The organism is Aeromonas sp. WP2-W18-CRE-05, assembly GCF_014168615.1.
GTDB classification, from domain to species: Bacteria; Pseudomonadota; Gammaproteobacteria; order Enterobacterales; family Aeromonadaceae; genus Aeromonas; species Aeromonas caviae.
This window is the reverse complement of sequence record NZ_AP021917.1, coordinates 3914184-3970588: the sequence shown is the minus strand read 5'-3', so window position 1 is coordinate 3970588 and position 56405 is coordinate 3914184. Positions and strand designations below refer to the sequence as shown.

The following is a 56405-nucleotide window of genomic DNA, read 5'->3' as shown; positions in this document are numbered from 1 at the left end:
CGAAGGACGGGGTGGCCGCCGCGGCCAGCAGAGGGGAAAACAGCAGGGTTCCAAGCAAGATCTTGTTCATCGACAGGGCTCCAACAGGGGGCATGATGCCCCGTGATCAGAGCACACTTTACACCCGAAGTAGGCAGGAGCACCCCGTGTTTTTGGGTGCCGGGCGGCCCTGCATGGCAATCAGACGCCGGCCAGCGCCAAGGTCTGGCGGCTGCGCCACAGCCGCTCGTGGAAGAAGAAGACGACGGTGTTGATGGCAGGTTCGATCAGTGCCATCACGCCGCCGGTGAGCAGCTCGCCACTCAGCAGGTAGGCGACACCGAAGGCCACCGAGAAGTGGACCAGTGCGAAGCTGCTGGTCTTGGCCTGCAGGCTGTGTTCAGGCTTGAGCTTGTGCCAGCCAAGGTCGTGGAAGTAGAAGGCGACCGTGTTCACGGCGGGCTCGATGAGGGCGATCAGGCTGGCGGTGAGCAGTTCGCCGGTCAGCAGGTAAGCCACGGTGAAGGCGACACAAAAGTGCAGGATGGCGAAGCTGATGGTCTTTTTCATGGTGGTGTCTCCTCTGGCGATGAAGGCAGTATCACCCAGAATTACATCAAATGAAAACCATTCTCATCTATCGGCGAAATAGAAAATGCCTATCGACCGGGGGAGGCACCACCAGATTGGGAGTTGCCCGGGACCGCAGCGGCGCTAGAGTGTGCCTTTTGCCATGAAAAAGGAGCTTTCATGACCATCAACTCCAACCTGTTTGTTCTCTTCATGCTGCTGCTGATGATCGTCGTCGGTGTGGTGGCCTGGCGACTGGCCCGGCGCAAGAGCCGCCACCCGGGGCTCGTCACCTTCCTGTGCGTGCTGCTCTGCCTGGTGCCGCCCTTTGCCCTGCTGGCGCTGCTCATTCTGGCGCTCTGGCGGGACATGCCCGCAGGCCCCGATGCCAGGCAAGCCTAGTCTCTTCAGCCTCCACTGCCGCAGTCATAGAAAAGCCCCTTGCGGGGCTTTTTTACTTGGAATGTCCCGCGCAGCAGGTGGCCGGTTGGAAGGGGCAAGATCGGGTGATGGCCCTACCTGCCTAGGCCAGCGATCCGAGCATGGGCTTCGCGCATTCCCTGTTCCGCCCCGTGGGGGTGCAGATCCATCCCCTCTGCGTAGACGAATTCCACCTCCGCGATGCCCATCAGGCCGAGCACGGATTGGAGGTAGGGGGTGACCGCATCCGTCGCCTGTCCCTGATGCACGCCGCCGCGGCTGCTGAACACCAGGGCGTTGACCCCCTCCACCAGCCCCATGGGGTAGGTGTCGGTGTAACGGAAGGTCACCCTGGCCCGCGCCACCAGATCGAACCAGTTCTTGAGGGGGGTCGGTACATTGAGGTTGTACATGGGGGCGCCGATCAGCAGCAGGTCGGCGGCCTTGAGTTCGGCAATCAGCCGATCCGACAGCGCCACCGCCTGCCGGATGGCCTCATTGGCCGGTTCAGCCCCCCGCAGGGCGTGAAACAACGGGCTGTCGAGGGCGGGCAAGTCGAGGGCGGTCAGGTCGCGCACCACCACCTGGTCCTGATGGCCCTGCTCCCGGCGTGTTTGCAGGAAGCGCTCCATCAACTGGTTAGTGCGGGATGCGGGGCCGTTGAGGCTGGATTGCAGCAGCAGGATCTGGCTCATGAGGGGAACTCCATCTGAAACGTGTGAAGAATGAAGGGAGCTTACCAGTCATTTTTTTCCGCAGTGCTGATAGTATTTCGCCATATTGGTTCCAAAAGGTATGCAATAGATGGCAAACACGCTCAACGGCATCGATCTCTTCGCCACCGTGGTGGAGGCGGGCAGCTTCGCCCAGGCGGCGGAGCGGCTTCACCTCACCCGCTCGGCGGTGGGCAAGGGGGTGGCGCGGCTGGAGCTGCGTCTCGGCGTGCAACTGTTTCATCGCACTACCCGCAGCCAGAGCCTGACCGAGGAGGGGGCGCTCTTCTATCGCCACTGCCTGCGGGCGCTGGAGGAGGTGCGTCTTGGGGAAACGGCGCTGGCCAGCAACAAGCTCACCCTCAACGGCAGATTGAAGGTCTCCATGCCGGTGCTGTTCGGCCAGCAGTGCGTGGCCCCCATTTTGCTGGCGCTGGCGAAGGCGCATCCCGGGCTGGCCCTGGAGCTGTCGTTCAGCGATCGCAAGGTGGATCTGGTGGAGGAGGGGATGGATCTGGTGATCCGCAACGCAGAGCCGCCGGACAGCCTGGATCTGGCGGCGCGCAGGCTCGGGGAGCACGGCATGACGCTCTGCGCCTCGCCCGCCTATCTGGCCGAGCGAGGGGAACCTGTGACCCTGGCCGAGTTACCGGAGCACGAGTGCATCGCCTATCTGCGCCAGGGGCGGGTGCTGTCGTGGTGGTGGCAGGAGGCCGAGACATGGCGCGAGGTCCAGCCCAGAGGGCGGTTGCAGATGGACGATCTCAACGCCATCACCCAGGCGGCCATCGCGGGCTTTGGTCTCGCCTGGCTGCCGACCTGGCTGGTGCGGTCCCACCTCGAGCGGGGCGAGCTGCGCGAGCTGCTGGCCCGGTTGCCGGGTCGGCGCTATCCCATCAATGCCCTCTGGCCCCACAGCCCGCACTTGCCGCTCAAGACCAGAATGGCCATCGACTGGTTGGCGAGCCACCTGCCCGAGCAGCTGGCCAGCGTGAACGTGCCGGGTAATGAGCCCCAATGAAAAAGGGCCTGCTGTGACAGGCCCTTTTTCATTTTCTGTGGTTCCGAGGATCAGGCCTCGGCCTTGCTCAGCCACTCCACCCTGTACTGGGCGCCGGTGCCCTGGGCCAGCCTGGCGCACAGGGGTTTCAAGAAGGCTTCGATCTGCTCGTCCAGCATCCAGGGGGGGCTGATGATCAGCATGCCTGAGCCGTTCATGCCCCAATCGCTGGTCTGGCCGGCCACTTCCAGCTCCGCTACCAGGACGTTGCCGAAGTTCTCCCGCTTGATCGCTTTGAGCATGTCGCGGGACTTGTCCGCCTCTTGCCCGAGGATGGGATACCAGAGCGCATAGATGCCGGTGGCCCAGCGCTTCTGTGCCTTTTTCAGGGTATCGACCACGGCGAAGTAATCTTCCTTGAGCTCATAGGGAGGATCGATCAGCACCAGGCCGCGGCGCGGGGTGGGCGGCAGCAGGGCCACCAGCCCCTCGAAGCCGTCGCGATGGTGGACGGCGACGCGGGGGTCGTACCCCATGTTGGCGCGAAGATCCTCCACCTCGTTGTTGTGCAGCTCCATCAGCGCCAGCTTGTCCTGATCGCGGATGAGGCGGCGTGACAGCTCCGGCGAGCCGGGGTAGTAGTGCAGTTGACCATCGCTGTTCATCTCCTCGATGACACCCAGATAGGGGGCCATGGCAGACCACTGGGCCCGCTCATCCCACAGGCGTTTGATCCCGTCGGCATATTCCGCTTTCTTCTGGGACCAGTCGCCGCGCAGGTCGTAGAGACCGCCACCGGCATGGGTGTCCAGCACGATGAAGGGTTTCTCCTTCTTCTTGAGGGACTCGATGATCAGGGCCTGGACGGCGTGTTTGAGCACGTCGGCGTGGTTGCCGGCGTGAAAGGCGTGGCGGTAGCTCAGCATATGAGATCTCTGAGGGGGCCCTGCTGGGCACCCAGTAACGATAGATAGTGAAACAGGTTGCGGCTGTCGCCGCGAAACAGGGCGAGGGTGCGCAGGGTCTGCAGCAAGACCCCCTGTTGCAGCCGCTCCAGCTCCAGTTCGTGGGCCAGCATGGTCTGGTACTCCTCGGCCCCCACCCGCGACTTGGCCTGCTGGCGCAGGGTGCGCCAGGGGAGCAGCACCGCCTCGGTCTGTACCAGGGCCGGTTGCAAGTCCGTGAGGTCGACCGGGATCCGGAGCAGGTCGAGGTGGTGCAGCAGGAGTGCCAGGTTGACGTTGCCCCCCATGCTTTGCACGTGGAGCCAGTCCTGGCTGCGCTGGCCATAGGCGCCTGTGCTCCATGTCCAGAACTCGGAAGGGGTGGGCAGGGCGTCGGGGCTGACCCGCTCGCTGGCCATCAAGGCTTCATCACGCAAAGAAGGCCTGCTCCATGGTTTCCAGCTCCTCGGAGAGGCTCATCCACTCCAGCTCGACGTGCTCCAGCTCCTCCTTGAGGGGGCCCTGGGACTTGAGCAGCTCGGAGAGCTTGCCCTTGGCGCTCTCTTCATAGATGGCGGGATCGGCGAGCTGGTGCTCGATATCGGCGAGCCTGCCTTGCAGCTTCTCCATGCTGGTTTCGAGCTTTTCCAGCTTCTGGCGCAGCGGCCGGGTCGCTTGCCGGAACTGGGCCTCAAGGCGCTTCTGATCCTTGCGCGCCACCGCCGAGTTGGCGGAGACGGTGCCATCTGCCGGCTTGGCATTGGCCTCTTTCTCCTGCTCGCCGAGCCACTTGTGGTAGTCGTCGAGATCCCCATCGAAGGGCTCGACCCGGCCGCCGTGGACCAGATAGAAATCATCCGTGGTGGTGCGCAGCAGGTGACGGTCGTGAGAGACCACCACCATGGCGCCCTCGAACCCTTGCAGGGCCATGGTCAGGGCGTGGCGCATCTCCAGATCCAGGTGGTTGGTCGGTTCATCCAGGAGCAGCAGGTTGGGCTTTTGCCAGGTGATGAGGGCCAGCACCAGACGCGCTTTCTCACCGCCGGAGAAGGGGGCCACCTTGTCGAGTACCTTGTCGCCGTGAAAACCGAAGCTGCCGAGGTAGTTGCGAAGCTCCTGCTCGGTCTTGTCCGGCGCGAGGCGCACCAGGTGATCGAGGGGGCTGTCATCGAGGCGCAGGGTCTCGAGCTGATGCTGGGCGAAGTAGCCGATGCTCACCCCGGCGCTCACCTCCAGCTTGCCGGAGAGGGGCGGGTTGGAGCCCGACAGCATCTTGATGAAGGTGGACTTGCCCGCGCCGTTGCGACCGAGCAGGCCGATGCGCGACCCCGGCACCAGGTTGAGCTTGATCTTCTCCAGGATCACCTTGTCGCCGTAACCGGCGCTGAGGTTCTCCATGGCGATGAGCGGGGTCGGCAGAGCGGAGGGCTCGCGAAACTCGAAGCTGAACTCGGAGTCGGCGTGGGCGGGCAGGATCTTCTCCATCCGCTCCATGGCCTTCAAGCGGCTCTGGGCCTGACGGGCCTTGGAGGCCTTGTAGCGGAAGCGGTCCACATAGGATTGCATGTGGGCCATCTCCCGCTGCTGCTTCTCGTACATGGACTGCTGCTGGGCCAGGTGCTCGGCCCGTTGCAGTTCGAAGTCGGAGTAGCCGCCGCTGTATTCGTTGAGCTTGCCGTTCTCGATATGGATGATGCGATTCACCACGGAGTCGAGGAAGTCGCGGTCGTGAGAAATGAGCACCAGCGTGCCCTGATAGCCCTTGAGCCACTTCTCCAGCCAGATGACGGCGTCCAGATCCAGGTGGTTGGTCGGTTCATCCAGCAGCAGCAGATCGGAGCGGCAGAGCAGCGCCTGGGCCAGGTTCAGGCGCATGCGCCAGCCGCCGGAGAAGCTTCTGACCGGCGAGTCGAGCTGATCGCCGCCAAAACCCAGACCGTGCAGCAGCTCGGCGGCGCGGGCGCGAATGCTGTAGGCACCTATGGTATCGAGCTTGCCGTGCAGCTCGGCCACCAGCAGACCGTTGTCATCCGCCTCGGCCTGGGCGAGCTCGGCCTCCAGGGCGCGGAACTCCTTGTCGCCATCGACCACGTATTCGAGCGCGGAGCAATCCAGCGCCGGGGTCTCCTGGGCCACGCCGGCAATCTGCCAGCCGGCGGGCAGGCTGAAGCTGCCGTTGTCGATGGCCAGCTCGCCCCGCACCAGCGCAAAGAAGGTGGACTTGCCACAGCCGTTCTTGCCCACCAGGCCCACCTTGTGGCCGGGGTGTATGGTGGCGGACGCGTTGTCCAGCAGCGTGCGGCCGCCGCGGATCAGTTCGATTTGACTGGCAACTATCATGGATGGGTCTGCTTGGCTCGATTGAAGGAGAGAAACTGGCGCGGATCTTACGTGAAATGACACAAATTTGCACTTGAGGGCGGGGGGGATGGCTGCCGCCGGAAAAACGTGTCATAACAGAGACATCTGGGGGGCAGGAGGCTGACCATGTTGATTAAAGAGATCATGACGACCCGGGTCGCGACCGTTTCCATGGATGACAGGCTGAGCGTCATCAAGGAGATCTTCGAGCAGGCCCATTTCCGCCACCTCCTGGTGGTGGAAGAAGAGGAGCTGGTGGGGGTCATCTCGGACCGGGATCTGCTGCGTGCCATCAGCCCCTATCTGGACACGGATGCCGAGATGAACCGGGACACCGAGACCCTCAATCGGCGCGCCCATCAGATCATGAGCCGTGAACCCATCACCGTCTCCCCCGAACGCTCCCTGAAAGAGGCCGCCGGCCTCATGCTGGAGCACCAGATCTCCTGTCTGCCTGTGCTGGAAAACGGCGCCCTGGTGGGCATAGTGAGCTGGAAGGACCTGCTGAGGGTCATGCGCGGCTGGCAGCCGGTCTGACGAGGCGGGGAACATAAGCGGGGAGTCCGTGTCGCCCGGCAGGGCTTCCCTGTTTCTCGCTTTGCTGAAACATTAAACTGTATTCATCAAATCTTTCAGTTCACTTGTGTTGCAAAAATGATTTTTATGGTCATAAATTCTACCAGTGTCATTTCATGTGACACTATATGTCGCGGCGTCAGCTCGAATTGATGCTTTTATAATTAATCGTTCGCCGCTTCAGTTCCCATCAAGGTTTCCGGATCTACCTTAGGCCATCGGCACATCAACCGATCATCACGACCGAACTCTGGTCTGACAGAGAGTGCTTACACCTGAGGAAAGAACAATGAAAAAGACAGCATTGACGATGGCCATCTCCAGCCTGCTGCTGGCCGGTGGTGCACAGGCCGCCAACGTTTACGATCAGAATGGTACCAAACTGGACATCGGCGGCCGCGTCAACGGCATGTACTACGGCACCGATGACAATGCCACCGAAGGCGATGCCAGCTACCTGCGTCTGCACATCGCAGGTGAAACCAAGGTTGACGAGGATCTGACCGCGTTCGGCTTCGCCGAGTACAACCTGCCGGTCTCCGGTTCTGACAACGACGAGCTGCGTTACGCCTATGCGGGCATCAAGCACGATCGCTTCGGTGCCTTCAGCTACGGTCGTCAGGACGGTCTGTTCACCAAGGCGGTGAACAACTACACCGACGTGCTGCCGGAGTGGGGTGGTGATGGTCTGGGCAAGGACACCGAGGTGTTCGGTACCGGTCGTACCAACGGCCTGGCCCAGTACATGTACAACTGGCAGGGGCTGACCCTGGGTGCCCAGTTCACCGGCAACAACGACCCGCAGAACGCGAGCCGCAGCGAGCGCGTCGGTCCGAACAGCACCTGGAGCCCGAAAGGTTCTTCCGAGGGGTATGCCCTCTCTGCCAACTATGACTTCAACATGGGCCTGAGCCTGGGTGCCGCCTACAACCAGGCAGGCAAGACCGACGAGCAGGCCGAGAACGTGAGCTTCGGCGGCGACAGCGACGCCAAGCTGTTCGGGGTGGGCGCCAAGTATGCCGTCGGCAACCTCTACATGGCCGCCACCTACTCCCACGGTGAAGATCACCTCTTCGTGGACACCGGCTCCCTGCGCGGTTACGCCGAGAAGATGGATGGCTACGAAGCGGTCGTGCAGTACAACATCACGCCGAAGTTCAAGCCCTCCCTGGCCTACCTGCGTACCGACGTGAAGGACAGCGCTCACGGCATCGATGACACCGCGACCGAATACGTCTCCGTGGGTGCCTGGTACAACTTCACCGACAACTTCAATGCCTACGTGGACTACAAGATCAACCTGCTGGACGAAGTGGGTTCCACCGGCAAGAACAGCCTGAACAAGTCCACCGACGACATCGTCGCCGTGGCCCTGCAGTACAACTTCTAAGTCGTCCCGGACGCACTGCACATCTCAGGACCGGCCCATGTGGCCGGTCTTTTTGTTGCTGGCGGACCGCGCTGGATGACAAGAGCGGCACGCCGGGGTTCAGCAATGGCCCTGTGTGGTCGATACCCTTGTTGTCGGGGCCGGTGCGTGGCTGTGCTTGCCATGAGGCAGTGATGGGGCGATGATCACGCCCCGTGGTCAAGATCCTATCTTTCCTCGACGCTTTTCATTATTTCTATATAGGCTTGCGTTGTCCCGACAGGGAAAGCGGGGCTGGTTGGCATGTCGCAGCTCCGGTGCGGGGCAATTTCGGGAAATGGACGTAAGGGCGTTATATGGCGAGCATATTGGATTCAGTGGATCAACGTACCCAGCTTGTAGGGGAGAATCGCCTGGAACTGCTGATGTTCCGTTTGGGTGCCCAGCAACTGTTTGCGATCAACGTCTTCAAGGTGCGGGAAGTGGTCAAGCTGCCCCATCTGAACAAGATGCCGGGGTCCCACCACAACATCAGCGGCGTCGCCAACATTCGCGGCGTCTCCATCCCCGTCATCAACCTGCGCGGTGCCATCGGGATGCGCCCCATGGCCATCGATCAGGAGTCCAACCTCATCATCACCGAGTACAACCGCACCATTCAGGGATTCCTGGTGGGGCAGGTGGCCCACATCGTCAATATGACCTGGAAGGACATACTGCCGCCGCCCCGTTCGGCGGGTCGTGCCAACTACCTCACCGCCATCACTCGCATCCCGGAAGGGGGCGTCGACCAGATCGTCGAGATCATCGACGTGGAGAAGGTGCTGGCGGAGATCATCACCTATGACGTGCGCATCTCGTCCGAGGTGCTGGACGAGGAGATCCTGCCCCAGATGCAGGGACGCCGGGTGCTCATCGTCGATGACTCCAGCACGGCCCGCAACCAGGTGCGCGAGACCCTCGCCCAGCTCGGGCTCGAGGTCATCGAGTGCCAGGACGGCTTGCAGGCCCTCAAGTTGCTCAAGGGGTGGTGCGATGCGGGCAAGAAGGTGACCGACGAGATCATGCTGATGATCACGGACGCCGAGATGCCGGAGATGGATGGTTATCGCCTGACTCATGAGGTGCGCAGCGATCCGCGCATGTCCGATCTCTTCATCACCCTCAATACCTCCCTGAGCGGCAACTTCAACGAGGCCATGGTCAAGAAGGTGGGGTGTGATCGCTTCATCTCCAAATTCCAGCCCGACTTGCTGGTGGACGTGGCCCAGCAGCGGATGCGGCAGATCCTGGGCCGTTGAACCCGGCACGCCGAACCATGAAAAAGCCCCCGCCATGCGGGGGCTTTTTGCTGGGCAAGGGGAAGGGTCATGGGCCCGGACACCGGGCTACTGTGTCAGCAGAGGCTCGACAAAGCGGGCGACCTTGTCGCGGATCCGGGGCTGGGCGGCGGCCGTCGGGTGCAGTCCATCGTTCATCATGAGTTCAGGGCGCAGCACAATATCATCCAGAAAGAAGGGCATCAGCGGCAGGTCGTTGGCCTTGGCAAGATCCGGGAAGATCTGCTCGAACTGTTGCAGATAGCGCGCCCCATAGTTGCGGGGCAGCAGGATCTGGGTCAGCACCGTCTTCGCCTGGTGCGCCCGGGTGAGCTCGATCATCTTGGTCAGGTTGGCCCGGGTGATGGCGGGAGCAAAGCCCCGCAGCCCGTCGTTGGCGCCGAGTTCGATCAACACCCAGTCCGGTTTGTAGGTTTCGAGCAGGGCGGGCAGGCGGGCCAGGCCGCCCTGGGTCGTTTCACCGCTGATGCTGGCATTGATGAGGGTGTGTTCTCCCCCCTGCTGCTGCCACTTTTCATTGAGCAGGGCAGGCCAGCTCTGTTCGGCCTGCATCTGGTAGCCGGCACTCAGGCTGTCGCCCAGTACCAGCAGGGTCTGGGCCTGGACGGACGCTGCCCAGCAGCACAGGCAACTCACGGCAAACAAGAGACGCATCATGCAGTCAACTCCCACGTTCTATTGTCATTACAGGTTCAGGCAAACAGGATACCCAAGATGAGTTCAACGCCCATTATCGCCGTCAGGGGGCTCGGTAAAACCGTTCGCCTCGGTCAGGAAAGCCTCACCATCCTTGAAGGGATCGATCTGCAAGTCAATACCGGCGAGACGCTGGCGCTGGTCGGTGCGTCCGGTTCCGGCAAGTCCACCCTGCTTGGTTTGCTGGCCGGTCTCGATCTGCCGAGCAGCGGCGAGATAGAGATCCTCGGCCACTCCCTCACCCGGCTGGACGAGGAGGGACGCGCCAGGCTGCGGGCCGAGCAGGTGGGGTTCGTGTTCCAGTCGTTCCTGCTGCTGCCCACCCTGAGTGCCCTGGAAAACGTCATGTTGCCGGCAGAGCTGCGGGGGGAGACCGACAGCGAGCCCCGTGCCCGGGAGCTGCTGGCCCAGGTCGGTCTGGGAGAGCGGTTGCACCACCTGCCGCCGCGCCTCTCTGGCGGCGAGCAGCAGCGGGTCGCCATTGCCCGTGCCTTCATGACCCGCCCCAGCCTGCTGCTGGCGGACGAGCCCACCGGTAACCTCGACAGCAAGACCGGGGAGACGGTGATCGAACTGCTGTTTCGTCTCAACCGCGAGCACAACACCACCCTGGTGGTGGTGACCCATGACCATGAACTGGCCCAGCGCTGCCAGCGGCAGCTGGTGATGTCAGCCGGGCGGCTGGAGGCACAGGCTGTCATGGCGGCCAGGGTGGGAGAGCTGTCATGAGTCAGTGGAGACAGAGCTGCACCAGGCGATCGTTGGCAGCAGCATGGACGGTGAGGGAGGCGTCATGAGTCAGTGGCGACTGGGATTGAAGCTGCTGCGCCGGGAAGGGTTCAGCGGCGAGCTGCGCTGGTTTGTGCTGGCGCTGGCGCTGAGCGTCGCCTGCGTGCTCAGCGTGGCTCTGGTGGCGGATCGGCTGGACGCGGGGCTCAAGGCCTCCGGGCGGGATTTCATCGGAGGGGACAGGGTGCTGCGCTCCGCGACGCCGGCACCGGCAGAGTGGCTGGCGCAGGCGCATCAGGAGGGGCTGGCCGTGCAGACCACGGTCAGCTTCAACAGCATGCTGTTTCACGGCGATACCCTGCAACTGGCCTCTATCCGCGCCGTGCCCGGGGATTTTCCCTTCTACGGCAAGCTGGAGCTCACTCCCCAGCGCGCCCCGGCGCCCGGCGAGATCTGGCTCTCAGCCAGGGTGATGCAGCTGCTCGGCGCCAAGGTGGGGGAGGTACTCGAGGTCGGCAACACCCGGCTGACGGTGGCAGGGGAGCTGGGCCAGGAGCCGGATCAGGGGTTCACCCCCTTCCAGATGGCGCCAAGGGCCTTGATCCACAGCGCCGATATCGAGGCGACCGGGGCCCTGCTGCCGGGCAGTCGCCAGCAGTGGCGCTATCTCGTCAAGGGGCCCCGTGACGCCATCGCCCGCTATGAGGCCTGGCTCAACCCCAGGCTGAGCGCCGGGCAGAAGCTCGTCAAACCCGACGATCAGGGTACCCAGGTGGGGAAATCCCTGGGCAATGCCGAGCGCTTCTTCCGTCTGGCATCCCTTGCCGGCGTGCTGCTCGGCGCCCTGGCCATGGGGATAGCGGTGCGCCATTTCGCCGAGCGCCAGACCAACATGGTGGCCCTGCTCAAGACCCTGGGGGCCTCACGGCGCACCCTGTGGCAACTGATGGGCACCCTGCTGTTCTCCCTGACCCTGGTGGGGGCCCTGATGGGGCTGGTGGCGGGCAGCGCCATGCAGTGGCTGACCCTGAACCTGCTGGGGGAGCTGCTGCCTGCGGATCTGCCGCCCCCCTCCTGGCGACCCTTCGCCCTGGGCCTCGCGGTCGCCTTCTTCATCACCCTGATGCTGGCGTTCGTTCCCTTCCTTAGGCTGCTCAAGGTACCGCCGCTGCGGGTGCTGCGCCGGGAGCTGGAGGCGGGGATTCCCCCCTGGCTGACGGTGCCCGTGGGGCTCATCGGGCTGTTTGCCCTGGTGTGGGGCTTTACCGCCGACATCAGGCTGGCCTGCGGGCTCATCGGCGGCATGGGGGTGTTGATGGCGCTGCTGGCCCTGCTCGCCTCCGCGCTGTTGCGTCTTGGCAGTCGGCTCAAGGGGCCCCATGCCCTGCGCCTGGCCATCAATCACCTCTCCCGGGAGCGGGGCAGTGGTCTGTTCCAGCTGGCGGGCTTCGCCCTGGCCCTGATGCTGTTCGGGCTGCTGTGGGCGGCGCGGGTCGATCTGCTGGAGGATTTTTCCACCCGGTTGCCTGCCGACGCCCCGAACCGCTTCCTGGTCAATGTGGCGGACAGCGAGCGGGAAGGGATCCTGGCCGATCTGCACCAGGCCGGGGCCATCACCTCGGACTTCTACCCCATGGTGCGCGGGCGCCTGACCCGTATCGCCGGTGAGGCGGTGGGGGAGGATGCGGCGCGGGAGGGGGTGGACAGGGAGCTCAACTTCACCACCACATCGGCCCTGCCCGCCGACAACAAGGTCACTGCCGGTCAATGGCTGGCCGGCAAGGGGGAGGTCTCCGTCGACGAGGCACTGGCGGGACGGCTCGGCATCGCGCTCGGCGACGTGCTCGGCTTCACCATAGAGGGGCGGGCGTTCGAGGCCAGGGTGACCAGCCTGAGGTCCATCAAGTGGGACAACATGAGGCCGAACTTCTACATGATCTTCTCGCCGGACGTGCTGGCCCCCTTCTCCCAGACCTGGCTCGGCAGCTATCGTCTGCCGCCTGAGGGGCGAGGGGCAGAGGTGGAACTCATCCGCCGCCACCCCACGGTGAGCCTCATCGATGTGGAGGATCTGATAGGCCGCCTCACTTTGGTCTCCGATCAGGTGAGCCGCGCCCTGGGGTTGATGCTCGGGCTGGTGACGGTGGCCGCCCTGCTGGTGCTGCTGACCCAGACCCAGGCCGGCATGGCCCATCGCCGCAGGGAGCTGCTGCTGATGCGCACCTTGGGGGCGGGCAGCGCCCTGCTCGAGAAGATGTTGCGCTGGGAGCTGGTGGCGAGCGGTGCCCTGGCGGGGCTTTGCGCCGCCATGGTGGTGGAGCTCTGCTCCTTCGGTCTGCAGTGGTGGTGGGAGGGGGCGCAGTGGCAGTTCCACTGGGCCATCTGGGTTGCACTCCCCCTGCTTGGGGCCGTGCTGGTGACCCTGGCCGGACAGGGCATGCGCCGCCAACTGCTGGCGGGTACCCTGAGCGACCGGCTCAGGGGACTGGGGCAGGGGCTGCTCTGATGGCTCGACACATCCCGACCTCGGTCGGGATGTGTCATTGGGTCAACGGGGTGAGTGCAGCAGATTGTCCAGAGCGCCGGGCAGGGCCGGGAAACTGAAGTGAAAACCGGCCTGCTGCAAGCGGGCGGGCAGTACCTGCTGTCCGGTGAGCAGCAGATCCGCCGCCTCTCCCATCAGGAGTCGCAGGAGGGGGGCCGGTACGAAGAAGAGGTGCGGGCGATGGAGCGTGGCGGCCAGGGTCTCGCTGAATCGGCGATTGCTGACCGGTTGCGGGGCCGTGCCGTTGAAGATGCCCTCACACTCGCCGTGCTCGATGAGAAACAGCATGGCCCGCACCAGATCCTGCACGTGGATCCAGCTCATCATCTGGGTGCCGCTGCCCATGGGGCCGCCGAGGCCGAGGCGGTAAGGGGGCAGCATCCTGGGCAAGGCGCCCCCCTCCATGCCGAGTACCAGGCCGATGCGCAGGATGCAGACCCGGGTCTGGGCTGAGCGGGCCTGCTGGGCAAGCTGCTCCCACCGCTGACAGAGACGGTGGGTGAATTCGTCGTGAGGGCTCTGGCATGTTTCATCCAGAGGGGCGTCATCCTGGCGGCCATACCAGCCGATGGCGGAGGCATTGAGCAGCAATCTGGGGGGCGTGCTGGAGAGTTTGACGAGATCCACCAGCTGTTCGGTCAGCAGCCAGCGGCTGTTGCAGAGCAACTGCTTGCGGGACTCGCTCCAGCGTCCGGCGGCGATGGGTTCGCCGGCCAGGTTGATGACGATGTCCACGTCATTGAGGTGATCCAGCCTGTCCAGACTGTCCAGCAGGGTGACATCGTGGCCGAGCAGCTCGTAGGCCCGGCTGCCCTGGCGGGTCAGCACGACTACTTCGTGCGCCACCTTGAGGTGTGCCACCAGACGGCGGCCGATAAACCCCGTGCCCCCCGTGATCAGTATCTTCATGTCCTGCCTCCCTGACGCTCTAGGGTCTACTCTAGAGCCTGGGTGCCCGATGGACAAGCTCCTGTTTTTATGAGCATTATGATTTTTGTCTCCCAAGACGCCGCCCCCTTTGTCCACGGGGTTGCCGGGCGTTGCGACCACGGGGGGCGCCGTGGCGCGGCGGTATCAGGGGCTCATTCCGGCTTGCCAAACGGGCGCCAGCGGGTAAACTCGAGCGCTTTTTCGCCATGTTCATGAGGGCCGTTATGCCATTTCGACGTTTGAAGGTGCGTCAATTCTATGTCCGGCTGCTCTGTGCCTTGCTGGCCGGTCTGTTGCCCATGCTCCTTGGGCTCGTCATCGTCATCTGGCAGACCGCCACCGGCGTGAAACAGGATGCGGTGGCGCGCCTGGAACATGCCAGGGTCATGTTCGACCGCACTCTGGACAATGCCCAGTTGGCGGCGTCGGCCCTCACCGGCAGCCTGGGCAGACCCTGTCTCGAGGTGGTGCAGGGGCTCAGGGATCAGGTGGCCACTGTGCCGGATGTGCGCAGCGTCAACCTGGCCAGGGGAGATCGGATCTACTGCTCTTCCCTCTATGGCCCGGTCGATGGCGGCATCAAACTGGATGACTATGTCGGGGGCAGGCTAGACCTGATGAAGGGCAACCCGGTCACCCCGAATCGCCCCCTCATCGCCTACCGGGAAGAGGTGGGCGAGTTCAGCGTGCTGGTGGGGGTCGACGGCTACTACCTGCTCAACATCCTGGACATGCTGAGCCGCAACTCCCCACTGGGGCTGGTGGTCGGCAACGAGATGCTGCTGCGAAACAGCGAGCTCACCGACAAGCTGATCCCCAAGGACCGCAGTGGCTATCTAGAACAGGTCTCGACCAGGTACCCGTTCAAGGTAGTGACCACGGTGTCGGTGGATGAGTACCGTGCCCACATCTGGGACTACTCCAAGGTGGGCGTCATTATTTATCCTCTGCTGAGCCTGCTGCTCGGGGTGGCGGTCTTCTGGCTGATGGGCCGTTCGACGTCGCCGGCCCAGGAGCTGAAACGGGCACTCTCCCAGCAGGAGTTCATCCCCTATCTGCAACCCGTGGTGAACGGGGAGGACGGCCAATGGAGCGGTTGCGAGGTGCTGATGCGCTGGCAACACCCCCGTCAGGGGATGATCTCGCCGGATCGCTTCATTCCCCTGGCAGAGGACAGTGGCCTCATCGTGCCCATGACCCGGCTGCTGATGGCGCAGGTGCGCGAACAGTTTGCGGGCAAGGCGCACCATCTGCCGCGAGGGTTCCACTTCGGCTTCAACATCAGCGCCAGCCACTGCAAGGATCTGAGCCTGGTGGAAGATTGCCGGGATTTCATCAACGCCTTCAAGGGGAATCCCATCAAGCTGGTGCTGGAGCTGACCGAGCGCGAGCTCATCGTGGCGGACGAGACGACGGACCGGCTCTTTGCCGAGCTGCATGCCCTCGGGGTCTTCATCGCCATCGACGATTTCGGCACCGGCCACTCCAGCCTGACCTACCTGCAGACCTTCCAGGTCGACTTCCTCAAGATCGATCAGAGCTTCGTCGGCATGATTGGGTCGGACGCGCTCTCCAGCCACATCGTGGAGAACGTCATCGATCTGGCGACCCGGCTCGGTCTGCAACTGGTGGCGGAAGGGGTGGAGAATCAGGTGCAGGCCGACTATCTGAAGGCCCGCGAGGTGACCTTCCTGCAGGGCTACCTGTTTGGCAGGCCCATGCCCATGCAGGAGTTTGTCAGCCAGCTGGCCGGGCAGGGGCGCTGAGGGGCAAGCGCGAGGTAAAAAAAACCAGCGACCGGGTCGCTGGTTTTTTTATGGCCGGATGGCTCAGAGCATGCGGGCCAGGGCGCGGCACAGACGCTGAACCCCCTCTTCCGTGGTCGCCTCATCCACGCAGGAGAAGCTCAGGCGCAGGGTGTTCTGGATCTCGGGGCGCACATAGAAGGGGGCGCCGGGCACGAAGGCCACCTTCTCCTTGATGGCCTCGTCGAACAGGGCCATGGCACTGACGCTGGGCGGCAGGGTCAGCCAGAGGAACATGCCCCCTTCGGGACGGGTGTAGCTGACGCCGGGCGGACAGTGGCGGGCGAGGGCGGCTTCCATGGCGGCACGCTGGCGACCATAGACCTCCTTGATCTTCTCCAGGTGAGCGTCGAGGGAGTTGTCGCTCAGGAAGCGGTGCAGCACCTGCTGGCTGAAGGCGTTGCTGTGCAGGTCGGTGGCCTGCTTGGCGATGGTGACCTTCTTGCGCAGCCAGTCCGGCACCACCATCCAGCCCAGGCGGAAGGCGGGTACCACCGTCTTGGAGAAGGAGCCGAGCAGCACGGTGTTGTGGGGGGCCAGCTTGGCGATGGGGGGCAGGTGCTCCCCTTCGAAGCGCAGCTCGCCGTAGGGGTCGTCTTCCACCATCAGCAGATCGTGGCGCACCAGGCGCTCGGCCAGGGCTTCCCGGTTGGCGCGGCTGTAGGATACACCACTCGGGTTCTGGAAGTTGGGCACGCCGTAGAGCAGCCTGGCGCTGGAGCCCTGCTCCAGCAGCGCATCCAGCGCGGCCAGATCCAGCCCCTCTTCACCCAGGGTGATGGGCTTGAAGTTCGGTTGATAGACGGAGAACGCCTGGATGGCGCCAAGGTAGCCCGGCTCTTCGATGATGAGATCCTGCCCCTCGTTCACCAGCACCTTGCCCAGCAGATCCAGCGCCTGCTGGGAGCCGCTGGTGATGAGGATGTTGTCAGGATTGACGGTCATGCCGTGGCGGCTCAGGTAGCGATCGGCGATGAACTGGCGCAGCGGGGCAAAGCCCTCGGTGGTGGCGTATTGCAGCGCGGCGGCTCCCTGCTCGCGCAGCACGTCCTGGCAGGCTTGCTCGATGGCCTTGACCGGGAACAGATGGGGGTTGGGCAGGCCGCCAGCGAAGGAGATGATCTCCGGATTGGCGGCAACTTTGAGGATTTCGCGGATAAAGGAAGGCTCGACCTTCTCGAAGCGCTGGGCAAAAAACGGCTGCATAGGGTTCTCTCTGACTAGGTGGCGGTCGCTCCATTCAACCGCCAGGTTATCCGTTTGTATCAGATTTCAGAAATGAGGCAATGGCTGTCACAAAAATCCATAAAAAAGGGCAGGTTTGGCACCTGCCCGAATTTTATCGTCCCGACCCCGGTCAGGGGCGCAAAAACCCCTGTCAGGGGGGCATCGGGCGGGGTGGGGGTCAGAGCCCCGGCGCCTTGAGGAAGCGGATCATCAGGTCGGTGTTGGCCCCGAGCTGCTGCTCGATCCGGCCCGGGAAGAGCTCGGCCATCTTGTCGAGGCGATCATGCTCCGTGTGCCAGATCTTGCCCCACTGGGTCTCGCTGTCCCGGTCGCAGGCGCTCTTGGTGGCGTCGTCGTAGCAGTCCCACAGTGCCGGATTGGTGCTCTGGGAGTAGCCGTCATAGCCATCTTCCCCGTTGATGGTGAAGTTGGTGGCCTCCACGTAGGCGATGGGCACCCCCAGGCAGGCAAAGGGGGCATGATCGGACCAGCTGCCGGTCTCCCCTTCCGGGTAGCCGCTGTAGCTGGGGTGGATGGCGAACGGGGTGGCGGTTTGCTGGGAGATGGCCAGCAGGCGATCGCGCACCTTGGGATCGAAGCTGTAGCGGCTTGGGTCGGCGCAGTTGTACTCGGCCACGTCGGAGTGGGCCGAGTGGACATAGACGATGTCGCCCCCGGCGATGGTGTCGTAGTTCACCATGGCCAGCAGCTTGGCGCGGTGTCGAGACTGGCGGCATAGGCTTTGGAGCCGTTGAGGCCGTTCTCCTCGGCGCCGAAGAAGGCGAAGCGCACCGTGTAGGGCAGGGTCTCTCCCTTGAGTGCCTCGGCAACCGCCAGCAGGGCGGCGACGCCGGCCCCGTTGTCGGTGGCGCCTTCGGATCCTTTCTTCTCGCCGGTGCTGTCATAGTGGGCACCGATGAGGATCACCTTGTCGCTCTGACCCTTGAGCTCGGCGACGATGTTCTGGGAGGTTCGGTCTGTGCCGCCCCGGGTGTAGGTGAATGGCTGGTTCTGCACCTCGTAACCCCAGCCGGCCAGGTGATCCTGGATCCAGGCGGCGGCGCGGGTTTCGGCCTCGGTGCCAGTGGGGCGAGCGCCTATCCCTTCTGCGCCAGAGCTCAGTTGCACCAGAAATTCATGGGCCTGAGCCGCGGGGGCAGGGGGTTGGGAGTCGTTGTCAGAGGGGTTGCAACCGGCCAGCAGGGCAGGCAGGACGAGGGCCAACAGGGTTTTCTTCATACTGCAATCCTTTGTTGTATATGGTTTTATTTTTCCGCGTCAGGATGAACCCGACGTCCGGCAGATTCTGTGAAGGGGGTGGCATTTGTCAACCTTGCCGGTGGAAGTGGGCAGTCCCGGGGGATTTGTTGTGGGAAACACTTGCGCCTTGTGCCTATCTTGGGATAATTCGCTCCCCTGTTTTTGCGAACTGATGCAATAACGAGCGATCCATTTATGTCGGCTCTGTTCCAGAGCGATGCAATAACGAGCAATTTACTATGTCTGTGACCCAAGATGTGTTTAACGAAGACGGCAAGTTCATGCGCAAGATCCGCAGCTTCGTCCGTCGCGAAGGCCGCCTGACCAAAGGGCAGGAGAAGGCCCTGGAAGAGCTCTGGCCGGTCATGGGCATCGATTTCGCACCAGAGCCGCTCGACATGGTGGCCCTGTTTGGCCGCGAGGCACCCGTGGTGCTGGAGATCGGGTTCGGCATGGGCGCCTCCCTGGTGGAGATGGCCAAGAACGCCCCCGAGAAGAACTTCATCGGCATCGAGGTGCACTCTCCGGGTGTGGGCGCCTGCCTGGGCACCGCCCAGGAGGCGGGCGTCACCAACCTGCGCGTCATCTGCCACGATGCGGTGGAAGTGCTGGAGCACATGATCCCGAACGGTTCTCTCTCCTGCCTGCAGCTCTTCTTCCCGGACCCCTGGCACAAGAGCCGCCACCACAAGCGTCGCATCGTGCAGCCTGCCTTTGCCCAGGATATCCGCCAGAAGCTTGCCATCGGTGGCGTCTTCCACATGGCCACCGACTGGGAGAACTACGCCGAGCACATGCTGGAGGTGATGAGCGCCGCCGAGGGGTACGAGAACACCTCCGCCACCGGCAACTGGGTGCCCCGTCCCGACTGGCGCCCCCTGACCAAATTCGAGCAGCGTGGCCATCGTCTGGGCCACGGTGTCTGGGATCTGATTTTCAAACGAGTCAACTGAGTCAACGTATCAACTAAGGAGCTATCATGGCCAACCGTAGCCGCCGTCTGCGCAAGAAACTGCGCGTCGATGAATTCCAGGAAATGGGGTTCGACATCAGTTTCAACTTCCCGGTCGGCACCGCCGAAGAGACCATTGATGCCGTGGTCGATGCGCTGATCGACGAGGTGATTGAGCCTCGCAAGCTGGCCTTCGCCGGCTCGGGTCACCTGGCCTGGGAAGGGATGATCTGCACCCAGCAGCTCGGCAAGTGCACCGACGAAGACCGTTCCGCCGTTCAGACCTGGCTGCAAGGCAAAGGGCTGGAGGCCGTGGTGGTCACCGAGCTGTTCGATCTCTGGTACGGCGAGCCGGCCTGATATCTGACTGCCTCCCGGGCAGATAGAAAATCCCGCCGCCGGCGGGATTTTTGTCGGTGGGCTGGCCCCGCCTCGTTTCACGTCATGGAATAGCCAATGGTGTTGTCATCCGAATTACTGGCCGGCATCCTGGAAGAGGTGCGTCCGCTGCTCGGGCAGGGGAAGGTGGCCGATTACATTCCCGCCCTGGCCCAGGTGCCTGCCGACCGGCTGGGGATCGCGGTCTGTACCGTTGAAGGGGAACTGTTCACCGCAGGTGACGCTTTCGAGCCCTTCTCCATCCAGAGTATCTCCAAGGCCCTGAGCCTCACGCTGGCCTTGACCCTCTATCAGGAGGAGGAGATCTGGGCCCGGGTGGGCAAGGAGCCCTCCGGTCAGCCGTTCAACTCCCTCGTCCAGCTGGAGTTCGAGCAGGGCATTCCCCGCAACCCCTTCATCAACGCCGGTGCCCTGGTGGTGAGCGATCTGCTGGAAACCCGGCTCACCGCTCCTCGCCAACGCACTCTGGAGCTGGTGCGCCGCCTGTGCGGCAACCCGGCCATCATGGCGGATCAGGTGGTGGCGCGCTCCGAGTACCAGCACTCCGCCCGCAATGCCGCCATCGCCTATCTGATGAAGGCCTATGGCAACTTCGAGAACGAGGTGGACAAGGTATTGCAGAGCTACTTCAATGCCTGCGCCATCCGCATGAGCTGCGTCGATCTGGCACGAGCCTTCGTCTATCTGGCCAACCGGGGCGTGCCCCTTGGCGAGAGCACGCCCCTGCTGCCGGCCCGTACCACCAAGCAGGTCAATGCCCTGCTCGCCACCTGCGGCCTCTATGACGAGGCGGGCGACTTCGCCTACCGGGTCGGCATGCCGGGGAAATCCGGAGTGGGGGGCGGCATCATGGCGCTGATCCCGGGAGAGCTTTCCATCTGCGTCTGGTCACCCGAGCTCAACAAGGCGGGCAACTCCCTGGCCGGGACGGCGGCGCTGGAGCTGCTGGCCGAGCGCCTGGGCCGCTCCATTTTTTAACTCTCTTCACTATGCATCGAGACGACATCATGAAACGAATGACTGGACTGTGGCGAAGCTGCCTGACCGCCTTGCTGCTCTGGTGTGCCTGGCCCGCGCTGGCCGCTGAGCTGCCCCCGCTCTCCCTGGCGGATGCCAAGGGCAAGGAGGCGGTGATCCTGGATACCCGCCCGAGCTATTTCTACCAGGGCTGGCCCATGGACGGGGAGAAGCAGGGGGGCCATGTGGCCGGTGCCGAGCTGCTCTCCGCAGAGTGGAAATACAGTGACGAGGAGTGGCCTGTGGCGCTTGCGAGCAAGGGGCTGAAGGCCGACAAACCCGTCGCCCTCTATGGCACCCCTCGCGAGGTGGCCGAGGTGGCCCGTCTGCTGCGCCAGCAGGGCATCAAGCAGCTGTTCGAGCTGCAGGGATGGAAAGAGGCGCCCCGGGAGCACCTGGCACGCTGGCAGCAGCTGGTCCATCCGCTCTGGCTGGCAGACTTGCAGGCAGGCAAGCCGGTCATCGCCGCCCCCAAGGGGGAGTGGAAGGTGTTCGAGGTGGACTGGGGATCCCCCAAGGCCTATCTGCTGAGCCACATTCCGGGAGCCGGCTACATCGATACCAACCGGCTGGAAGGGGAGCCGCTGTGGAACAAGGTCTCTGACGAGGCGCTCAAGGCGCTGCTGCTGGAGAACGGCATCCGTCATGACACCACCGTCATCCTCTATGGCCGCAACACCATGGCGGCGGCCCGTGCGGCCCATCTGATGATGTATGCGGGGGTCGAGGATGTGCGGCTGCTGGACGGCGGGCTGGAGGCCTGGTTCGTGCAGCATCTGCGCACCGAGACCGGTCTGGCCAACAAGTTTGAGCCGGCCAGGGAGTTTGGCGTGGCCATCCCCGCCCGTCCCGAGTTCTACACCACCCTTGACCAGGCCAAGGCCCTGCTCAAGCAACCGGACGGCGCCCTGGTCAGCGTGCGCACTTGGGACGAGTTCGTGGGCAATACCTCGGGCTACAGCTACATCAAGCCCAAGGGGGACATTCCTGGGGCCAGATGGGGTCATGGCGGGGTGGATGCCAACAGCATGAGCGACTTCCACAACCCGGACGGCACCATGAAGCCCGCCCGCGAGATCCTCGCCATGTGGGATGAGTGGAATATCGAGCCGACCCAGCAGGCCGCCTTCTACTGCGGCACCGGCTGGCGCGCCTCCGAGGCGTTCTTCTACGCCTGGTTGATGGACTGGAAGCGGATCAGCGTCTACGACGGCGGCTGGTTCGAGTGGAGCATGGATCCGGCCAACCCCACCGTCACCGGCGAGCGCAAGCCAGGCAACTAAGACGGCAATGCCGAGCAGCGGAAATAAAAAAGCACCTTCATGGAAGGTGCTTTTTTTGTCTGCAAGGCATGGTGAACCGGGATCAGAAGGAGGCCACGCTGGTCTGGTCGTAGAGGCCGTACTTCCTCGACAGCATCTGGCCGCCGTCCCGGGTCAGGGGGACCCAGCTGATGTTGGCGCTGTCGATGGTGGACTTGAACATCATCAGGTCGAACGGGATGGTGATGTAGAGGCCCTTGGTGAAGCTCCCTTCGCCGTACTCTTCTGCCGACACATTGGTGAAGGTGGCAAAGAAACCGGCGCTGATCCCAGAATCAAAGGTCTTGGCGAAGTTGAACGTGGCGCCATAGTCCCCCGCGAGGTAGCGACCCACCGAAATCTGGGCGGTCACCTTGTCCAGAAACGCTGGTTGCCAGTAGGTGGTGACATGGCCGGTGGCGATCTGGTAATCGGCGAGCTGGAGGGTGTTCTCCCAGTCCCGCTGCCTGACCAGGTTGAGATCGGCGCCGATGGCCCAGTTGCGGTTGAAGGGGCGATACAGGGCCTCCCCGCCAACACCGGCATACATCATCTCCAGATAGCCGCCATAGGCCTGGCCGTACCAGCCATCGGCAAACTTGTCCATGTGGGTGAGCTGCAGGTTGTTGAGCAGCACATTCGATGACGTCACATACTCCCGCACCCAGGTACGGACCCGGGGCAGGGCCTCTCCATCGGGCGGCGGCTCGGTATAATTGAACTTGTCGTAGTTGTTGACGAGGTTGACGAAGACGGTGCTGCTCACCCAGTCGTGCTCGGTCATGTGCCAGTCGGTGTTGGCATTCAACCCGAGCTGGTACATGTAGAAACTCTCGGCTCCCCCGATGGACTGGCTCAGCTTGGGCACTATCTTGAAATCCCATGAGCGGGGTTCGGCTCCATGGCGCAGTGTGCCTTCGACGGGGGCCGGTGGCTGGCGGCTGACCTCAATCTCTTGTGTCTGGCCTAGGGGGAGATCGCTGTTGGCACGACGCACGGAGTCGAGATCGACTCGGCTCTCCTGCAGGGGCATCCCCTGCTTCTGCTCGATGATGCGCAGCTCTTTCACCGTGGAAGGCAGGGCATTGACGGCCAGCAGGGTGGCTCGCTGCTCGCTTTGGGCCTGATCCCTGTATCGGGTCTGCTCTGCCTCCAGCGTCAGGGTCTCCTTATCACTGTAGAGTGAGGTCTGTTGCCAGCCCCCATTGCTGGCCAGCTGGGAAGAGAGCGTCGACCAGTCGACCTGCTCCAGGGAGTCGACCTGGCTGGCCTGATAGGCCGGAACGGGGGGATCCATGACCTTGGGCAGCGACAGGGAGGGGTCGTTGAAGTTGGTATGCCATGTCAGCCCCCACATCAGGGTATTGCCGCGCTGATAGCTGAGGTGCATGTCGAACACATCGTAAGGCTGGTAGACGATGCCCACATTGATGGGGGTGCTCTGAACGATGGCCCCCGCCGACTCGTGACTGTAGTCGTTGCCCTCGTATTCGAGCTTGAGCCTGAGGGGCTGCCAGGGGGTCTGGTACTCTATCCCTCCATAGAGGGCCGCCGGGCCATGGAACAGGCTGCCGAATTCAAACTTGCCGCCGCTGCCCGAGAAGCCGTCATCACGCTGACACCAGCCTTCACGGACTTCACAGAAGGGGTTCTTGATGTTGCCGCTCTGACCCATGTTTCCCCACGCCATTCCCAGGGTGAAATCAAGGTTCTTGTAGCGTTTGCTGGCGACGATGTATTCGCTGTCAAAGAGCCCGGTCCCCATCACATCGCGCAGGCCCACAGAGACCTGTGGGCGCCAGGTGGATTCGGTCCAGAGTCGGGCTTTGACATCCAGCCCCTTGTCCTTGTAGGTCTGGTCGCCACTGAAATTCTCGTCATTGCTGTAGAGCCGGGTGCGAATGTCGGTGTATCTCAGGGTGGCTTCCAGCCAGGAGAATGGCTGCATGGAGATGGACCAGCGCCGGTATTCCTGGTCATCCATGTAGTTGAATGAAAACTCGCCTTCCGGAGCCATGCGTGCCGTCGGCATCTGGAGCAGGCCCACGCCACCAAAATCACTCTGGGTGGGGAGGAGAGGCGAGAAGCTGTCCGTGTTGGCAAACGCGAAGGGGGAGGCAAGCAGCGAGAGAGTGGCGATTCTGGTCAGCATTACTCGGGTATCCGATTAGCAATCATGTCGGCAATACGGAGATTGATGTTCTTGAACTGGGCAGGCAACTGCGCCGGATCGAAACCGGCAAACAGGGTTGCACCCGGCATGGGCTCGATATGGTATTCGTTCCACACCGCGACGGGGGACAACTGTACGCGGCCATCCGGCTGGATGAGATAGACCTCGCCAGGGTTGGCGCCGGGTAGCAGACTGTGGCCCTGCCAATATTCAGCCAGCCCCTTGGCGGGTTCATGGGGCATGGACCTGCGACTGTTGATCAATCCCAGCAGGTAGAGGCTGGATGGCCTGCGAGAGAGATAGAGAGAATAGTCGCCAGACAGACGAGGGTTGTTTGCAGGCTCCACTCTGCTGAGATCCGGATCCAGCTTGATGTCAATCCGGCCGGCCACATCGAGCTGATCCAGCTCGCGCAGCAGTTGCTGGGTGGCCTGAACCAGACCTCCCTGATGCGCTCTCATCCATAGAACCTGGAGGGCTTTCAGATCGCTGAGCAGTTGTTCTTTGGCTTGCTGTGCAGACTCATCTTGGGCGGGGGAGGAGATGATGGCGGCAGGCCAGTAGACGTCGCCGGGCAAGCCGGGCGCATTCAATAGTTGTTCCAGACGCTGGCTATCGGAGAGGGAAATGGTGGTCTTGCTGGCATGGCCGACCATCACCCGGGTGATGCTGTCGGCATGAAGCCATGGGGCATAGCCAATCAGAAGCGAGAGTATGATTTTTTTCATGGTGCATAGGGCTTGGTGAAGACCATCTCGATGGTGCTGTTGTCAGGGCCGATGTGCTGAATGGTTTTTCTGACCAAGCCCGTCTTTTTGTCCAGCCAGTAATAATTCTGCCACGTCAGGTCATCCTTCACCGACTGGACCGTCTCTTCGTAGAGGGAGGTCGTCAGCACGGCGCCATTGATATCCAGATTTTCATCGGCCAGCTGTTTGAAGGTGGCGTGGAGGTTTCTTCCGCTGTGGCGAAGTTGCGCCCATTCGGCCAGATAACTGAATTGGGCATCGCCTGGAATGACGGCCTGACTCAAGGGATCCGCCATGGTGGCGGCGAAATAGCGAAGATCATTATCCAGCTTGAGCGTCTTGGTAATTCGACCATGCTCGGTCACTATCAAGCCTCTGTCGCTGCTGACCCAGGAGAGGCGATCCCCCTCGGCAAAGGCGAGCACGAGCAATACAGGTGGTCTGTCATCAACGGTGAGCAATGCACTGGCATAGGGCAGCTTTTCGATGGCTTCCGGGGAAATGGTTATCTCATCATCCGCAGTGAAGATATATTTGAGCTGTTGATAGCTATCAACGTTGCTGTCTGCACAGCCAAACAACAACATTGATAGCAATAAAAGAATGCGCTTGATTAGCATGAAAGCATCACTGAATAAATAGAAAAACAATAAAGACTGCCCTGAGGCAGTCTTTATTTCATTATATCAACGAGCTGTGCTGGTGACAGTCGAGGGGTTGTCGTCGTTGTTGTTGCTGGCAACGGCAACGGCAACACCGATGGCAGCAGCAGCGGCTACGCCAACGGCGATGGCACCAGCGGTGATGCCACCGACAGCAGCAGCGCTAGCAGCACCGGCACCGGCAGCGGCGCCACCAGTGCTGGCGCCTGCGCCAGCAGCGACTTCTTCAGCAGCCATGGTCGGGCTGGACAGGGCCAGCAGTGCAGTCATAATCAAAACACTCTTCTTCATATATTTCCCTTATAAAATCAGAATAGTCGACGATCGTTCTACTCTATTGTGATGGCAAGCCATCGTTTTTGATCAATTTGCATCCATTATTTTTTATCATGACGGAATGCAAATCGAACCAAAATTATCATCACCCCCAACATGCCGCCCAAGAGGGCACCCAATACGACGATGAGTGCCCGTTTCGGCTTTATTTTCTCTTCGGCGATAACGGCAGGGTCAAGCACTTTAAAGACATATTCCTGATTGACTTCGGCGAGCATCAAGGTTTTGGTCTGCTCTTCTATCAATTGATAAAAGACTTTCTGCATATCGGCAACGGAAGTCTTGGAGAGTTGTTCGGTCAAATAGGCGATATTGCGTTTTGACTCCTCCTGATCCCGCTGTTTCATGGTGCTGTTGAGATCGTCGATCAACCAGTCCACCCACTGTTTTGCCAGTTGCGGGGAGTAGAAGTCGACGCTGACGGTCAGCAGCCCTGTCTTGGGGTCGCTGTTGAGATTGACCAGGCTCCTGAACGCCTTGATGAGCTCCCAGTCAGTGGGCTCTGGAGACCTGCCGGGCGGCATCTCGCGGACCCACTGATGGGACTGGGTGTCATAGACCTCGGGGTCGATGAGCAGCTCCCCCGTGGTTTTATCCATGCCGGTGGCGGCGATCAGGGGGACGGCCAGTTGATGGCGACGAATGAACTCCCCGAGAAACAGCCGCGACTTGCCCACCTCGATGGCGATGGAAGCCTTGTCTCCTCCTTTATTGCCCAGATCGACCCCGGCCAGACTGGCCAGCCCGCCGAAGCGGGAGGCCAGCGCGGAGAGTCCTCCCCCCTGTTGTTCAAGGGAGGGGGTCAGGAGCGCTTCTGCACGATAGATGTTGGGACTCCACAGTGCGAAGGCAACGGCGAGACAGGTAGCGATCAATGTGGTGGCAAAGAGCCACCACTTGCCTTGCCACAGGGCAATAGCCAGCTCTCGCAGGTCGATTTCATCGCTTGCCGGAGCAAGATCCCTTGGCAAGGGAATGACGTTCGCTTTTTGTGCTTCCATGATGATTTGATGAGTCCTATGGAATATGACTGGACGCGTCCAGCGCGTTACTTGATGGCGGACCAGGCGACGCCCAACTGATACATGATCTGGGTCGCCGAAGACATGATGCTCAGGTTGTCCAGATAGTCGGAATCCACCGGCACTATGATGGTGTCCCCCGGCTCCAGGCTCTTGCGTCCGCCAAACCAGCTGTCATTGGGCAGCATCACGCTGCCATTGGCCTTGATGACATAGACGCGATCGGTATCGGCTTGTTTCTTGGTACCACCGGCCAGGCTGATGTACTCGTTGATGCTGGTCTCCTCTTTGTAGATATGGGAAGAGGGGAACTGCACCATGCCCGCGATGGAGACCACGTTCTGCATGGTCGGGATATAGAGTTTGTCGCCATCCTCAAGCAGGACGTCTGACTGCTTCTCTCCGGCCAGCAGGGCTGGCATGTCGATGGTCATGCGTCCTATGGCCTTGCTGTTTTCCAGCTGGTTGACCACCGACATGGCTTCGGCAGGGGAGCTGCTGTAGTTGGCAATGGTGCTCTGTCTGCGCAAGGTCATGGTCGAGATCTCCTGGCGAAGTTCATCGCGCAGCATCACCAGCCGCTCTTCCTCCTGCTTGCGCAGGGCCTTGCGGGCGAAGATGGCCCCGTTGGGGTTGGCGTAGGTCGTGATGCCACCCACGCGCTCGATCAGATCGTGCAGGCTCTCTCCCCTGCGCACGGTGTAAGTGCCCGGGAATTTCACTTCACCGAAGACCTGGACGGTCGCCTCTTCCCGCCATTGGGGATGGGGCAGGACGTTGATGTTGTCCTTGGATTGCAGCAGCGGTGAACCGTAAGGGCTGTTGGCGGTATCCAGCGAGAATCGTTCGTTCTGTACCAGGATGCTGTCGCCCCGCTCATTGACGCGGGAGAGTTCGACCACGTTGGCCTGCTCGTTGAATCCGCCGGCGGCCAGGATGGCATCGGACATGCGGCTGTTGTCGGTCAGCGGGTAGAGGCCCGGGTATTTCACTTCGCCACGCACTTCCATGATCTTCACCGGCTGACCCAGGGTAGACTGTGCCTTCAGGCGCTCGATGACAGGCGCCAGAAGGGCTTGCCGTGAATCGGCGACCACTGCGTCCGTGGCGGTCTTGTCGGACAGGGAGGAGAGCTTGATCTGAGAGTCATTGTTGAGCTCGTCACTCTTGACATCGGCGCCGGTGGAAACATCGGTCCGCATCATGGCGGCGTTGTCCATCTCCCTCGTCTTGGTCTTGAGATCCTTCACTCTGGTCGAGGTTGCGGCAGTCTCTCTGAGCCGGTCAGTGGCATCGTTGCGGAACACCAGTACCTGGTCCCTGGCCTGGAGTACCACGTCGTCCTTGCTGCCCGGCTGTTGCAGCGCCTTGCCCAAGTTGAACTGGATCACGCTGATATTGCGTTGGGAGTCCACTTCCCGGACGACCAGGGCATAGCTCAGATCGGTCGCGGAGATGAGATCCCGCTGAACGCTCTTGAGCAGGTTGCTGATGCGGGTGCCCGGGGTGTAGCTGTAGACGCCATCACGTACTACGGCCCCTTTGACGACGATGGCCTGACTGTACTCGGTGCTGCTCGGTTTGACCGAAATCTTGTCGCCGTCCCGGATGCTGAACTGACGGTCATGGCCATTGGCCAGCGTCAGGTTGAAGACTTTCAGACCGGTGTCCGTATGGCGTTCTACCGAGACTTCCTGCAAGGCTGACGCCTTTACGCCACCGGCCAGGGCGAGCACGTCCGCCAGGGGCGCCGAATTTCTCAATTCGTAGATGGCGGGGCGCTTGACCAGTCCGCTGATGGACACTTCACTGCCTTTGGCCGGGACGAAGACGGTATCCCCCGCCTGCAAGCGAATATCCTGGCTGGTATCCCCCCAGACCAGCATCTTGTACAGATCCACATCGATGACTTTCTGTCCGGCCCGCTTGACCTGGATCTTGCGCAGGGAGCCGACGGTGTCGATGCCGCCAGCCGCCTGCAAGACCTGGGTGACGGTCGCCATGCCGCTGACATTGTAGGCACCGGGGCGATAGGCATCCCCCATCACAAAGACCTGCATGGCGCGCATGGAACCAAAGCTGATGAAGGAATTGACGCCTATCATCTGCTCCTTGATCCGGGTTTCAAGGTCGCTTCTGAATTGCTGGAAGGTCAACCCACTGGCGGAGATGGGACCGAGACTGGGGAAATCGATGAAGCCTTCGCGACCGACACTCAGGTCATAGACCGCGTTTTCCTTGCCATACAGCTGTACATGGATTTCATCCCCCGGGCCAATGACATAATCATCAGCAACGGGCATGTCGGTCACGGGGGCATCCAGAATGGGTTCCCCGGCGAACACATTGTAACCGAATGGTTGGAGCTCCCCTGGCTGGGCTACCCCTGCGATCAGCGGGCGCTGGGATACCTGGCTGTAGTCGACCTCCCGTGGCGCCGCTACCGGCGTTGACGGGGTGACAGGGGTCATGGCGCTGGCATTCTGGAACTGGTCGACAGAAATACCGTATTGCTTGGCCAGAGCCTGCTGCTGATCAGCGGGGAGGCGCTTGAATTGTTCCATCATCTGCGGGCTGATTTGCGGCGCAGCGAATGCATTTAAACTAATCGCAGCTAATATCCATGGCGCTGTTATAAATTTCATTTTAGGTAAAGCCTTGCAATGTGTTTGTTCAGATTGCTGAAGATGGTGGGTAATAAATAGGGTGTTTACTCGGCGATTGAGTAAATTAGACTTTCTTTATATATCCGTGAAAAATAACAAGCCCCGTATATTAGAACATGCTTGTGTGACGTTTTTATATGCAAGGCACCCAGGTATATGGAAGGTCCGGGTATGCTCAGTGTTGTCAGCATGAGGAGCAAACCACCCGCAGGGGCAGGGATGGCATGACTGGTACTTGGCGTTAGCGTGTTGCCCCGTGCACGGTAATTATTGTGTCTTCGCTCATTATGATGCGTGTCACAACGTCCATGCTGGTCGGGAGTAAAAAGACATGGCTACCGCATCCGAAGGGCAAATCGGCATGGGATGTGTATTTTTTGTTATTTTTCCAGGCTGACTGACAGTGTGCGTCGCACCCGATGGTCAAAGCGTCAAATTATTGATTGTATTGGCAATGACAATGACATTTGTTTTCCGCGCGGAAATCTATCAAAAGTGTATTTTTTGCAACATATATCAGACAATTCCTACGGCTGATATCGGATTATTCCTTTGTTTGATCAGAAGGCACATTAAATAGCCGGGTATGAGACCACATGTTGATAACTCAGTATGCCGGATGTTATGGCTTTGTTTCTGGCGCCTGACTAGGGTGTCGTATGAGGCTTGCCTGGCAGGGTTGACTTTTTGCTCTAATTTTATGGCTGCTGCAGTCAGAAACCCATACTGAGCTAGGCTTCACCTATCACCGCCAGGGTGAGCGTGAAGAAGGGGAGAGTGATGAAAGCTGTGATGATGCTGATTTGTCTGTTGGGATTGGCGGGGTGTAGCTCCCAATACATCATGAGCACCAAGGATGGCAAGATGATTGCCACCGACAGCAAACCCAGGTTGGACGAGACCACAGGCATGTATCGCTATTACGATGAAGAGGGGAGGGAAGTGCATATCAACAAGGACGACATCACCCAGATCATGGAGCGTTGAGGCTCTCCTCAAGCAACAAGGGCTGCCCGGGGGCAGCCCTTGTTATTTTTGGTGCTCATGCCGTCTGGGGCACCTGACGGTTGACCTGGCCGGCAAACAGCTGGTGGAAGCGGGAGTGGGAGTTGGCCAGCAGGCTCACCGGCGAACCCTGCTCCACCACGGTGCCGGCCTCCATCACCACCACCTTGTCTACCGACAAGAGCGGCTCCAGATGGTGGGCGATCACCAGATAGCTGGCCTCCGGCCGGTAGCGGTAGAGCAGCTCCGCCATCTTGCGCATGCCGCCGTGATCGAGGTCCGAGGTGGCCTCGTCCAGCACGATGAGCGGTCGGCGCGACAGCAGGATGCGGGCGATCACCAGCAACTGGGTCTCGCCAGCGGAGAGTTGCAGCCTGTCGAGATCCTCGTCCAGCCGCCCGGCGCAGCGCTCGGCCAGTCCCACCCGGGCAAGCGCCTGCTCAAGCATGGCGTCCTCATGCTCGGTCAGAGGCGCCAGATTGGCCCGCAAGGAGCCAAAGAAGGTGAGCGGGATCTGGGAGACGGTGTCGTAGAGATCGCGCACCGCCTCCGGTGCAAGTCGTGATAGTGGCTGATTGCCGTAGAAGATCTCCCCCTGGGAGGCGGGATACATGGCCTGCAATACCCCCAGCAGGGAGCTTTTGCCTGCCCCGGTACGCCCGCACACACCCACCTTTTCACCTGGGGCCAGCTCGAAGTTCACCCTGTGCAGTGCCCACTGGCTGGTCTGGGGGTAGCGCAGCCCCAGGTTGTCGAAGCGCACTGCGGGGTGAGGGGTGGCGAGTGCCTCTCCCTCCTGGCGCTCGCTCTCTATGTCGCTGTATTCGCGCACCCGCTCTACCGCGTTCATCACCTGTTCCACTTCGGCAAAGGTGCGGATGAGGGAGTTGAGCATGGCGGAAGCGGTAAAGGCATAGGTGATGGCAACAGCCCCCAGCAGCGGGCTGTTGCCAAAGGCCACCATGAGTGCCACGGCACCCACCAGGGCGGCGGAGAGCAGGGTCTGGTGCATGCCGAGCCAGCGGTTGATGGAGGTGGTGGTGTACCAGCTGCGCAGGTTGTTGTCATAGTGGTGCAGCACCTGGTCCAGCGCGAAACGCTCGGCCCCTGCCAGGCGCAGGGCGGGGGCGCCGCGGATGGTCTCGCTGATGCTGATGTAGAGCGGGGAGCGCAGCACCGAGGACTGGCGCCGCAGCTTTAGTTGCACCGCCCGGTAGCGGCGCTGCAACACATAGAGCGCCCATCCCACCAGGGGGGCGATGAGCAGCAGCAGGGGAATATTGATGCCGATCACCACCACCTGCAAGGCCACGGACACCAGCATGCCGAACAGTCCCACCAGCATGGAGAGCAGCATCTCCTGCGCCTCCCCCAGATCCCGGTCGAAGCGGTTGAGGATGCGCCCCTGGGGCACCTTGTCGAAGAAGGCCATGGGGGCGCGGCTGATGCGCCCCAGCATGCCGTCAAACAGGGTCCAGGCCAGCTTGAGGCCGAGTTTGTAGTTGATGACTCGCACCGCCATGATGCAGGCGAGGGAGCCCGCCCCCAGCAGCACATAGATGCCGAGCAGGGTCGTGACGTCGCTCACCTCGGCCTTGCCGCCGAGCCAGAGATCCGAGGCGATGCGCAGCCCTTCCTGGCCCAGGGTGAGCAGCAGGACGAGCAGGATGGCACCGGGGGCGGCGAGGCGCTGCCACATGAAGCCAAACAGTCCCCAGTCCACCTTGCCCTCCACCACTTTCTCCTCGCTGAACTGCTCCGCCTCCTGAGGGGGCACCGGCGGGGCGGGCTGGGGATGCTGGACAAGATCCGCCAACTGGTGGGCATCGAGCTCCACCAGGCGCCCCTGCTCGATGCGGATCACCCGATCGCACCTGGCCAGCACATCCGGGTCGTGGCTCACCAGGAGCCGGGTCGGCCCCGGCTTGAAGACGAGCCCCTGCTCCAGTACCTGGGCCGCGACCATGGGGTCGAGCGCAGACAAGGGGTTGTCCAGCAGCAGGATATCGGCCCGGGCGTAGAGGGCGCGAGCCAGGGCGACCCGCTGCTGCTGGCCGCCGGAGAGGCGGGTGCCGAGCTCGCCCACCAGGGTTTGATCCCCGTGGCTGAGCAGCGCGAGATCGGCCGTGAGGGCGCAGGCGCCGAGCACCCAACGATAGCGCTCGGCGTGCCAGGGCTGGCCGAACAGGATGTTGTTGCGGATGGTGTCGTTCATCAGCCAGGGTTTATGGCCCAGATGGGCAACCCGGCCGTGGCGACGGATGCTGCCGGCAAACTCGCTGTCAAAGCCGGCAACCAGATGCAGCAGGCAGCTCTTGCCCGCCCCGGTGGCCCCGGTGATCCCCACGAGCTCCCCCGGTGCGATGGCGAGGTTGGCTCCCTCGAGCACCGGTTTTTGCTGGTGCAGGGCACTGACGCCTTCCAGGTGGAGGGCCCCCGCCGGCAGGGCGGGATCATCGAGTTCCCGATGCTGCTCCGGGCTGTTCAGGAACTCGCACAGCCGGTTGAAGCCGGTGTTGAAGTTGATCAGGGTGCGGATGAGGTAGGGCAGTCGCATCATGGGGATGCGCAGCACGGTAAACAGGGCGATGGTGGTGAACACCTGGGGCAGGGTGAGGGTGTTGCCCGACGCCAGGTAGGTGGTGAAGGTGGCCAGGGTCACCAGCAGGGGAGTGCTCAGCATCAGCCCTTCGTTGATGGCATCGAGCCTGAGCACCCGGCCCAGCACCCCCAATTCCTGCTGGCGCTTGGTGTTGGCCGCCCGGGTGAAGAAGGGGCCAAGCCCGTTCTGGCGCACCAGCCGCAGCTTCTTGATGTATTCCGCCAGGATGCCGTTGCGCTCGTCCTGTTGACGCTTGAGCTGCTGCTCCTGCTGGTTCATTCGCCGTACCACCCGGGTGGAAATGAGCAGCAGCAGGGCCAGCACCGCGAAGCCCACCAGACCGGCACTGCCCACCTGCCACACCAGCAGGGCGATGGTGCCGATGAGTTGCAGCGCCATGGTGACCGGCATGGCGGGGTCCGCAAGAATCCAAGTGATGTCCCACACGTCCCGGTTGATGAGGTTCTGAACCCGGCCGCCGGCCCTGTCGTCGAAGCTCTTGCCACCCTGCTTCATCACCTTGGCGAGCAGGGATTCGGCCAGCAGACGGCGGATGGGCACGTGCATCTTGAGGGCCAGTTGCAGGGAGTGCTCCGCCAGCATGCCGGCGGCGAGCACGGAGGCGAACAGGGCCAGGGCCAGCAGCAGCTTGTGGCCGGTGGTGGCATCGGTGCCGAGCTGGGTCATGCTGTGGTTGAGCAGCCAGGGGCTGGTCAGGGTGGCGAGCATGCCGAGCAGTTGCAGCAGGGTGAGCAGGCCAATTCGTCCCTTGTAATGGCGCCAGATAAAGGCGGTCAGGGGCCAGGGGCGCACCGGCTGGCGGGCGGTGAGCGCGAGGAAGGCGTCGGCGCGGCCGTCGCGCCTGTCTTCCGGCAGCAGGGGATAGAGATCGTCGAGACTGACCTGGGGCTGGGTGAGCCCCTTGTGCAGCAGCGGGCCGGTCCAGCGATAGAAGAGGCGACTCAGCCAGCCGGCCGAGATTTCCGGATGATCCAATGGGTGTCCTTGTTGTTTTGTGTTGCTTCCATGGGCGGGGCGGCTCATGGGCCGCCCTCGAACTTGTTGTCTTGCTGCGGGCGTGCGCCCGGCGGGATCAGCGATCCCGGTTCATGCGGATGAGCCGATCCAGGATCCGCTCGCCATCGACCCGCAGGCCGTTGTGTTCGTACTCGTTGGTGATCCAGGCGCGGCTGTTGCCAAGCCCCTTCAGGGTGTCGCGGCTGTAGTCAAACTCCACGTACATGTCCTCGGCATAGACGGCGCAGGCCACCGGCACAGTGTTGCGGGCCAGCTGCGCCGGGTCGTAGAGGGGACCCCAGTCCGCTTTCTGGGCAAGCAGGTGGGCGGCCTCCTTCAGGGGAATGAGCTCGCGGAACTGCTCGAACATCCAGGGGAAGATCATCTCACCGGTGAAGGCGAAATCTTTGCCTGGCGCCCAGGCCAGGGAAGGGAACTCCCTTCTCACCCGCTCGGCCGCCCAGTTGCTGGCACTCCCTTCGCAATAGATGAGCTCGTGCAGGATGGCGAACACCGGGTTGGTGTTGAACGGCTGCATGGCCTGCACCTGATAGAGGAAGGCGGGGTTGAGGCGTTCGCCGATGAAGGCGTCTTCCAGCAGGTAGTAAAGTGCCTCGAAGGCGCCGCTGGCCCCCAGATCCAGCCCCTGCTGCTGCAACTGCTCCACCGTCAGACGTTGGCCGTTGGGCAGGCGCACATCGTAGTGGTGCAGGTGGTTGGCCAGCCGGTTGGCCAGGGCCTGGGCATGGGGGAAGCGGGTGAAGAAGGCGCGGTTCTTGTCCGCTACCCGCTGGTAGGTGGCGCGGTAGACCTCATCCGCACTGCGCCCGATGGGGGCCACGCCTCCGGTGAGGTAGACCTCGTGCAGGCTCCGCGGGAACAACGAGAGGTAGGTGAGGCTGCAAAAGCCGCCGAAACTCTGGCCGAGCAGGCTCCAGGGGCGCCCCGGGCTCAGCACCTCGCGAACGTACTCGGCGTCGCGCACTATGCTGTCGGCGCGAAAATGGCCGAGGTAGTCCGCCTGCTCACTTGGGGTCATCCCCGCCAGGGCGTCAGCACTGATGGGGGTGGAGTGGCCGGTGCCGCGCTGATCGAGCAGCAGCACCCGAAACTCCTGCAGGGCCCGCTTGATCCAGCCGCCATCGGCGGTCGGGCGAGGTGCGCCAAACCCCGGGCCCCCCTGCAGATAGAGCAGCCAGGGCAGGTCATCATCCAGCTTGTCCTTGCGGCAGAGGGTGCGGCCAAACAGGGTGAGGGTCGCCTCCTCGTCGGGATGCTGGTGGTCGAGGGGCACGGTAAAAAAGTGTGGCTCGCAATGGATGCCATCCAGCACATAGTGCAAGGGGCTGCTCATCTGGGGTCTCCCTGAGGGTAGGAAAATCGTCGGCCTCATCATAGCCCTGGCGCAGGAGCGGGTCACGCCAGTTTTCCAGATTGTTAACAGAGATGGAGCCTGAGGTCGGTGCCGTACAAGGTGTGGTTTCGCCGCGGTTGACGGCGGGCTGCAACTGGACAAAGATGAGCCGTCTGCCGGGACGGGCAGGGATAGGTCAGCACCCCGGGTGCAGGAAACTGGATGGAGTTGGCTCGATGAAGCCGAGATGGATACGTGTTCGCAAGAGACGCACACAGAGGGATCCGGAGGGGGTGCTGCAGGTGGGTTTGCTGGTGTTCAGCGCCACCTGTGGTGCCACTCTGTTGCTGGCGGCCTGCAACGGCGGTTAGCTGAGTGAAACAGACCCGCTTGTCATGAGCGGGTTTTTTCATGCCGGAGCAGCAGGTCGGGACCTGCCTGTAGCCCTTTGCTGACGCGGGTTTGCGGTATGCAGAGTACGGCTGCTATGGTCAATTTACGACCGGATCCACAGAGGGAGGCGATCATGAACAGTCGTGAAAAAGTCCTGGCTCATTTGGCCACAGATCACCGGGGTGCAGGATTGACCGCCGGCGAGGCACTGGCTGGCATGAGCCACTCGATGAGTTCGCTCCTGCTGCAACAGGATCAGCACTTCTTCCGCCGCCATGCGGACGACCCCTGCCACGAAGTCGCCCGGGCCTGCTCGGCCGGACACGTATGGCATGGGGACGAAAACCACTACTAGCCCCGGCATGTGAGTAAATGACAGATGCAAAAAGGCCCGCTCATCTGAGCGGGCCTTTCGAATTTGGCTCCTCCTACTGGACTTGAACCAGTGACATACGGATTAACAGTCCGCCGTTCTACCGACTGAACTAAGGAGGAATAGTTGGTGCCCAGAGACGGAATCGAACCGCCGACACGGGGATTTTCAATCCCCTGCTCTACCGACTGAGCTATCTGGGCAACGGCGCGCATTAAACCCTTTCTGGACTGGGGTGTCAACCTTGCACCCCCAGTTTCTGGCATGTTTTTGCATAGGGTGAACCAAGTGGCGAGATACTGTGCAAGGAGCCCCTGACTCAACACCCGGATCCGGTTGTCGGTAGGTGCTGCTATCGAGGATTTTTCCCTTTATAGAATTACCTTTTCGCTCTCTCACGCATTCGGTTCCTCCAACAAGTCAGCCCATTTTCTGTCAAAAAACGGATGAACTAACCTGCATGTTTTTTGTGCGCTGAAAAGTTACCAGAAATTGACCAGACAGGGTTTGGTGCGTCGATACCGAAGGACCTCCGGTCGCTCAACTTCCGTATCTGCGTTTGAAGAAGAGTGATAACCCCCTACAGCAAGAGCTGTAGGGGAAGTAAATACTTGTGCTCAATGTGGTGTTTTAGCTCATAAAGTGAGCAGGGTGTCGGGGGGGCGGAAAAAAAATAAAAATATTTTTCCGCCACAAAATCGGACTCTATTGAGTTTCTTCTTTCTGATTCTTTAGAGGGGGGCAAAAACTGATTTCTACTCTCCGGCTATAGGGGGATTTTGTAAAGCACAAAACATACCATGTGCAGGGTAGTCTGTTTTTATAAGGCATTATCGGATGGTTACGCTCTGGAGCTGGTCTTCCCTTTCGGTTTTTCTTCGTCCAACATTCTTGTCATGAGTCACCACGGTGGGGGCTCTAGATGATAGGAGGTGCGATGCCCGAACAGGCTGTAGCTCCAACTGTAGATAGTGCCAAGTTGGAGGAGTGCAGTTCAAAGCAGCGTGAAAGTAAAGATAAATACGAGCGTTCCCTTACGTGGATTACTTATGCCACTGGTCGCAAGGTTGGTTGTCTTAGTTTCACCAAAAATAAAGTCCGTTATCGGTTAAAAATTGCGAGCACGGACGAATTCAGCGTTAAAGAGATACGTGAACAAGCAAGAAAGCTAAAAGCGGAGTTTGTACTTGATCCAGTAGGATTCAATCAAACCTATCTTTCGAGCTTGTCAGTAGAACAGTTTATACATGATAAATACCTGCCCTCAGTACGAGCAACTCATCGGTCACATAAAACCATCGAGTCTCGCGTAAAGCCCATCGTGGCAGCTTTAGGGCGCAAGCCATTAAACAGAGTAACCCGTTTCGACATCGAGGATTTTCTTACAGAATCAAATAAAACGTGCTCTGTCGCCACGCGGAACCGCTACTTGGCACAGGTAAAGGCCATCATGTCCTTCGCTGTAGAGCGTGGCATTCTCAAGTCCTCGCCAGCAGCAGGGATTCCGGCAAAGCATGAAGCTGTTTTGCCACCCAAGGGGTTGCCTGATGAGGTGGTGAATAAGGTGGTCCATCGTTTGATGAAAGACATCGACGATGAAAAAGCTAGGCTTCTGCTGTTCCTGTTTGCAACAGGGTGCCGGCTGGGTGAGGCCCGAGCGCTACAGCTTCAAGATTGTAATCTCAATCGAAAGCTTGCGTATTTGCCCACCAGTAAGTCTGGTCGAGAAAGGCTCATACCACTTAATCATTTCGCGCTGGAGTTGATTCAACTCCAATTCCAGCGCCATGGCACAACCGGTCTGCTCTTTAGAGGCCAGGGTGGTGTCTCTCAGATTTCCGAACCTCGGCGGTATTGGTACCGGGTCTGCAATGATTGCGGACTCTCAGGAGTACGCATGCATGACGCCCGTCATACCGTCGCTACCTCGCTGTTAAACCAAGGTTGCTCGCTGGATGTGCTTCAAAAAGTGCTGGGCCATAGCTCGCCAAAAATGACTGAGCGATATGCCCGCCTCCACGATACCACGCTGGTTAAGGCCGTCAACGAATTACACACCCTGTGGGACCTCCCACGCATCACCTGTTAACAATTTTTTGGAGAATGGGGGAGGAGACTCCCCCATAGATAATTATGCGTAGACCCAGATCTAGTAGTGATAACCCCCCGAGGCGTTTTGACCGTCGTCCAGGGACTCAAGCATCTATTGATAGGATGGCAAGTCAGGGTGTACCGCCGACAGACTCGGTACCGGACTCGGATCAGGAGGCATCAGCGCCAGAATCGCACCCTGCAGTCGCTCCTGACTCGCTGCCGTTACTGGTGGAGAAAACGAACCTTGATGCACACCATGGTGATGCTCATCGAGCGAATATTGCCCCCGATGCTGTGAGCCCAATGTCCGAACAGCACGAATGTTGTCAGCCATACCCCGACAGTGAGACTCAATATGAGCTTTTCGTTCGTCGTGAACTTCTTATGCTGGATCAGTGTTCAGCAGAATACAGGTTGTACAACGAGGGGCGTTGCTCGATTACCCCTGATGGGACTGTGTGTGACCTAGATGGCGTGGTGCTTTCCAGGTCTGAGCCGGAGATGAAAAAACCGGTTCATTCGATAGCTATTCCTGATGGGTTTGCGATGTCCCCGTGGGGGAAATTGGCTAGCGATCATGGCAAGCCAAAAACGATACTCGGTAAGCCATTGCTGCCGGTATCGATACTCCAAGCTGACAGTACAGACATCAGTGGTGTTCGTTTCATGTATCTGGATGAGCGGAAGCAATGCCAGCGCATCGACCTATTATTCGATAGGGTGATTCAGGACTACAAAACAGTGAGGGCTGCGCTATACCGCGCGGGGATTGAATGCCTAGGTGTACGGGAGGAGGGGCTGCTGTCATACATGTCCGCCAGCATCAGTATCCAAAATATCAGCGTGGTCCATCAGCATCTGCAAGCGGGGTTTGTTAGCGAACATCTCTGCTATGTCTGGGTAGGTCGGTCAATTTACAAAACGGGCTATAGTGGTCCTCAGCACGAGCTGCTGTCCGCGCCTGGTGAGCATGACGCTATCCACTCGAAAGGAACGCTGCAGGATTGGCAAAAGAACATTGCGTTGTCTGTCAAAGAGTCACCAACCATGCTCGTTGCAATCATGGCAAATCTATCCAATGTATTCATGAAGTTATCAAATACAGGGACCATGATTTTTCACTTCAATGGTGCAAGCTCTTGTGGCAAAACGACGCTTTTACAAGTGGGGCAGAGTGTGTCAGGCGTGGCATCTGACCCAAGTGCGGGCCCCGCAACGGCGATTGTGAAGTGGGACGGAACAGCTGCTGGGTTCAAAGGCATGTTTCAACAACGAACTGGCATTGGCATTTGTTTGGATGAACTGGGCTCATTGTCTAGTAACGATCCGCTTCAGTTTGCCTATTCGGTGACGGGTGGACAGTCGAGAGTACTTGGCAATTTGAAGGGCACAGGTAATAGGAGCCCATTGGCATCGAATGTTTGTGCTCCCTCTTCGGGGGAGGAATCCTTCAAGGAACTGCTAGAGCGGAGCAAGGCGGGCACTAAAGGGGGGATATTCGTCAGACTGCTGGATATTGAGATGATGGCGGAGGATGTCGCGCTGGCGGGTGAGAGCCTTGAGCTGACTCGTTGCCGGGTGAATGGCCTTAAAGCTGCAACCTCTCAGTACTACGGTACGGCGATGCCTGCATATATTCAGGCGCTGTTGAATATGCCAGACATCGATAACCCTGCTGATTTAGCGGTTATCTTTGCTGCTAAGCGTGAGGAGTGCCAAGAGTGGCTGATGAGTCGCTCGGGATTAGAAAACCCTCCGCCTCTTGCTGCTCGTGGTGCTGGTTGCTTCGCAAACGTCATGGCAGCGGGGCGATTGGCCGTTGAGCTAAATAACTGATCCCAATAGTGCTACACCTTCGCTGTGCCATAGCCATTCCCCGGGAAAGGAGACACGGTATCCATGAAGTGTTTCACTCGGGCCAGCAGGTTTGCCATCCCTCTGCATTGATGATTGCGCGTGATGGTTTCATGTAACTTGTGCCATAGCCGTTCTATGTGATTAACCCAAGGGCTGTAAACTGGCTGGAACACCAGGCAGAACTTGGGATTCTTCTTCAACCATCGCTCGGTCTGTTTGCTTTTGTGAATGATGTAGTTATCGAGGATCAACGTGATGGTTTTGGCTCGTCGGTAGTGGTGGCGCAGCTTTTCCAGCATGGCAATAAACAGCGATGAGTTTTTCTTGATCCCGCTGACGTAAAGTACCCTTCCGTTGCCTGCGTGGAGAACGCCTGCCAGATAATGCTTGGCATTCTGCCCCGGTGTGACAACCCGCTTTTGCTGCGCTCTGAACATCCAGTCGGCTCCTAATTTGGGATTGAGGTCTATATCGACTTCATCCTCATAAAACACCGGATTATCGGCATCACAGCGGGCCAGCGCGGCGTCGATATTCGCCATTTTTTCCTGATAGGCTGGGTCTTTTATCCGCAAGGTCGGCACGGGCCTGCGCCAGACAATGCCCATACGAGGTAACCATCGGCGGAGCGTGGAGGCTGCCACATTTAGCCCTGTTAACCGATTGATTTTTATAGCCAATAGTTCAGTACACCAACGGCTGCGCTGATAACCAAAATCTTGCGGAGAAAACTGCATGAGCAGCACCAGTAAGGTGACAATCTTGGCGATAGGTAAGACTGGGGCACGGCCAGCCGGTAAGGCTTCTAGCGCATCTATGCCTTCATCTCGATACCACCGAAGCCAACGACCGATGGTCGAGCGCGCAGCGCCGGTAAGGTGATGAACATCGGTGATCGTGCGTCCTTCATGTAACAGCAAGATGGCCATCAAGCGACGAGCATGTCCTTTATCACGGGTGGCATGGATGATTTTGTGAATGCGGCGCCGTTGTGGTCGTGGCAGAGGTGGTAGGATAGGCATCAACTCAGTCCTTTGGGTGTGGCTTGTTTTGTTTAGCGACTAATCAGATCGCACAAACTGGACTGAGTTCCCTTCCTCCGGTGATCTACTATTCGGAACAGCTATTTAGGTATTCTGCCGTTTGATGTGGCGTATGCAGATAATGCAGTTTTGGTATGCTTCCGACGGTGGCTCATGTCGATGGAAGGCATCATGGATGATGTCACCAGAGAGGCTTATCGGTTATTGGATACGCTCTCCGAGCAACGAAGAAAGATCCACATCGGCAAGCCATCCATGGAAGTGCGGGAGCTATTAGGATTCACGGAAGACGGAAAGCTTTATGTCGAAATGACCCAGCTTCAGAAACTGTTGACAAGCAAGCCGAAGCTGGTCATGAAGTGGCTTCGTGAAAACGGGTACATAGTGCACTATGCTGACGGACGATATGTCAAAGAGATCGTAATAGACAGCCTTCCTGGCAATTATTACGTATTCTCGGTGAACAAGGTATTTCAATTTAGAAGCCCGCTATTTGATGAACGGACTGAGAGCCTCGTCCAACCTTGCAGTACTGGTTCATCAACGGCCCCTGGCTCCCCCGCTCCGAGTTTCACCCGCCGCGCGACGAGCGAGACGGGGTGCGTGATGGTTGAGTCCTCACCAGACATGCCAGAGATATCGGTGGAAGTCGAAAAATTCTAAAAAATGAAAGGGGGCCAGTGCGAACTGGCCCCTTTGCTTTTATGGGATCCGGTGGCAAAAGCAGGCAGCAAGGGGAGGAACGCTTTAGCAGGCCGAGAAGGCCAGGATGATCTTGTTGCGGAGGTTTGGAGGGCGGCGCAGCCAAAACGGCTCATTGGGTCGCTAAACCGCGATACAGGTGCCTCGCCATGCGGAGATTACCCCGGTATTGCTCACTGGTGTGATCTCAGCCTGTGCTGTCGAACGGTCCAAAAAAAAAGAGGCCAGTAGAACTGGCCGCTTTGTCGTTACGAGCGTTTCGTGGCAGATATCGCTCACAGGAGTCAACTAATGACCAACTAACATGTACGCGTTGACGTTATCGATACACTTCATATCCGGCAGGAACGCGGTCTTCATTATCGACTTCCTCTCGGGATTCACCGATCACCCGGTTCACCCGATCCCAGAAAGCCTGGCCATCCGTTTCGGTCAGGCCGTATTCCTGCTTCACTTCGCGCTTTGCGGTGGACTCTTTCATCTGGATCATTTTACTCATGCATCACTCCTTGGATTGCTACTGCTTGATGGTTGACGACAATGCAGAACAGTGGCGACAGGTGGTGTCGCGGCATGTCAGGCGCTGTCGCCAGATGTATAAACTGGGATCTTTGTCATAAATGAATCAGGGTGGAGCCTGACTCATCAGGGTCAATAAATGGCGTAAATCACGGACGATCTGCTCATGGATAAAGCCGGGCGAGATCACGGTGAGTTCCGGCATCCAGGATTTGATGACAGGCAGAATTTGATTGGCATCGAGTACGCGACTGCTCAATAACAGCGCACCGTCATCCAAGGTTTTGACTATCTCCTGCTCGGGCAGCAACGGGCGATGCTGAAAGTTGATGGCAATGGATGCATTGGCCTTGAGGAGCACCTCGATCATGCCGGAGCGCCAGAGTGTCGGATCGGTATCGATCTGTCGTTGAATGTACGCGTCACGGGTGAAGGTCTGTTGCGATAGCTCAACCAGTGCGATGGAGCTCAGCGGATAGGCTTGCAACCTACCCTCGCTGACACCGACCAAGTGCCAGGTGCCCTTGTAGTTGACGAGCTGATAGGGACTAAACAGTTGCTTGCGCTGGTCTTTGGTGATGAGCCAGCATTGCAGATGCTGGGTCAGTGCCTGCTCTAATACCGGTATCTGGTGGACTAGTAAGTCGGCTGATTGACCATCGAACCCCTTGATAGCGAAGAGACTGGGGTTGCCTCTGTCCAGCAGTTGACCCAGACGATGTTCACTGGTGCGGGGGAACAGGTCGGTGATACCAAGCTGTTCGGCCAGCTTTCGCAGTTTTTTGTCGTTCTTGTGATTGAGAAACTCAGGCTCCAGCCAGTATTGCTGGTTGCGGTGCTCTATCGGTAGATAGCTGAGGCGTTGATTGAAATCCCGCTGCAGGGTGCGCACGGTGACGTTGTACTCGGTGGCCAGATCACTCAGGTGCAGCTTCTCACCGCTGTACAGGCGGGTGAGGAGCATACCGAGGCGCTGAGCAATCTTGTCGTGTTCGTGCATACCATCACAGAAGGGGAATAACCGTGTCGCGGATTATCCAAACAGGCCGCGACACGGCGTGACGAATTGGCTGGTAGGCAGTTTTTCGCAAAACCCATCATCGGCGATGGGCTTTTGTCATCAGGTGAGGGGTTTTGTTATCAACCGGCGAGAAGCGGTTGAGAAGGCTCATAAGCCCCGACAGATTTTGTGTAGCGGTTTATCGGGACGGTCGCTGAAAACGGATCATTGGGCTGCTAAGCAGCGATATCGGTATCTCACCACTGGATGAGATACCGACATACCTAGCTGGCCTGAACCCACTCGCCCTCTTCGGGAAGCGGCAGCGGCTTGGATGGAACAGAGCTGGTCAGGGCATCATGGATGCAGTTGGCTATTTTCTGGCTGGTCTGCTGCATCCGAGTGTTATGCAGGTGAGCATAACGCAGTGATGTCTGACTGCTCCGGTGCCCAAGCTGGGATTGCACATCAAACAGGGTGCCGCCGTTGGAGACGATCAGCGCCGCGACCGAATGGCGACAGGTGTGCAAGCAAACCCCCTCCTTATCTATACCGGCTCGCGCCAGCATCCGCTGAAAACCCTTGGTGGGATTTTGCAATGGCTGCCCTTGTCGCTTGCCGGGAAACAGATAGGGGTTTCCCTCTGTCACCGGTAGGTAGTTCAACAGCTCCACTGCCATATGGTTCAGGTGCAACACACGGCTATGGCCGTTCTTGGTGTGTGGAATGTATAGGGTCTTGTCCTCCTTGTTGTAGTGCTGCCATTTGGCCCTTGCCAGCTCGGCCCGACGCAAACCGGTGAGCAGCAACATCTTGACGTACTGACCGGTATAGAAACTCTCATGCTGATCGGCAGCCCGGAACAGGCGACGGATTTCATCTGGAGTGAAGTAGCGTTCGCGCCGATTGTTCTCTCGCAGCAACGACACCAAGGCGGCGGGATTGTCCTTGAGCAGTCCGGCACGGGCTGCCCAGGTCATGATGGCCTTGAGCAATGCCAAAACGCGATTGCAGGTGGCCGGGGTGAGGCGTTTGAGCAACATCTGTTGCATGTTCTGGATGCGGGTAACGGTGATCTCTTCCGGGATCAGGTTGCCGAAGATTGGCCGTAGGTGATTACGGAAGCGATGTTCATCCGTCTTCCAACTGCGATTTCGTGATTGCAGATAGGGCAGATAGTCTTCCTGAAACAAATTGCTCAGGGTCTTCTGATTACGCTTGTCCTCCTTGGCTTGTTGCGGGTCAACGCCTTCGGCGATCTTGCGTTTGTAGTCGAGCGCGAGCTTACGAGCCGCGCTGACATCCAACGCGGGATAGTGCCCCAGGGCAATGGCCCGCTTGCGCCCATGTATTTGATAGCGCAGCAGGAACTTGCGGCGGCCTTCCCCTTTGCCCACCAGGCAGCGCAGACCGGTCACGTCGGTATCTGAATACTCCGCTTCGGTACTGCGGGCGTCATCTGGGTTTGGGGGCAGATCGGCAATCCGTCGATTGGTGAATTTAAATCGGGTAGGTGTTTCGTTCATGGTTCGCTCCTCAACATGTGAGCTGGTTAGACACGGCATAGGCCCCCTTCACAGTGGAAAGGAGGCCTAATCCCCGTCTCTGGCTTGGCGATTGAAGTGGTCGTTGCTCATCGCACCTTGGCCTGGTTGGCCCGGCACGATGACAACGCGGGAAAGGTGAGTGAACAGATGGCCGCCCCGGTCGCTACCCGGTCCGATCCCGTAAAAATGCTACCGAGCCCCGTGTCCGCCCCGCACAAACGGGGGGAAACGGGGCGCGTTTTTCCCTTTGAGTGATTAGGCTTTTCCATCTCAACCCCGTGAACCCGCGAAATTTGCGGAAAAATGGGTGAGTTAATGAATTGGTCGGGTTGCCCCGCATATTCACGGCGAGCCCCGTGCCCGCCCCGCACAAACGGGGGGAAACGGGGCGCGTTTTTCCCTTTGAGTGATTAGGCTTTTCCATCTCAACCCCGTGAACCCGCGAAATTTGCGGAAAAATGGGTGAGTTAATGAATTGGTCGGGATGCCCCGCATATTCACGGCGAGCCCCGTACCCGCCCCGCACGAACGAGAGGAAACGGGGCGCGTTTTTCCCTTGGAGAGATTGGGTTAATCGACGCCAACCCCGTGAACCCGCGAAATTTGCGCATTAATAGGGAGGGATCATTCAGTGGCTACCGTGATCGCATAGACACCCAGCGACAAGTAGGTGAGGAAATTGCCCTCCCATAATTCATAAAACTCACCCAGCTCAGACAACGGCACCACATGCGCATAGGCAACCAGCCCTTCCTGGCTTGAGAAGTCAAAATCGACCTCCTTGGCCAATTCGGCATAGTCACCCATGCCGACATAGGAGAAGTCCGTCATATAGACCAAGGACCATAGATTTCCTTGCCGTTGCAGGCGGATTTCCACCGGATGAAAGCCGCCGGTTTCCGGGCCATAACCCGGATCACGAAAGTTCATCGTGACGGCGCGGGCTTGCGGCCATGTGGGATGGTGTTTGTTCAGCAGGTCAGTCAGGCATACAGCGAACCGGAGTGAAACCGGCAGGAGGAGCCCCTGCCAGTTCAGTGCTATGTCACGGTTGCTCATTGTTGGGCCTCCTCACTGGCCGCCGGGTCTGCGGTTTCAACTTCACCCCCTGTCTCATCCATCTTGTCTGACAAACCGGCCTGGTCGTTGGCTGTTTCCAAAAACTGGGGCTCATTGCCTTTCTCGATGGTTATCTCATCGGTCGTGTCATCTTGGCCCTTCTGCCCCTTGGCTTTTCCCTTGCGAGCCTGTTTATCCATATTGGTCGGTTCATCCAACTGAGTTGACCAGTCACTGAGAGAGAGACCGACCCGGTGGAACGGTGAGTTGGGCTCGGCGGCGACCAGCAACTTTTCAGATCGCAGGATGGCGGCGAGGAAACCGTGGTTATTGGCACTGCCTCGAACAAACAGCGCCTTGAGCGCTACCGATTTGAATGGCGCATCCTTGAGGATATCCAGCAGTGCCAGGATGTCATCGAGCGATAACCAGTGCTTGCTGAACAGGCCGCCCGTGTCGTTGGCGGTAATGCGAAGGGCGTAGCGACCCTCATCATTCTTGCCCACATCGTAGTGCAGCAAACCACTGGCCCGTGCGCTTATCTTCGGTGCCTTAGCGGATTTAATAACAGTCCAGACCGGAGCAGCTGACGCTGCCGGTTGTGTGGCTTTAGCCATAATGAAATTCCTTCTGAAGGGGTTACTTGAAGAAGTCAGCCGCTTTGCTGCGATGACCTTGATGGATATGACTGCCTAACGAGGCAATGGCACCGCTAATGACCCCCAGGTCATCGGTGAGACCCACGCCGGGGATAAAGTCCGGTACGGCATCGACCGGACAGAGCAAATAGGCGAGTGCGCTGACCACGATGGTCTTGACCCACACAGGCGTCTGCTCGTCGGCCATCAACAGGTAGAGCAAGACGGCCTGCTCAACCAGCAGCTTCATGCCCTTGATGTGTTTGAGCTTGGCGAGTAGCGAGGAGCGGTTTATCTCGGTCATGCGGCCCACTCCCCATCCCAGTCTGACTCCAGCGCCAGACTGACCACGCCATCGCAGATATCCAGGACCGGACCAGAGTTCCGGGCGGTGACGTTGAGCAACTTGAACACCGGATGGTCTTTATCGTGCAACGCCACTTGTGTGCCTTCCAGAGCAATCCAGCGCTCCGGTAACGGCAACCAGTAGACGGCCTGCTCGGCGCTGTCCGTGGTGAAGCTGCTGTCACCCATTTCCCACACCTCTTCAAAGATGCCGTTGTCCAGGTCATGGGTGGCCTGACCGGAGAAGCGAGCAATCGACAGCACCAACTGCCCTATCTGAGTCGAGGGCAGTTGGTGCAAGGTGTAGGTATTGGTGTGACTGAAGATGGCGACCAGTACCGGCAGACCGGGCATTGGCAAGGATTCCGGTACATAACGACCGTGGATGCGGATGGCTTTGACCAGTTGATGATGGCGTAGCAGTGCTCGCGACAGGGTATCCAGATAATCCTGAGTCGCGTTTTTGCCTTCACCAATGGCATCGAACAATGAAAGTTCTGACATGGATATCTCTCCTTTGAATGTAAATAGCCGAAATAGCTATTGGATATCAAAGGATTTATATATATTTAAATTGATAGATGATTCGGCAGTTGGTATATTTTTAATATATCAATCGCATATATTTCACATGGAGTTATTCTCGCGCGCGCGAGAATAAATGGGTGGGAATTAATAATTGAGAAAGCCTATTTACATTCTTGAAATTGAATCGTAAATTAGAGCTGACGATGACAACATGAGCACTGCGTTGATAGGTTGATGAAGATATTGTTAATCAGGTATGGGGAACCACTACTCGTATCTTAAAAGGAGATAAATATGATTAATTTATTAAACCTGATTATCAATAAAGAAGACGCTTATCAGGTCAATGAGCTCGTAAGTCGTGATCATCGTGAAAAGTTAGATTTGAATTCATTTGAGGAGAGGATTTATCGTGCATTGAGATCTATATTTGGTGCTGAGCTGGATGATGTCCGTATTGGAGACCGATTCTACGCATACAAACTCAAACGGCGGCTGGCAACTCGCAAGGAGAAGGTTAAGTTGGGGCGACTGATTGTGCGCATAATCCCTGAGCTAATCCCTGCCATCATGAGCTATCCGAAGCGGCACCCTGAAGAGTTAAGAACCTGTCGGAAATTGTTCCAATGTGTGAAGGCTAAGAAACGACTGGCTGAGATTGGTCCACAACTAAGATGATGGATTCCCCTAGGGAAGGTGCGAATAAGCGGGGAAATTCTTCTCGGCTGACTCAGTCATTTCATTTCTTCATGTTTGAGCCGATTTTTTCTCCCGTAAGGGTGAAAGTCATACCACCATGATTTATATATGAAATTTCTCTGTCTTAATTGTTGGGTCATCAATGTGATATCTGTGATAAAGTCCGACAATAGTCTTAATGCCGTACAATAAAAAACACTGTGACATTTTACTTGTAATGCTGACTGGTTAGTAAATGAGTTTGATAAACTTTGAGGTAATGGTCTAAAATGTGGCGTTAGTTACGGATATATCTATGCAACGATATAGGTTTCCTATTATAGAGCATCTGGTTGGATCTAATTTTTATTAGATCCAACTTCTGTGTCTTTAAGCAATGCCTTGTCAAATGCCTTAAGTGTAAAATTTAACTATCAGTTCTATTTTTAGAATTAAAGAAATTCATTTTTTAGCAACAAGTTAGCTATATGAAGATAGTTTTTTGCGTGTCGGCATGGTTTGGGATTTTATATATAAAAGTCAAAGTTACCACCTCCTAGCCAATTTACTTCCTTCGATATCCCGCCTTCTTCACCACCCACTACTTTTTTCATTCTCTGTACAGCATAATCGAATATGTGGTCCCCTGATTCGATTCCTATATATGAACGCCCCATTTTATGTGCAACGGAGCATGTGGTTCCTGAGCCTAAAAAGGCGTCAAGTACTATATCTCCAGGTTTTGTAGCTATCTCAATGATTCTTTTCAATAATGATTCTGGTTTTGGTGTCTCAAATACAGACTGTTCTGGGAACAGTGACAAAATGTGCTGTTTGGCATCCTTTGTAGTTCCAACGTCTATTGCCAGCCATAGACTTTCAGGCGTTAGACCAATTTTTGACTCAGATAAAAACTTTTTCTTCCTTGGTGTGGCATCGCCATTCAGACCAAAATAAATATTGTTCTTTCTTATCTCATCAATCATTCTGGCTTCATTAAAAGCCCAGCATCGCCCCTTAGGAGGGGAGTATTTTCTTCCTGATGGGGACTCTATTTCATAGAATTGCGATTGAACTGCATGTCCTGCTTGAACATTTAATGAAATTGATTGCCATGGTCCTCTTGGATCATTGTCTGGATTCTTATATCTAGATAGCAATTCTTGCGAAGGTGCTAGCAAGTTACGATATTTAGAAAATTCACGAGCATTCTTTGCATACACAAGGATGTACTCGTGGTTTTTGGAGAATGTTTTTCTATTCTCTCTGGTTGTTCGATGTTGCCACGCTATAGTTGTGATAAAGTTCTTACGCCCAAAAACCTTATCTGCAATAACCTTCAGGTAGTGCATTTCATTATCATCAATTGATATCCATATGCTGCCATTAGAATCGAGTAATGGACTTAATAGGGATAGACATTTGAACATCATTTCTCCCCACTTTTCATGGGAAATATTATCTTCATAGTGTTCATAGTTATCCCCATTATTGTAAGGGGGGTCTATATAGATACATTTTATTTTTCCGTCAAACTTTGATGCTAGAAGGGGTAGGACATCGGTATTGCAACCGTGTATAATCTTCCTTGTTTGATCTGGGGTGATCGTTGGTTTTGTTATATCTTTAAGGTTCTTTACTCTGTAGGCCATAAAATGTCTGTTGATTTGTACAAAGAAGATCTAATGTTAACACAAACTGATTCGGGAGACACTGCTTCTGATGTTTTTCGTCCAATTCACTACTTAGGAAGTAAGTTAAGGGTTTTGGAGCAAATAGAGCGGCTTACTACAGAGATATGTGGTACAGGTCCCGTTTGTGACCTTTTCAGTGGTTCGGGTACAGTTTCTCATTATCTTGCTAAAAAGCGTGATGTCGTATGTAATGATGTGCAGGAATATTCGAAAACTATTAATTCCGGGCTTTTATGTTCTCGGCTTGATGAGCATGATATCCAGACTTTATTGCGTATTACGGAGAGGGCTAAGAATTCTGAAGTATTTAATGAACTTTCAGATGCAATGTCTGGTTTAATCTCATATGAGAAAGACAGTATTAATGCAGCTGAAAATGGCTCACCAGAGGCTTTGTGTGAGCTTATTGAATTTGGATCAATTGCTGCTTATTACCCTAGCATGAATGAGCGTCTTAATAAATTGTTGTACAATGCAAAAATTAATATAAGTATGTCTCCTAATGCTAACAAATACAACTTGTTGACGACATATTTTGGGGGCGTGTATTTTTCATTCTGGCAAACTGTAGCTTTTGACGCAATAAAGTCTATTATAGATAGTTTGCCAGTTCCTTTGCGAGACGTAGCGAATACCGCAGCTTTAAATTCATTAAGTGAATTGGTCAATACGGTAGGTAAACAATTTGCTCAACCACTTCGTCCGAGGGATAAAAATGGTATCCCAAAAAAGAACCTTGCACATTCCGTTAGGCGGGATAGGGATAAGGATGTATTTGCTTGCTTTAACACATCAATTCGAGCTGTGTTGAATAATAACAGATTTAGAGTGGGAAATGTCTCATTGAAAAGTGATTTTTCAGATTTACCACTTAATTATCGTAGCGATTTAAGTGGTATTTATGCTGATCCACCGTACACAAGAGATCATTACAGTCGTTTTTATCATGTATTGGAAACATATTGTCTATATGATTATCCAGAAATTAGCGTGGTGAAAAAAAATGGAGTGTTGACTCCAAGCCGTGGGGTTTATAGAGCTAGTAGACATCAGTCACCATTTTGCATTAGAAGTCAAGCAAGTGATGCCTTTAGGTCTATTTTTCTTCTTGGAAAAAAATATGAGTGCCCTATATTAATATCTTATTCTCCTTTTGAAAATGCAACAAGCCATCCCAGGGTAATGAGTCTTGACGATATTGTTGAGCTGGGAAGGGAATTTTATAAGACAGTTAGTATTGAGAGTGCTGGGCAATTGAGGCATAGTAAGCTAAATAAAAGTAGTCTGCATTTACCAGCCTCAGAGCAAGCTGAGGTTTTCATCGTTGCTGAATAAAGAGTGAAGTCATGCACATGGCATGACTTCACTGCTTGATTGTTAAAAAAATCTATCAAAGAAACTACCAACATCATTGATGATTTCTTCATCATGTTCTGCCTGAGCAAAAATTTCCTCAATAAAATCGTCGCTGGGAATTATTTTTCTCCTATTTTCATTTCCTTTTTCTTTAATGTTTTTTTCCAACCATGATGCTAGCACATTATATATAGCGTTGTCAGTGTCTGGAGCAATGAAGGTATACTTGTAACATTTTTCAGAAATAGGATAAAACAAACCAATTGGTTTTTTTATATAAGGTGAGTGTCCCTTGGGGAGATTTAGTTCAAAGTTGTAGTTGCTACTGTTTGGTTTGAAAATTGGAGGCCTTTTCTCAACTTCCGGGATCTGCTCTACTTTTTCATCAACATTTGGGAGGACGGCTATAAAGGAGAAAGTTTCACTTGTTTTTTCAGTTAATTCAAAAAAATCTCTAAATATTTTTTTCCAAAATTCACTTGGCTATAAGCATTCTTTCCGGTTCTTCCTTGTGGTATTTCTAGAATGAGAATATCCCTATTGCTTTTAAGTCCCTGTGATAGATCCTTTATCGACTTAATGTTTTTTGGTGTTCTTTCTTTTTTATTTGAAACAAAAGAATTATTTTTTATAGCTTCTTGGACTATATCTGAATCGATAGTATACAACCCTTCCTCGTTTAGCTTATTAAGCCATTCTTTCCATGCTTGATTTAGTGAGTCGGCATCTTCTTTGTTAATTATTTTAGTAATGGATGCAGCTTCCCAGTTATTCAGCAAACCATTTACAGTTAAATTTGATGAGCCAATGATGATTGAGCCAGTGTTTTTTCTGGATAAAGACCAAGAGAATTTTGGATGGAAAATTGTATTTCCAGTGCTTACATGAAAGAGAACTGTGAGAGTTTTATATTTGTTGAGTGCGTTTTTGATCACAGTTAACGTGTAACTGTTGGTCACGCTATCTGTTCCAACAATTAGTTGATAACAGCCTCCATTATCCATGAATTTTTTGAACTTCAATGAATTTAAAAATAAAGCTGCACCTTCGCCGCTAACAAATGCAAAGGCTCCACCGCCTGTAGCATCATGCTCTATATCTTGTAAAATAAAATCACATGCATTCTCAGAACCTGATGGACATTGCAATAAAATATTTTTCACATGAAGCCTCATTTGATTACTTCTTTTCTGCGAAATTAGCACTGTTCATGAGGCTATAGAAGGCCCTTTCATCAAAATTTCCACATAATGAGAGGTTACTCGAAAGAAACTAAAGTGTTCTTTCTACAGACGCGTCTATCACCTGACCTTTTTCGGCATGATGCAAGACCATCGATATGGCAGGTTGTTTTTTGTTCATTCTGATTAGGGAAGTCGGTGTCTGTCATGTGTTTATCCCTGCAGGAAACGACTTTCAGCCCATAGGGCGGTATTGCCAGATCTAGACCTGAAGCGCGTAACATTAGGCCCCATATGGTTGTTAGGTCTTGGCTGTATGATGGAAGGGATAGAAGCAAATCAGATATACGAGGATTATAAGCCTGCGCTCGGATTACCGAAACTTGCCAGAGATTGACCAGAGACGCATAACAAAAAGGCCTCGCATTGAAAGCGAAGCCTTGTAGGGTGTGCTATCCAGAGCCGTGGTATGAAAAGTGTCATGAGGATTTTCAATCCCCTGCTCTACCGACTGAGCTATCTGGGCAACGGCGCGCATTAAACCCTTTCTGGACTGAGGTGTCAACCACAGGCCGCAGATTGATGTACCGTTCGCTCGATATCCGAGCAATCTTCCCGTGATTGGACCGGTTTCCCCGTTTTAACCATGAAAAGAGGGGCGCCTGTGCGGCAGGGCGGGCCGACGGCCAGCAGAACATCATGAAGGATGGCGGGCTGCCTGACGTGCCGAGGGCTGCCCGTTGGCGCCAAGCCGGAAGAGGCGCCAGTTATCTTGGCCCATCGATTGAGCCTGCCGCGCTCTGCGGGTATGCTTTGCCGCACTCATCCCCTGGCCATGGTCCGGGCCGACGCGGCTGGCAGGGGTGACATCCATCCAACACCGCCTGGGGTTTATATGAATACCAATATGCAAGAGTGGCGCGAAGAGACCGCCGCCATCGTCAACGAGCTGCTGGCCGATGGCAGCAACCCGGATCTGGATTACGAGATTGAGCACCACTTTGCCTGCCAGAAGTTCGATCTGCTGGAGAAGGCGGCGGTCGATCTGTTCAAGGCCGGTTTCGACGTGACCGACGCCGAGGAGATGGAGCTGGACGACGGCGCTACCATCTTCTGTTTCGACGCCATGGTGGAGTGCAAGCTGGACATCGACACCATCGTCGCCGACATCGAGAAGATGCTGCCCATCCTCGAGAAATACGGGGTGGACTACGACGGCTGGGGCACCTACTTCCAGGAGTAAGTGCGCCAGATCACGTACGCTTTGCAAAAACAACAAGGCCACCCTCGGGTGGCCTTGTTGTTGCTGGCTTACTGCTCCGGTAGCTGGTAGCTGCGGGCAAAGTCGGCCGGTGGGAGGGGGCGGCTGAACAGATAGCCTTGCAGCCGATCGCAACCGACCTGCACCAGCCAGGCCTGCTGCTCCGGTGTCTCCACCCCTTCGGCGGTGATCTTGATGCCAAGCTCGTGGCCCAACCCGATGACGGAACGCACGATGGCGGTGGTGGCCTGGTTGGTGGCCAGCCCCTGGGTGAAGCTTTTGTCGAGCTTGAGGGTCACCACCTGCAGCCTGGGAAGATAGGCGAGGGAGCAGTAGCCGGTGCCGAAGTCGTCGATGGCGAGCTGGAAGCCCGCCTCGATGAGGCTGGCCAGGTTGCTCTCTATCTCGTCGGCATTCTCCATCAGCACCCCTTCGGTGATCTCCAGCTCCAGTTGCCAGGGGGCGAGCCCGTGGCGCGCGATGCAGTCGAAGATCTGCGGGCAGAGCTCGGGATCGCGGAACTGCAGGGGCGAGAGGTTGATGGAGAGCACCAGATCCGGGGCCGCCACCTGCCAGCGGGCAAGCTGGGCACAGCCGAGCTCCAGCATCAGCTGGCCGAGCTGGCCGATGAGCCCCAGCTCCTCCGCCAGCGGGATGAACTCGTCGGGGGAGATCATGCCGAATTCGGGATGGGGCCAGCGGCAGAGCAGCTCAGCCCCGTGCAGCCGGTTGCTGTGGGTACAGATGATGGGCTGGTAGACGGCGGTCAGTTCGGCGGACTTGATGGCGAGTGGCAACTGGGCGGCGATGAGCTGGCGGCGTTTGAGCTTGGCATCGAGTGCGGGGTCGAACAGGGTGCAGTGCTGCTGCTGGCGCTTGCCCTGGGCCAGGGCGGCCTCGGCGTGGCTCAGCAGACGCTCGGCATCCTTGGCCTTGCCATGGGCGATGCCGAGGAACACCGGGATCTGGATCCTGTGCTCCTCGACCTGGTAGGGCGTCATCAGCTCCTGCTGCAGGTTGCGGCTCCACGCATCCAGAGAGAGGGGGAGCTCGGGCAGCAGCAGGGCGAAGTCATCCGCCGCGACCCGGCAGAGCAGGGACTGGGGCGGCGCCAGTCGTTGCAGGCGACGGGCCACCTGGCTCAGCAGGCGGTCGGCGACCCGTATGCCGAAGCGATCGTTGATCTCGCGAAAATGTTGCAGATCCACCAGCAGCAGGCTGGCCTTGCGGGCGCCCAGATGACGGCTGGTCTGGAGGAAGTGGGAGAGCTTGAGCAGGCCGGTCAGGCTGTCGTAGTGCTGCTCCTGCTGCAACTGGGCCTGGGTGGTGCGCAGCCCGGTGATGTCGCGGCTAAGGGTAAGGATGCCGAGGGAGTTGCCCTCGTCATCCGGCACCTCGACCCGGGTGACCTCCAGATGGCGGCCTCTGCCTTGGGCATCCACCACGCAATACTCCCCCTGACCCAGGGTCTGTTCGACGGGCAGCCGGGGCGGGACGCGCCGACCCAGAGCCTCGCTTGCCACCAGCCCCATGAAGTCGAGAAAGGCCTGGTTGCAGTCGATGAGCACGCCCTGGTGATCCTCGAGACGGATGAGGTCGGGAATGGCATCCAGCAGGCGGCGTTGCAGCAACTGCTGCTGGCGGAAGGTTTGCTCCAGCTCCTTGCGCTGATCGATGGCGCTGACCATGGCAAACAGCGCGATGGGATCGCCGTGCTCGTCATACAGGGGAACCTTGTTGATCTCCATCCAGCTGGCGCCTTCGCCGCTGTGGCAATGGAGCTGCTGGTGCAGCAGGGGTTTGCCGTCGGCCAGCAGGCGGTCATCTTCCTCCCGGAATACATCCCCCCAGGGCATCTCGGCATCGCTCTTGCCAATGAGTTCGCTCGGGTCTTGCAGGCCGGCTTCTCTGGCGAATGCCTTGTTGGCAAACAGGTACCGTCCGTGCTTGTCCCGGCAGAAGATATTCATGGGTAACTGGTCGATGATCTGCTGCAGCAGCGCCAGGGAGAGCGAAGAAGTCACGAGAGCACTCACGGGGGAGACTTCGAGCAAATCTATGATAACAGGTGGGTTTTGTAAAGCCTGGGTTAAGAGTACGCCATTTGTGCGGATCCCTGCTGACAGTCTGTGTCGCGATCGCCATAATAGCCGCCGGTCGGCCTATGGCCTTATGGATGAGAGAAGCAGCATGAAGAAGATAATGGGGGGCGCCCTGGCCCTGTTGATGGTGGGTTGTGCGAGCGACAACAACGGCGGCGAGCAGTATCGCTATACCCCGCCGGTTGCCAAGGCAACCAACAACACCCAGGAGATGGCGATCCCGGTGGATCTGGTGTGGGCCCGTGCCGAGAAGTGGTTCGGCGATCACGGCCTGAACATCGAGAACAGCCAGCGTGGTGCCGGTCTGATGACCGCC

The 56405-nt window shown here is 58.0% G+C and carries 51 protein-coding genes, 2 tRNA genes and 1 pseudogene (2 of these 54 cut by a window edge); 22 read left to right on the top strand and 32 right to left on the bottom strand.

Translation table 11 applies throughout. The features are described from left to right. Positions 1-70, bottom strand: the 5' portion of a protein-coding gene (locus tag H7R73_RS18495; RefSeq protein ID WP_103259602.1) for an MliC family protein. Its footprint begins 524 nt before the window's first position; only the first 70 of its 594 coding nucleotides appear in the window; it begins with the start codon at positions 68-70; its stop codon lies off the left edge, out of view. Between the two features lie 110 nt (positions 71-180). Then, positions 181-549, bottom strand: a complete 369-nt coding sequence (locus H7R73_RS18490; RefSeq protein ID WP_010675518.1) for a DUF2061 domain-containing protein — start codon at positions 547-549, stop codon at positions 181-183. A 180-nt stretch (positions 550-729) separates the two neighbouring features. On the opposite strand from H7R73_RS18490, the gene H7R73_RS18485 reads away from it, so the two are divergent. Next, positions 730-951, top strand: coding sequence for a hypothetical protein (locus tag H7R73_RS18485; protein ID WP_010675517.1), 222 nt, complete (start codon positions 730-732; stop codon positions 949-951). A 113-nt stretch (positions 952-1064) separates the two neighbouring features. Here H7R73_RS18485 and H7R73_RS18480 read toward each other — a convergent pair whose 3' ends face one another. After that, on the bottom strand, positions 1065-1664 hold the full coding sequence (locus H7R73_RS18480; protein ID WP_103259603.1) for an FMN-dependent NADH-azoreductase: 600 nt from the start codon (positions 1662-1664) through the stop codon (positions 1065-1067). A gap of 109 nt (positions 1665-1773) precedes the next feature. On the opposite strand from H7R73_RS18480, the gene H7R73_RS18475 reads away from it, so the two are divergent. Beyond that, positions 1774-2703, top strand: a complete 930-nt coding sequence (locus H7R73_RS18475) for a LysR family transcriptional regulator (RefSeq protein WP_103259604.1) — start codon at positions 1774-1776, stop codon at positions 2701-2703. 50 nt (positions 2704-2753) lie between these two features. Here the strand turns inward: H7R73_RS18475 and H7R73_RS18470 are convergent, their stop codons facing one another. Genes H7R73_RS18470 through H7R73_RS18460 form a run of 3 tightly spaced genes read right to left on the bottom strand, consistent with a single transcriptional unit; the run spans position 2754 to position 5966 of the window. Further along, positions 2754-3608 (bottom strand): 23S rRNA (adenine(2030)-N(6))-methyltransferase RlmJ, encoded by an 855-nt coding sequence (locus tag H7R73_RS18470; protein WP_043156277.1) that lies wholly within the window; start codon positions 3606-3608, stop codon positions 2754-2756. After that, positions 3602-4063, bottom strand: coding sequence for a DUF2390 domain-containing protein (locus H7R73_RS18465; protein WP_039040190.1), 462 nt, complete (start codon positions 4061-4063; stop codon positions 3602-3604). The genes H7R73_RS18470 and H7R73_RS18465 overlap by 7 nt, the downstream gene beginning before the upstream one ends. Then, complete coding sequence (locus tag H7R73_RS18460; protein WP_103259605.1) at positions 4056-5966, bottom strand: ABC transporter ATP-binding protein; 1911 nt, start codon at positions 5964-5966, stop codon at positions 4056-4058. The genes H7R73_RS18465 and H7R73_RS18460 overlap by 8 nt, the downstream gene beginning before the upstream one ends. 147 nt (positions 5967-6113) lie before the next feature. Between H7R73_RS18460 and H7R73_RS18455 the strand changes: the two genes are divergently transcribed. The 3 genes from H7R73_RS18455 (at position 6114) to H7R73_RS18445 (ending at position 9233) form a co-directional block, all read left to right on the top strand. Beyond that, positions 6114-6524: a CBS domain-containing protein gene (locus tag H7R73_RS18455; protein ID WP_010675511.1), complete on the top strand. Its 411-nt coding sequence runs from the start codon at positions 6114-6116 to the stop codon at positions 6522-6524. A 328-nt stretch (positions 6525-6852) separates the two neighbouring features. Beyond that, positions 6853-7953 carry a porin gene (locus H7R73_RS18450; protein WP_043156284.1) on the top strand — a complete coding sequence of 367 codons (1101 nt, stop codon included), beginning with the start codon at positions 6853-6855 and terminating at the stop codon, positions 7951-7953. A gap of 335 nt (positions 7954-8288) precedes the next feature. Then, the gene (locus tag H7R73_RS18445; RefSeq protein ID WP_041212426.1) at positions 8289-9233 is read left to right on the top strand and encodes a chemotaxis protein CheV; all 945 of its coding nucleotides are present in this window, start codon (positions 8289-8291) and stop codon (positions 9231-9233) included. A gap of 87 nt (positions 9234-9320) precedes the next feature. Here H7R73_RS18445 and H7R73_RS18440 read toward each other — a convergent pair whose 3' ends face one another. Further along, complete coding sequence (locus tag H7R73_RS18440; RefSeq protein WP_103259606.1) at positions 9321-9929, bottom strand: arylesterase; 609 nt, start codon at positions 9927-9929, stop codon at positions 9321-9323. Positions 9930-9986: 57 nt separating this feature from the next. On the opposite strand from H7R73_RS18440, the gene H7R73_RS18435 reads away from it, so the two are divergent. Beyond that, complete coding sequence (locus H7R73_RS18435) at positions 9987-10697, top strand: ABC transporter ATP-binding protein (protein WP_042016058.1); 711 nt, start codon at positions 9987-9989, stop codon at positions 10695-10697. Between the two features lie 64 nt (positions 10698-10761). Continuing rightward, a complete protein-coding gene (locus H7R73_RS18430) occupies positions 10762-13203 on the top strand; it encodes an ABC transporter permease (protein WP_103261088.1) in 2442 nt (813 codons plus the stop codon). A 42-nt stretch (positions 13204-13245) separates the two neighbouring features. Here H7R73_RS18430 and H7R73_RS18425 read toward each other — a convergent pair whose 3' ends face one another. After that, the gene (locus H7R73_RS18425) at positions 13246-14151 is read right to left on the bottom strand and encodes a TIGR01777 family oxidoreductase (RefSeq protein WP_103259607.1); all 906 of its coding nucleotides are present in this window, start codon (positions 14149-14151) and stop codon (positions 13246-13248) included. 245 nt (positions 14152-14396) lie between these two features. On the opposite strand from H7R73_RS18425, the gene H7R73_RS18420 reads away from it, so the two are divergent. Continuing rightward, positions 14397-15938, top strand: a complete 1542-nt coding sequence (locus H7R73_RS18420; RefSeq protein WP_103259608.1) for an EAL domain-containing protein — start codon at positions 14397-14399, stop codon at positions 15936-15938. A gap of 63 nt (positions 15939-16001) precedes the next feature. Here the strand turns inward: H7R73_RS18420 and H7R73_RS18415 are convergent, their stop codons facing one another. Together H7R73_RS18415 and H7R73_RS18410 are read right to left on the bottom strand one after the other, a co-directional pair. Further along, positions 16002-17183 carry an aminotransferase-like domain-containing protein gene (locus tag H7R73_RS18415; RefSeq protein ID WP_103259609.1) on the bottom strand — a complete coding sequence of 394 codons (1182 nt, stop codon included), beginning with the start codon at positions 17181-17183 and terminating at the stop codon, positions 16002-16004. 199 nt (positions 17184-17382) lie between these two features. Further along, positions 17383-18443 (bottom strand): annotated as a pseudogene (locus H7R73_RS18410) (M28 family metallopeptidase). Between the two features lie 260 nt (positions 18444-18703). Between H7R73_RS18410 and trmB the strand changes: the two are divergent. The 4 genes from trmB to H7R73_RS18390 all read left to right on the top strand — a co-directional run bounded on the left by trmB (position 18704) and on the right by H7R73_RS18390 (position 22115). After that, on the top strand, positions 18704-19417 hold the full coding sequence (gene trmB / locus H7R73_RS18405) for a tRNA (guanosine(46)-N7)-methyltransferase TrmB (RefSeq protein WP_010675501.1): 714 nt from the start codon (positions 18704-18706) through the stop codon (positions 19415-19417). Positions 19418-19443: 26 nt separating this feature from the next. Further along, a complete protein-coding gene (locus H7R73_RS18400) occupies positions 19444-19776 on the top strand; it encodes a YggL family protein (RefSeq protein WP_039040181.1) in 333 nt (110 codons plus the stop codon). A 96-nt stretch (positions 19777-19872) separates the two neighbouring features. Next, positions 19873-20793 carry a glutaminase B gene (gene glsB / locus H7R73_RS18395; RefSeq protein WP_010675499.1) on the top strand — a complete coding sequence of 307 codons (921 nt, stop codon included), beginning with the start codon at positions 19873-19875 and terminating at the stop codon, positions 20791-20793. 38 nt (positions 20794-20831) lie between these two features. After that, positions 20832-22115 carry a sulfurtransferase gene (locus H7R73_RS18390; protein ID WP_412674083.1) on the top strand — a complete coding sequence of 428 codons (1284 nt, stop codon included), beginning with the start codon at positions 20832-20834 and terminating at the stop codon, positions 22113-22115. Between the two features lie 82 nt (positions 22116-22197). On the opposite strand, the gene H7R73_RS18385 is transcribed toward H7R73_RS18390, so the two are convergent. From H7R73_RS18385 to H7R73_RS18360, 6 genes are all read right to left on the bottom strand, one after another. Then, complete coding sequence (locus H7R73_RS18385; protein ID WP_103259612.1) at positions 22198-24285, bottom strand: YjbH domain-containing protein; 2088 nt, start codon at positions 24283-24285, stop codon at positions 22198-22200. Further along, entirely contained in the window at positions 24285-25034 is a 750-nt protein-coding gene (locus H7R73_RS18380) for a capsule biosynthesis GfcC family protein (RefSeq protein WP_103259613.1), read from the bottom strand. Before H7R73_RS18380 ends, H7R73_RS18385 begins: the two co-directional genes overlap by 1 nt. Further along, a complete protein-coding gene (locus H7R73_RS18375) occupies positions 25031-25675 on the bottom strand; it encodes a YjbF family lipoprotein (protein ID WP_158657299.1) in 645 nt (214 codons plus the stop codon). The genes H7R73_RS18380 and H7R73_RS18375 overlap by 4 nt, the downstream gene beginning before the upstream one ends. Before the next feature lie 66 nt (positions 25676-25741). Then, entirely contained in the window at positions 25742-25987 is a 246-nt protein-coding gene (locus tag H7R73_RS18370) for a hypothetical protein (protein WP_158657300.1), read from the bottom strand. Positions 25988-26094: 107 nt separating this feature from the next. Next, complete coding sequence (locus tag H7R73_RS18365) at positions 26095-27054, bottom strand: Wzz/FepE/Etk N-terminal domain-containing protein (RefSeq protein ID WP_041215738.1); 960 nt, start codon at positions 27052-27054, stop codon at positions 26095-26097. Positions 27055-27101: 47 nt separating this feature from the next. Next, positions 27102-29642, bottom strand: a complete 2541-nt coding sequence (locus H7R73_RS18360) for an SLBB domain-containing protein (protein ID WP_182951358.1) — start codon at positions 29640-29642, stop codon at positions 27102-27104. 879 nt (positions 29643-30521) lie between these two features. On the opposite strand from H7R73_RS18360, the gene H7R73_RS18355 reads away from it, so the two are divergent. After that, the gene (locus H7R73_RS18355) at positions 30522-30728 is read left to right on the top strand and encodes a YgdI/YgdR family lipoprotein (protein WP_010675497.1); all 207 of its coding nucleotides are present in this window, start codon (positions 30522-30524) and stop codon (positions 30726-30728) included. Positions 30729-30783: 55 nt separating this feature from the next. On the opposite strand, the gene H7R73_RS18350 is transcribed toward H7R73_RS18355, so the two are convergent. Both H7R73_RS18350 and H7R73_RS18345 read right to left on the bottom strand, forming a co-directional pair. Next, positions 30784-34344, bottom strand: a complete 3561-nt coding sequence (locus H7R73_RS18350) for an ATP-binding cassette domain-containing protein (protein ID WP_103259617.1) — start codon at positions 34342-34344, stop codon at positions 30784-30786. 97 nt (positions 34345-34441) lie between these two features. Continuing rightward, positions 34442-35719 carry an alpha/beta fold hydrolase gene (locus tag H7R73_RS18345; protein WP_103259618.1) on the bottom strand — a complete coding sequence of 426 codons (1278 nt, stop codon included), beginning with the start codon at positions 35717-35719 and terminating at the stop codon, positions 34442-34444. Between the two features lie 236 nt (positions 35720-35955). Between H7R73_RS18345 and H7R73_RS24430 the strand changes: the two genes are divergently transcribed. After that, positions 35956-36090: a hypothetical protein gene (locus H7R73_RS24430; RefSeq protein ID WP_080560565.1), complete on the top strand. Its 135-nt coding sequence runs from the start codon at positions 35956-35958 to the stop codon at positions 36088-36090. Between the two features lie 155 nt (positions 36091-36245). Continuing rightward, positions 36246-36467, top strand: a complete 222-nt coding sequence (locus tag H7R73_RS18340) for a hypothetical protein (protein ID WP_103259619.1) — start codon at positions 36246-36248, stop codon at positions 36465-36467. A gap of 64 nt (positions 36468-36531) precedes the next feature. On the opposite strand, the gene H7R73_RS18335 is transcribed toward H7R73_RS18340, so the two are convergent. Together H7R73_RS18335 and H7R73_RS18330 are read right to left on the bottom strand one after the other, a co-directional pair. Beyond that, positions 36532-36607, bottom strand: a tRNA-Asn gene (locus tag H7R73_RS18335). Positions 36608-36612: 5 nt separating this feature from the next. After that, positions 36613-36688, bottom strand: a tRNA-Phe gene (locus H7R73_RS18330). A gap of 734 nt (positions 36689-37422) precedes the next feature. Between H7R73_RS18330 and H7R73_RS18325 the strand changes: the two genes are divergently transcribed. After that, positions 37423-38574: a tyrosine-type recombinase/integrase gene (locus tag H7R73_RS18325; RefSeq protein WP_182951357.1), complete on the top strand. Its 1152-nt coding sequence runs from the start codon at positions 37423-37425 to the stop codon at positions 38572-38574. 125 nt (positions 38575-38699) lie between these two features. Next, positions 38700-40415: a DUF927 domain-containing protein gene (locus H7R73_RS18320; RefSeq protein WP_182951356.1), complete on the top strand. Its 1716-nt coding sequence runs from the start codon at positions 38700-38702 to the stop codon at positions 40413-40415. Positions 40416-40426: 11 nt separating this feature from the next. Here the strand turns inward: H7R73_RS18320 and H7R73_RS18315 are convergent, their stop codons facing one another. Then, positions 40427-41458, bottom strand: a complete 1032-nt coding sequence (locus tag H7R73_RS18315) for an IS630-like element ISAhy2 family transposase (RefSeq protein WP_001809438.1) — start codon at positions 41456-41458, stop codon at positions 40427-40429. Positions 41459-41650: 192 nt separating this feature from the next. Here H7R73_RS18315 and H7R73_RS18310 point away from each other — a divergent pair, with 192 nt between their 5' ends. Then, positions 41651-42142 (top strand): hypothetical protein, encoded by a 492-nt coding sequence (locus tag H7R73_RS18310; protein ID WP_182951355.1) that lies wholly within the window; start codon positions 41651-41653, stop codon positions 42140-42142. 358 nt (positions 42143-42500) lie between these two features. Here the strand turns inward: H7R73_RS18310 and H7R73_RS18305 are convergent, their stop codons facing one another. From H7R73_RS18305 to H7R73_RS18275, 7 genes are all read right to left on the bottom strand, one after another. Continuing rightward, the gene (locus H7R73_RS18305) at positions 42501-42680 is read right to left on the bottom strand and encodes a hypothetical protein (protein ID WP_029304370.1); all 180 of its coding nucleotides are present in this window, start codon (positions 42678-42680) and stop codon (positions 42501-42503) included. A 126-nt stretch (positions 42681-42806) separates the two neighbouring features. Further along, entirely contained in the window at positions 42807-43700 is an 894-nt protein-coding gene (locus H7R73_RS18300) for a helix-turn-helix transcriptional regulator (RefSeq protein ID WP_182951354.1), read from the bottom strand. A 284-nt stretch (positions 43701-43984) separates the two neighbouring features. Then, positions 43985-45226 (bottom strand): tyrosine-type recombinase/integrase, encoded by a 1242-nt coding sequence (locus H7R73_RS18295; RefSeq protein ID WP_182951353.1) that lies wholly within the window; start codon positions 45224-45226, stop codon positions 43985-43987. A 645-nt stretch (positions 45227-45871) separates the two neighbouring features. Continuing rightward, positions 45872-46306 carry a DUF2787 family protein gene (locus H7R73_RS18290; RefSeq protein WP_058052959.1) on the bottom strand — a complete coding sequence of 145 codons (435 nt, stop codon included), beginning with the start codon at positions 46304-46306 and terminating at the stop codon, positions 45872-45874. After that, entirely contained in the window at positions 46303-46923 is a 621-nt protein-coding gene (locus H7R73_RS18285) for a hypothetical protein (RefSeq protein ID WP_182951352.1), read from the bottom strand. The genes H7R73_RS18290 and H7R73_RS18285 overlap by 4 nt, the downstream gene beginning before the upstream one ends. Positions 46924-46945: 22 nt before the next feature. After that, positions 46946-47248 carry a YkvA family protein gene (locus H7R73_RS18280; protein ID WP_029304363.1) on the bottom strand — a complete coding sequence of 101 codons (303 nt, stop codon included), beginning with the start codon at positions 47246-47248 and terminating at the stop codon, positions 46946-46948. Next, positions 47245-47793: a hypothetical protein gene (locus tag H7R73_RS18275; protein ID WP_123785038.1), complete on the bottom strand. Its 549-nt coding sequence runs from the start codon at positions 47791-47793 to the stop codon at positions 47245-47247. The genes H7R73_RS18280 and H7R73_RS18275 overlap by 4 nt, the downstream gene beginning before the upstream one ends. Before the next feature lie 318 nt (positions 47794-48111). On the opposite strand from H7R73_RS18275, the gene H7R73_RS18270 reads away from it, so the two are divergent. Next, complete coding sequence (locus H7R73_RS18270) at positions 48112-48495, top strand: hypothetical protein (RefSeq protein WP_182951351.1); 384 nt, start codon at positions 48112-48114, stop codon at positions 48493-48495. Positions 48496-49022: 527 nt separating this feature from the next. Here the strand turns inward: H7R73_RS18270 and H7R73_RS18265 are convergent. Continuing rightward, positions 49023-50147 (bottom strand): site-specific DNA-methyltransferase, encoded by a 1125-nt coding sequence (locus tag H7R73_RS18265; RefSeq protein WP_182951350.1) that lies wholly within the window; start codon positions 50145-50147, stop codon positions 49023-49025. Positions 50148-50180: 33 nt separating this feature from the next. On the opposite strand from H7R73_RS18265, the gene H7R73_RS18260 reads away from it, so the two are divergent. Further along, a complete protein-coding gene (locus H7R73_RS18260) occupies positions 50181-51524 on the top strand; it encodes a DNA adenine methylase (RefSeq protein WP_182951349.1) in 1344 nt (447 codons plus the stop codon). A 42-nt stretch (positions 51525-51566) separates the two neighbouring features. Here H7R73_RS18260 and H7R73_RS18255 read toward each other — a convergent pair whose 3' ends face one another. Both H7R73_RS18255 and H7R73_RS18250 read right to left on the bottom strand, forming a co-directional pair. Then, positions 51567-51713: a hypothetical protein gene (locus H7R73_RS18255; RefSeq protein WP_182951348.1), complete on the bottom strand. Its 147-nt coding sequence runs from the start codon at positions 51711-51713 to the stop codon at positions 51567-51569. Between the two features lie 269 nt (positions 51714-51982). After that, the gene (locus H7R73_RS18250; protein WP_182951347.1) at positions 51983-52708 is read right to left on the bottom strand and encodes a phospholipase D family protein; all 726 of its coding nucleotides are present in this window, start codon (positions 52706-52708) and stop codon (positions 51983-51985) included. A gap of 925 nt (positions 52709-53633) precedes the next feature. Between H7R73_RS18250 and rraB the strand changes: the two genes are divergently transcribed. Further along, complete coding sequence (rraB, locus tag H7R73_RS18245; RefSeq protein WP_039040164.1) at positions 53634-53969, top strand: ribonuclease E inhibitor RraB; 336 nt, start codon at positions 53634-53636, stop codon at positions 53967-53969. Between the two features lie 68 nt (positions 53970-54037). On the opposite strand, the gene H7R73_RS18240 is transcribed toward rraB, so the two are convergent. Continuing rightward, complete coding sequence (locus tag H7R73_RS18240; RefSeq protein WP_103259630.1) at positions 54038-56011, bottom strand: sensor domain-containing protein; 1974 nt, start codon at positions 56009-56011, stop codon at positions 54038-54040. Positions 56012-56177: 166 nt separating this feature from the next. On the opposite strand from H7R73_RS18240, the gene H7R73_RS18235 reads away from it, so the two are divergent. Beyond that, positions 56178-56405 carry the 5' end (the start) of a hypothetical protein gene (locus tag H7R73_RS18235; protein ID WP_029314787.1) on the top strand. The gene runs 267 nt beyond the window's last position, so 228 of the gene's 495 nt are visible here — the first part of the coding sequence; its start codon is at positions 56178-56180; its stop codon lies off the right edge, out of view.

Excerpts from the sequence above, each read along its gene's own strand:
- H7R73_RS18490 (WP_010675518.1), bottom strand. The coding sequence starts at position 549 with ATGAAAAAGACCATCAGCTTCGCCATCCTGCACTTTTGTGTCGCCTTC.
- H7R73_RS18485 (WP_010675517.1), top strand. The coding sequence starts at position 730 with ATGACCATCAACTCCAACCTGTTTGTTCTCTTCATGCTGCTGCTGATG.
- H7R73_RS18480 (WP_103259603.1), bottom strand. The coding sequence starts at position 1,664 with ATGAGCCAGATCCTGCTGCTGCAATCCAGCCTCAACGGCCCCGCATCC.
- H7R73_RS18475 (WP_103259604.1), top strand. The coding sequence starts at position 1,774 with ATGGCAAACACGCTCAACGGCATCGATCTCTTCGCCACCGTGGTGGAG.
- H7R73_RS18470 (WP_043156277.1), bottom strand. The coding sequence starts at position 3,608 with ATGCTGAGCTACCGCCACGCCTTTCACGCCGGCAACCACGCCGACGTG.
- H7R73_RS18460 (WP_103259605.1), bottom strand. The coding sequence starts at position 5,966 with ATGATAGTTGCCAGTCAAATCGAACTGATCCGCGGCGGCCGCACGCTG.
- H7R73_RS18455 (WP_010675511.1), top strand. The coding sequence starts at position 6,114 with ATGTTGATTAAAGAGATCATGACGACCCGGGTCGCGACCGTTTCCATG.
- H7R73_RS18450 (WP_043156284.1), top strand. The coding sequence starts at position 6,853 with ATGAAAAAGACAGCATTGACGATGGCCATCTCCAGCCTGCTGCTGGCC.
- H7R73_RS18445 (WP_041212426.1), top strand. The coding sequence starts at position 8,289 with ATGGCGAGCATATTGGATTCAGTGGATCAACGTACCCAGCTTGTAGGG.
- H7R73_RS18440 (WP_103259606.1), bottom strand. The coding sequence starts at position 9,929 with ATGATGCGTCTCTTGTTTGCCGTGAGTTGCCTGTGCTGCTGGGCAGCG.
- H7R73_RS18435 (WP_042016058.1), top strand. The coding sequence starts at position 9,987 with ATGAGTTCAACGCCCATTATCGCCGTCAGGGGGCTCGGTAAAACCGTT.
- H7R73_RS18430 (WP_103261088.1), top strand. The coding sequence starts at position 10,762 with ATGAGTCAGTGGCGACTGGGATTGAAGCTGCTGCGCCGGGAAGGGTTC.
- H7R73_RS18425 (WP_103259607.1), bottom strand. The coding sequence starts at position 14,151 with ATGAAGATACTGATCACGGGGGGCACGGGGTTTATCGGCCGCCGTCTG.
- H7R73_RS18420 (WP_103259608.1), top strand. The coding sequence starts at position 14,397 with ATGCCATTTCGACGTTTGAAGGTGCGTCAATTCTATGTCCGGCTGCTC.
- H7R73_RS18415 (WP_103259609.1), bottom strand. The coding sequence starts at position 17,183 with ATGCAGCCGTTTTTTGCCCAGCGCTTCGAGAAGGTCGAGCCTTCCTTT.
- trmB (WP_010675501.1), top strand. The coding sequence starts at position 18,704 with ATGTCTGTGACCCAAGATGTGTTTAACGAAGACGGCAAGTTCATGCGC.
- H7R73_RS18400 (WP_039040181.1), top strand. The coding sequence starts at position 19,444 with ATGGCCAACCGTAGCCGCCGTCTGCGCAAGAAACTGCGCGTCGATGAA.
- glsB (WP_010675499.1), top strand. The coding sequence starts at position 19,873 with ATGGTGTTGTCATCCGAATTACTGGCCGGCATCCTGGAAGAGGTGCGT.
- H7R73_RS18390 (WP_412674083.1), top strand. The coding sequence starts at position 20,832 with ATGACTGGACTGTGGCGAAGCTGCCTGACCGCCTTGCTGCTCTGGTGT.
- H7R73_RS18385 (WP_103259612.1), bottom strand. The coding sequence starts at position 24,285 with ATGCTGACCAGAATCGCCACTCTCTCGCTGCTTGCCTCCCCCTTCGCG.
- H7R73_RS18380 (WP_103259613.1), bottom strand. The coding sequence starts at position 25,034 with ATGAAAAAAATCATACTCTCGCTTCTGATTGGCTATGCCCCATGGCTT.
- H7R73_RS18375 (WP_158657299.1), bottom strand. The coding sequence starts at position 25,675 with ATGCTAATCAAGCGCATTCTTTTATTGCTATCAATGTTGTTGTTTGGC.
- H7R73_RS18370 (WP_158657300.1), bottom strand. The coding sequence starts at position 25,987 with ATGACTGCACTGCTGGCCCTGTCCAGCCCGACCATGGCTGCTGAAGAA.
- H7R73_RS18365 (WP_041215738.1), bottom strand. The coding sequence starts at position 27,054 with ATGGAAGCACAAAAAGCGAACGTCATTCCCTTGCCAAGGGATCTTGCT.
- H7R73_RS18360 (WP_182951358.1), bottom strand. The coding sequence starts at position 29,642 with ATGATGGAACAATTCAAGCGCCTCCCCGCTGATCAGCAGCAGGCTCTG.
- H7R73_RS18355 (WP_010675497.1), top strand. The coding sequence starts at position 30,522 with ATGAAAGCTGTGATGATGCTGATTTGTCTGTTGGGATTGGCGGGGTGT.
- H7R73_RS18345 (WP_103259618.1), bottom strand. The coding sequence starts at position 35,719 with ATGAGCAGCCCCTTGCACTATGTGCTGGATGGCATCCATTGCGAGCCA.
- H7R73_RS24430 (WP_080560565.1), top strand. The coding sequence starts at position 35,956 with ATGAAGCCGAGATGGATACGTGTTCGCAAGAGACGCACACAGAGGGAT.
- H7R73_RS18340 (WP_103259619.1), top strand. The coding sequence starts at position 36,246 with ATGAACAGTCGTGAAAAAGTCCTGGCTCATTTGGCCACAGATCACCGG.
- H7R73_RS18325 (WP_182951357.1), top strand. The coding sequence starts at position 37,423 with ATGCCCGAACAGGCTGTAGCTCCAACTGTAGATAGTGCCAAGTTGGAG.
- H7R73_RS18320 (WP_182951356.1), top strand. The coding sequence starts at position 38,700 with ATGGCAAGTCAGGGTGTACCGCCGACAGACTCGGTACCGGACTCGGAT.
- H7R73_RS18315 (WP_001809438.1), bottom strand. The coding sequence starts at position 41,458 with ATGCCTATCCTACCACCTCTGCCACGACCACAACGGCGCCGCATTCAC.
- H7R73_RS18310 (WP_182951355.1), top strand. The coding sequence starts at position 41,651 with ATGGATGATGTCACCAGAGAGGCTTATCGGTTATTGGATACGCTCTCC.
- H7R73_RS18305 (WP_029304370.1), bottom strand. The coding sequence starts at position 42,680 with ATGAGTAAAATGATCCAGATGAAAGAGTCCACCGCAAAGCGCGAAGTG.
- H7R73_RS18300 (WP_182951354.1), bottom strand. The coding sequence starts at position 43,700 with ATGCACGAACACGACAAGATTGCTCAGCGCCTCGGTATGCTCCTCACC.
- H7R73_RS18295 (WP_182951353.1), bottom strand. The coding sequence starts at position 45,226 with ATGAACGAAACACCTACCCGATTTAAATTCACCAATCGACGGATTGCC.
- H7R73_RS18290 (WP_058052959.1), bottom strand. The coding sequence starts at position 46,306 with ATGAGCAACCGTGACATAGCACTGAACTGGCAGGGGCTCCTCCTGCCG.
- H7R73_RS18285 (WP_182951352.1), bottom strand. The coding sequence starts at position 46,923 with ATGGCTAAAGCCACACAACCGGCAGCGTCAGCTGCTCCGGTCTGGACT.
- H7R73_RS18280 (WP_029304363.1), bottom strand. The coding sequence starts at position 47,248 with ATGACCGAGATAAACCGCTCCTCGCTACTCGCCAAGCTCAAACACATC.
- H7R73_RS18275 (WP_123785038.1), bottom strand. The coding sequence starts at position 47,793 with ATGTCAGAACTTTCATTGTTCGATGCCATTGGTGAAGGCAAAAACGCG.
- H7R73_RS18270 (WP_182951351.1), top strand. The coding sequence starts at position 48,112 with ATGATTAATTTATTAAACCTGATTATCAATAAAGAAGACGCTTATCAG.
- H7R73_RS18265 (WP_182951350.1), bottom strand. The coding sequence starts at position 50,147 with ATGGCCTACAGAGTAAAGAACCTTAAAGATATAACAAAACCAACGATC.
- H7R73_RS18260 (WP_182951349.1), top strand. The coding sequence starts at position 50,181 with ATGTTAACACAAACTGATTCGGGAGACACTGCTTCTGATGTTTTTCGT.
- rraB (WP_039040164.1), top strand. The coding sequence starts at position 53,634 with ATGCAAGAGTGGCGCGAAGAGACCGCCGCCATCGTCAACGAGCTGCTG.